Annotated in this window: 46 protein-coding genes (1 of these 46 running past the window's edge); 33 read left to right on the forward strand and 13 right to left on the reverse strand. The window is 74.8% G+C overall.

Going from position 1 to position 57,671, the window contains the following annotated elements; genetic code table 11:
* The coding region (locus FS882_RS10630) for a hypothetical protein (RefSeq protein ID WP_158373050.1) at positions 1-311 on the reverse strand (311 nt) is incomplete at its 3' end.
* Positions 312-438: 127 nt separating this feature from the next.
* Here FS882_RS10630 and FS882_RS10635 point away from each other — a divergent pair.
* The 5 genes from FS882_RS10635 (at position 439) to FS882_RS10655 (ending at position 8,048) form a co-directional block, all read left to right on the forward strand.
* On the forward strand, positions 439-1,824 hold the full coding sequence (locus tag FS882_RS10635; RefSeq protein WP_158373051.1) for a PQQ-binding-like beta-propeller repeat protein: 1,386 nt from the start codon (positions 439-441) through the stop codon (positions 1,822-1,824).
* 174 nt (positions 1,825-1,998) lie between these two features.
* A complete protein-coding gene (gene leuA, locus FS882_RS10640) occupies positions 1,999-3,771 on the forward strand; it encodes a 2-isopropylmalate synthase (RefSeq protein ID WP_158373052.1) in 1,773 nt (590 codons plus the stop codon).
* Positions 3,772-3,963: 192 nt separating this feature from the next.
* Positions 3,964-4,695: a DNA repair protein RecO gene (gene recO / locus FS882_RS10645; RefSeq protein WP_158373053.1), complete on the forward strand. Its 732-nt coding sequence runs from the start codon at positions 3,964-3,966 to the stop codon at positions 4,693-4,695.
* Complete coding sequence (locus FS882_RS10650) at positions 4,695-5,471, forward strand: isoprenyl transferase (RefSeq protein ID WP_158373054.1); 777 nt, start codon at positions 4,695-4,697, stop codon at positions 5,469-5,471. Before recO ends, FS882_RS10650 begins: the two co-directional genes overlap by 1 nt.
* Positions 5,472-5,597: 126 nt before the next feature.
* Positions 5,598-8,048: a transglycosylase domain-containing protein gene (locus FS882_RS10655; protein WP_158373055.1), complete on the forward strand. Its 2,451-nt coding sequence runs from the start codon at positions 5,598-5,600 to the stop codon at positions 8,046-8,048.
* A gap of 141 nt (positions 8,049-8,189) precedes the next feature.
* Here the strand turns inward: FS882_RS10655 and FS882_RS10660 are convergent, their stop codons facing one another.
* Positions 8,190-8,831 carry a DedA family protein gene (locus FS882_RS10660; protein ID WP_187365259.1) on the reverse strand — a complete coding sequence of 214 codons (642 nt, stop codon included), beginning with the start codon at positions 8,829-8,831 and terminating at the stop codon, positions 8,190-8,192.
* Between the two features lie 236 nt (positions 8,832-9,067).
* Here FS882_RS10660 and FS882_RS10665 point away from each other — a divergent pair, with 236 nt between their 5' ends.
* A complete protein-coding gene (locus FS882_RS10665; RefSeq protein ID WP_158373056.1) occupies positions 9,068-11,080 on the forward strand; it encodes a glucose PTS transporter subunit IIA in 2,013 nt (670 codons plus the stop codon).
* Positions 11,081-11,167: 87 nt separating this feature from the next.
* Positions 11,168-12,016 carry a PRD domain-containing protein gene (locus FS882_RS10670; RefSeq protein ID WP_158373057.1) on the forward strand — a complete coding sequence of 283 codons (849 nt, stop codon included), beginning with the start codon at positions 11,168-11,170 and terminating at the stop codon, positions 12,014-12,016.
* A gap of 101 nt (positions 12,017-12,117) precedes the next feature.
* Here FS882_RS10670 and FS882_RS10675 read toward each other — a convergent pair whose 3' ends face one another.
* Genes FS882_RS10675 through FS882_RS10685 form a run of 3 tightly spaced genes read right to left on the reverse strand, consistent with a single transcriptional unit; the run spans position 12,118 to position 14,779 of the window.
* Complete coding sequence (locus tag FS882_RS10675; RefSeq protein WP_158373232.1) at positions 12,118-13,014, reverse strand: metal ABC transporter permease; 897 nt, start codon at positions 13,012-13,014, stop codon at positions 12,118-12,120.
* 23 nt (positions 13,015-13,037) lie between these two features.
* Positions 13,038-13,829, reverse strand: a complete 792-nt coding sequence (locus FS882_RS10680) for a metal ABC transporter ATP-binding protein (protein ID WP_158373058.1) — start codon at positions 13,827-13,829, stop codon at positions 13,038-13,040.
* On the reverse strand, positions 13,826-14,779 hold the full coding sequence (locus FS882_RS10685) for a metal ABC transporter substrate-binding protein (RefSeq protein WP_158373059.1): 954 nt from the start codon (positions 14,777-14,779) through the stop codon (positions 13,826-13,828). Before FS882_RS10685 ends, FS882_RS10680 begins: the two co-directional genes overlap by 4 nt.
* Before the next feature lie 168 nt (positions 14,780-14,947).
* On the opposite strand from FS882_RS10685, the gene FS882_RS10690 reads away from it, so the two are divergent.
* The 4 genes from FS882_RS10690 (at position 14,948) to FS882_RS10705 (ending at position 19,216) form a co-directional block, all read left to right on the forward strand.
* Positions 14,948-16,333: a glycine--tRNA ligase gene (locus FS882_RS10690; protein WP_158373060.1), complete on the forward strand. Its 1,386-nt coding sequence runs from the start codon at positions 14,948-14,950 to the stop codon at positions 16,331-16,333.
* Between the two features lie 87 nt (positions 16,334-16,420).
* Entirely contained in the window at positions 16,421-17,545 is a 1,125-nt protein-coding gene (locus tag FS882_RS10695) for a YibE/F family protein (protein ID WP_262348215.1), read from the forward strand.
* A gap of 391 nt (positions 17,546-17,936) precedes the next feature.
* Positions 17,937-18,314 (forward strand): PadR family transcriptional regulator, encoded by a 378-nt coding sequence (locus FS882_RS10700; RefSeq protein ID WP_158373062.1) that lies wholly within the window; start codon positions 17,937-17,939, stop codon positions 18,312-18,314.
* Positions 18,311-19,216 (forward strand): permease prefix domain 1-containing protein, encoded by a 906-nt coding sequence (locus tag FS882_RS10705; RefSeq protein WP_158373063.1) that lies wholly within the window; start codon positions 18,311-18,313, stop codon positions 19,214-19,216. The genes FS882_RS10700 and FS882_RS10705 overlap by 4 nt, the downstream gene beginning before the upstream one ends.
* A gap of 48 nt (positions 19,217-19,264) precedes the next feature.
* On the opposite strand, the gene FS882_RS10710 is transcribed toward FS882_RS10705, so the two are convergent.
* Positions 19,265-20,533 (reverse strand): YibE/F family protein, encoded by a 1,269-nt coding sequence (locus tag FS882_RS10710; protein WP_262348216.1) that lies wholly within the window; start codon positions 20,531-20,533, stop codon positions 19,265-19,267.
* 128 nt (positions 20,534-20,661) lie between these two features.
* Between FS882_RS10710 and dusB the strand changes: the two genes are divergently transcribed.
* The gene (gene dusB, locus FS882_RS10715; RefSeq protein WP_158373064.1) at positions 20,662-21,855 is read left to right on the forward strand and encodes a tRNA dihydrouridine synthase DusB; all 1,194 of its coding nucleotides are present in this window, start codon (positions 20,662-20,664) and stop codon (positions 21,853-21,855) included.
* On the opposite strand, the gene FS882_RS10720 is transcribed toward dusB, so the two are convergent.
* The 3 genes from FS882_RS10720 to FS882_RS10730 are packed head-to-tail and all read right to left on the reverse strand — an operon-like array spanning position 21,842 to position 25,543.
* Positions 21,842-22,768 carry a carbohydrate kinase family protein gene (locus FS882_RS10720; protein WP_158373065.1) on the reverse strand — a complete coding sequence of 309 codons (927 nt, stop codon included), beginning with the start codon at positions 22,766-22,768 and terminating at the stop codon, positions 21,842-21,844. The genes dusB and FS882_RS10720 overlap by 14 nt on opposite strands.
* Before the next feature lie 4 nt (positions 22,769-22,772).
* A complete protein-coding gene (locus tag FS882_RS10725; protein ID WP_410053274.1) occupies positions 22,773-24,518 on the reverse strand; it encodes a glycoside hydrolase family 13 protein in 1,746 nt (581 codons plus the stop codon).
* A complete protein-coding gene (locus FS882_RS10730) occupies positions 24,515-25,543 on the reverse strand; it encodes a LacI family DNA-binding transcriptional regulator (protein WP_158373066.1) in 1,029 nt (342 codons plus the stop codon). The genes FS882_RS10725 and FS882_RS10730 overlap by 4 nt, the downstream gene beginning before the upstream one ends.
* A 226-nt stretch (positions 25,544-25,769) precedes the next feature.
* Between FS882_RS10730 and FS882_RS10735 the strand changes: the two genes are divergently transcribed.
* The 5 genes from FS882_RS10735 (at position 25,770) to FS882_RS10755 (ending at position 32,877) form a co-directional block, all read left to right on the forward strand.
* Positions 25,770-27,011 carry a maltose ABC transporter substrate-binding protein gene (locus tag FS882_RS10735; RefSeq protein WP_158373067.1) on the forward strand — a complete coding sequence of 414 codons (1,242 nt, stop codon included), beginning with the start codon at positions 25,770-25,772 and terminating at the stop codon, positions 27,009-27,011.
* A gap of 103 nt (positions 27,012-27,114) precedes the next feature.
* Positions 27,115-28,737: an ABC transporter permease subunit gene (locus FS882_RS10740; protein ID WP_158373068.1), complete on the forward strand. Its 1,623-nt coding sequence runs from the start codon at positions 27,115-27,117 to the stop codon at positions 28,735-28,737.
* A gap of 1 nt (position 28,738) precedes the next feature.
* On the forward strand, positions 28,739-29,617 hold the full coding sequence (locus FS882_RS10745) for a sugar ABC transporter permease (protein WP_158373069.1): 879 nt from the start codon (positions 28,739-28,741) through the stop codon (positions 29,615-29,617).
* A gap of 5 nt (positions 29,618-29,622) precedes the next feature.
* On the forward strand, positions 29,623-31,554 hold the full coding sequence (locus tag FS882_RS10750; RefSeq protein WP_316043633.1) for a glycoside hydrolase family 13 protein: 1,932 nt from the start codon (positions 29,623-29,625) through the stop codon (positions 31,552-31,554).
* Positions 31,555-31,605: 51 nt separating this feature from the next.
* Complete coding sequence (locus tag FS882_RS10755) at positions 31,606-32,877, forward strand: deoxyguanosinetriphosphate triphosphohydrolase (protein WP_262348218.1); 1,272 nt, start codon at positions 31,606-31,608, stop codon at positions 32,875-32,877.
* 15 nt (positions 32,878-32,892) lie between these two features.
* On the opposite strand, the gene FS882_RS10760 is transcribed toward FS882_RS10755, so the two are convergent.
* Positions 32,893-33,690, reverse strand: a complete 798-nt coding sequence (locus FS882_RS10760) for a hypothetical protein (protein WP_158373071.1) — start codon at positions 33,688-33,690, stop codon at positions 32,893-32,895.
* 184 nt (positions 33,691-33,874) lie between these two features.
* On the opposite strand from FS882_RS10760, the gene dnaG reads away from it, so the two are divergent.
* From dnaG to FS882_RS10780, 4 genes are all read left to right on the forward strand, one after another.
* Positions 33,875-36,163 carry a DNA primase gene (gene dnaG / locus FS882_RS10765; protein WP_158373072.1) on the forward strand — a complete coding sequence of 763 codons (2,289 nt, stop codon included), beginning with the start codon at positions 33,875-33,877 and terminating at the stop codon, positions 36,161-36,163.
* A 71-nt stretch (positions 36,164-36,234) separates the two neighbouring features.
* Positions 36,235-36,762, forward strand: coding sequence for a DinB family protein (locus tag FS882_RS10770; protein WP_158373073.1), 528 nt, complete (start codon positions 36,235-36,237; stop codon positions 36,760-36,762).
* Positions 36,763-36,810: 48 nt separating this feature from the next.
* On the forward strand, positions 36,811-37,317 hold the full coding sequence (locus FS882_RS10775) for a phosphoribosyltransferase (RefSeq protein ID WP_158373074.1): 507 nt from the start codon (positions 36,811-36,813) through the stop codon (positions 37,315-37,317).
* A 25-nt stretch (positions 37,318-37,342) separates the two neighbouring features.
* On the forward strand, positions 37,343-37,765 hold the full coding sequence (locus FS882_RS10780) for a hypothetical protein (protein WP_158373075.1): 423 nt from the start codon (positions 37,343-37,345) through the stop codon (positions 37,763-37,765).
* 31 nt (positions 37,766-37,796) lie between these two features.
* On the opposite strand, the gene FS882_RS10785 is transcribed toward FS882_RS10780, so the two are convergent.
* The 3 genes from FS882_RS10785 to FS882_RS10795 form a co-directional block, all read right to left on the reverse strand.
* Positions 37,797-38,465, reverse strand: coding sequence for a response regulator transcription factor (locus FS882_RS10785; protein WP_158373076.1), 669 nt, complete (start codon positions 38,463-38,465; stop codon positions 37,797-37,799).
* Positions 38,462-40,546, reverse strand: coding sequence for a histidine kinase (locus FS882_RS10790; protein ID WP_158373077.1), 2,085 nt, complete (start codon positions 40,544-40,546; stop codon positions 38,462-38,464). Before FS882_RS10790 ends, FS882_RS10785 begins: the two co-directional genes overlap by 4 nt.
* A gap of 65 nt (positions 40,547-40,611) precedes the next feature.
* The gene (locus tag FS882_RS10795; RefSeq protein WP_262348219.1) at positions 40,612-41,304 is read right to left on the reverse strand and encodes a hypothetical protein; all 693 of its coding nucleotides are present in this window, start codon (positions 41,302-41,304) and stop codon (positions 40,612-40,614) included.
* Positions 41,305-41,838: 534 nt separating this feature from the next.
* On the opposite strand from FS882_RS10795, the gene ileS reads away from it, so the two are divergent.
* The 12 genes from ileS to ftsY form a co-directional block, all read left to right on the forward strand.
* A complete protein-coding gene (gene ileS, locus FS882_RS10800) occupies positions 41,839-45,153 on the forward strand; it encodes an isoleucine--tRNA ligase (RefSeq protein WP_158373078.1) in 3,315 nt (1,104 codons plus the stop codon).
* Entirely contained in the window at positions 45,153-46,544 is a 1,392-nt protein-coding gene (locus FS882_RS10805) for a bifunctional folylpolyglutamate synthase/dihydrofolate synthase (RefSeq protein ID WP_158373079.1), read from the forward strand. Before ileS ends, FS882_RS10805 begins: the two co-directional genes overlap by 1 nt.
* Before the next feature lie 162 nt (positions 46,545-46,706).
* On the forward strand, positions 46,707-47,702 hold the full coding sequence (gene dhaK / locus FS882_RS10810) for a dihydroxyacetone kinase subunit DhaK (protein WP_158373080.1): 996 nt from the start codon (positions 46,707-46,709) through the stop codon (positions 47,700-47,702).
* A 61-nt stretch (positions 47,703-47,763) separates the two neighbouring features.
* Complete coding sequence (dhaL, locus tag FS882_RS10815; protein WP_158373081.1) at positions 47,764-48,411, forward strand: dihydroxyacetone kinase subunit DhaL; 648 nt, start codon at positions 47,764-47,766, stop codon at positions 48,409-48,411.
* Complete coding sequence (gene dhaM / locus FS882_RS10820) at positions 48,408-49,160, forward strand: dihydroxyacetone kinase phosphoryl donor subunit DhaM (RefSeq protein ID WP_158373082.1); 753 nt, start codon at positions 48,408-48,410, stop codon at positions 49,158-49,160. The genes dhaL and dhaM overlap by 4 nt, the downstream gene beginning before the upstream one ends.
* A 49-nt stretch (positions 49,161-49,209) precedes the next feature.
* On the forward strand, positions 49,210-49,830 hold the full coding sequence (locus FS882_RS10825; protein ID WP_158373083.1) for a TetR/AcrR family transcriptional regulator: 621 nt from the start codon (positions 49,210-49,212) through the stop codon (positions 49,828-49,830).
* A gap of 117 nt (positions 49,831-49,947) precedes the next feature.
* The gene (locus FS882_RS10830; protein ID WP_158373084.1) at positions 49,948-51,648 is read left to right on the forward strand and encodes an MDR family MFS transporter; all 1,701 of its coding nucleotides are present in this window, start codon (positions 49,948-49,950) and stop codon (positions 51,646-51,648) included.
* Between the two features lie 15 nt (positions 51,649-51,663).
* Positions 51,664-52,122: a DUF4233 domain-containing protein gene (locus FS882_RS10835; protein ID WP_158373237.1), complete on the forward strand. Its 459-nt coding sequence runs from the start codon at positions 51,664-51,666 to the stop codon at positions 52,120-52,122.
* Positions 52,123-52,209: 87 nt separating this feature from the next.
* Positions 52,210-52,641, forward strand: a complete 432-nt coding sequence (ndk, locus tag FS882_RS10840) for a nucleoside-diphosphate kinase (protein ID WP_158373085.1) — start codon at positions 52,210-52,212, stop codon at positions 52,639-52,641.
* Between the two features lie 48 nt (positions 52,642-52,689).
* Positions 52,690-56,277, forward strand: coding sequence for a chromosome segregation protein SMC (smc, locus tag FS882_RS10845; RefSeq protein ID WP_158373086.1), 3,588 nt, complete (start codon positions 52,690-52,692; stop codon positions 56,275-56,277).
* Between the two features lie 83 nt (positions 56,278-56,360).
* Entirely contained in the window at positions 56,361-56,939 is a 579-nt protein-coding gene (locus tag FS882_RS10850; RefSeq protein WP_158373087.1) for a hypothetical protein, read from the forward strand.
* Between the two features lie 64 nt (positions 56,940-57,003).
* Positions 57,004-57,671, forward strand: the 5' portion of a protein-coding gene (gene ftsY / locus FS882_RS10855) for a signal recognition particle-docking protein FtsY (protein ID WP_158373088.1). Its footprint extends 538 nt past the window's final position; only the first 668 of its 1,206 coding nucleotides appear in the window; it begins with the start codon at positions 57,004-57,006; its stop codon lies beyond the right edge, outside the window.

The following is a 57,671-nucleotide window of genomic DNA, read 5'->3' on the forward strand; positions in this document are numbered from 1 at the left end:
TCGGCGACGGCGTCGAGCATCGCGGCGTGCTGGTGGGCCTCCATCCGCGCCCGCGCCGCCACGACCTCCACGAGGATGGCGGGGGACAGCACCGTCAGGTCCAGGCCCCGCAACCACGCGTCGAGCACGGGTCCGGGCGGGCAGGCGGCGATGGCCTCGACCTGCCGCTGCTCACCGGTCCGGGGTGCCCCGCCGAACGCTACGACGGGGTCGGGGCCGTAGTCGGTCAGGCAGACCCCGTCGGCGGCGTAGACCGGCAGCACCGGATCGGCGAGCGTGTCGCCGTCCGGGTGTTCCTGCAGGTCAACCATGGTAGAACGCTACCGGCGACCACTGACACGACCCCGGCCCGAGAGGCCGCCGCCCGGCCGCCGGCGCTGACGCCGCGCGCCCCGGGGCCTACAGTGGCGCATGGGCCGGCTTCGGTCTGCTGCGACGATGCAGGACGTCGAGCTGGTCGACGTCACTGACCGCCCCCGCGCGCCCGGACGCCCTCGGACCTGGCTGCCGCGGCCCGCGCACCGGCGTCGCTGGGTCGCCCTGGTGGTCGTGCTCGGGCTGGTGGTCGCCGGTGCCCTGGTCGGCCGCGCGGCGGCGCCCGACGCCCCCGTGGTCGTGGCGCCCGGGATGCTCGCCCCGCTGGACGGGCCGCCGTGGGCGCGCTGGCGCGTCCCGGTCGCCCGGTCCGCGGACGTGCTGGCCGCATCCGGCGCGCTGGTCGTGTCGGGGGTGCGCGACCGCCGCTTCGCGGTGGCGGCCTACGACGAGGAGTCCGGCGAGCGGCTCTGGACCCGCGACCTCGGCCCGGTGGCCGGCACCCGTCCGCTGACGGGCTGCCCGCACGCCTCGGCGGACGTGGGTCCGGTGGTCCTCTGCGTGGTCGAGCCCCCGGTCGTCGCCGGCGGGGGGCACGGGACGGTGCCGTTCCCGGCGCCCGACGAGCGCTGGGCGCAGGTGTCGGCGCTCGACGCCACCACCGGGGACGTCCTGGGCCGGTGGACGGTGTCGGGCCGGCTCGCGGCGGTGGAGCGGATCGGGGACGACCTCGTGGTGCTGCGGGTCGGCGCGGACGGGCACGCACGGGTCGGCCGGTACGCGGGCGCCGACGGCCACCGCGTCTGGTGGTACCGCGGCAGCAGCCCGCTGCGGCTGCGCGAGGGGATCGTCAGCGGGTCCGAGCTGCGGGTCAACGACGCGTTCGTGCTGCTGCAGGGGTGGTCCGCGACGGTGCTGGACGCCGCCGACGGCGAGGAGCTCATCGCGTCGCCGCGCGGCTCGTTCGTCGTCGGGTCGCTGTCCCGGGACGTGTTCGGGACCTGGTCGAGCGGGGACGGGGGCGTGGTGCGCGACCGGACGGGGCGGCCGCTGTTCACCTCGCGCGCGCTGTTCCCGGCGGTCACCGCCACCGACGGCGACCCGTCGGACGTGCTGGTGATGGACGAGGGCGGGACGCTGAGCGCCCGGTCGATCCCGGGCGGGACGGAGCTGTGGCGGCACGACACGTACCGCGCGGTGCGGCTGCAGGCCGGCGGGCACCTGCTGCTGCTCGGGGTCGACGGCTACCAGGTGGTGGCCGCGCGCACGGGCACCGTCGAGTGGGAGTCACCGGAGCGGGTGCTCATGTGGTGGGCCCCGCTCACCGACGGCACGCTCGTGCTCGCCGCGGGACGGTCGGGGACGGGCACGCCGACGATGGAGGCGCGCCGGCTGGCCGACGGCGGGCTCGAGTGGGTGCTGCCGATCGAGCAGGGGGTGCGCTCGGTGACCGCGGTCGGCGGGCACCTGGTGCTCCGCAGCCGGGACGAGCTGATCCTGCTGACCTAGCCGTCCGCATGCTGAGCGGTTGCGGTCCGCCGGGTGGTGCGGAGTACAGTCGAACCGTGCTCACGCTTCGCAGCCTCCTCCTTCGCCGCCGCGACGAGGCCCTCTAGGCCGGATCCTCGTCGCGGTGTTCGGTGCGCCGGCTGACCCCAGCACCCGCGAAGCGAAGGACCCCCGATGAGCTACCACACCCGCACCGCCCAGCAGCCGTCCGGCATGCCGGTGCACAAGTACCGACCGTTCGCCGACCAGATCCGGGTCGAGCTGCCGGACCGCACCTGGCCGACGAAGCAGATCACGAAGGCGCCGCGCTGGTGCGCCGTCGACCTGCGCGACGGCAACCAGGCGCTGATCGAGCCGATGAACGCCGCCCGCAAGCTGGCGATGTTCGAGCTGCTGGTGCAGATGGGCTACAAGGAGATCGAGGTCGGCTTCCCGTCCGCCTCGCAGACCGACTTCGACTTCGTGCGGATGCTGATCGAGGAGGGTCGCATCCCCGACGACGTCGTCATCCAGGTGCTGACCCAGTCGCGCGAGCACCTGATCGAGCGGACCTACGAGGCGATCGCCGGCGCCAAGCAGGCGATCGTCCACCTGTACAACTCGACCTCGGTGCTGCAGCGCGAGGTCGTCTTCCGGTCCGACGAGGACGGCATCGTCGACATCGCCGTCTCGGGCGCCCGCCTGTGCAAGAAGTACGAGGAGAGCATCCCGGAGACCGAGGTGTTCTACGAGTACAGCCCGGAGTCGTACACCGGCACCGAGCTCGAGTTCGCGGTCCGGATCTGCAACGCCGTGCTGGACGTGTTCGAGCCGACGGCCGAGAAGCCCGTGATCATCAACCTGCCGGCGACGGTCGAGATGGCCACCCCCAACGTCTACGCCGACTCCATCGAGTGGATGGGCCGCCACCTGCGGTACCGCGAGAACGTGGTGCTGTCGCTGCACCCGCACAACGACCGCGGCACCGCCGTCGCGGCCGCCGAGCTGGGCTACCTGGCCGGCGCCGACCGCATCGAGGGCTGCCTGTTCGGCAACGGCGAGCGCACCGGCAACGTCTGCCTGGTGACCCTGGGCATGAACCTGTTCAGCCAGGGCGTCGACCCCGAGATCGACTTCTCCGTCGGGGGCGGCATCGACCACATCCGCCGGGTCGTCGAGTTCTGCAACCAGATGGCCGTCCCCGAGCGGCACCCGTACGGCGGCGACCTGGTGTTCACCGCCTTCTCCGGCTCGCACCAGGACGCCATCAAGAAGGGCCTGGACGCGATGGAGGCCCGGGCGGCGGCCGAGGGCAAGGACGTCGACGACCTCGTCTGGGCGGTCCCGTACCTGCCGATCGACCCCAAGGACGTCGGCCGGTCGTACGAGGCGATCATCCGGGTCAACTCGCAGTCCGGGAAGGGCGGCATCAGCTACCTGATGAAGTCCGAGCGCGACCTGGACCTGCCGCGCCGCCTGCAGATCGAGTTCTCGCAGGTCGTGCAGCGGTACACCGACGCCCACGGCTCGGAGGTCACGGCCGACGTGCTGTGGCGGATCTTCACCGACGAGTACCTGCCCGTCGACGCCGCGTCCGACCTGGACGCCTGGGGCCGGTTCGCGCTCCGCGGCACCCGGACCACCAGCGCCGAGGAGGGCCCGGACACGCTCGCGGTCGACCTGGTGGACGGCGGCGTCGACCGCACCGTCGAGGCCTCCGGCAACGGCCCGATCGCGGCGTTCGTCGCCGCGCTCGACCAGGTCGGCGCCCGGGTGCAGGTGCTCGACTACGCCGAGCACGCGCTGTCCGCCGGCGGTGACGCCGCGGCCGCCGCGTACGTCGAGTGCGCCGTGGGCGACCGGACGCTGTGGGGCGTCGGGATCGACTCCTCCATCACGACCGCCTCGCTCAAGGCCATCATCTCGGCCGTCAACCGCGCCGAGCGCGAGGCGGCCGCCTCCCGCTGACCCGCGCGGGCCCCTGGACGGGGCCGGCGCCACCCCCGACCGGCCCCAGCGCCCGGTCCCGCCCGCCGCGCCCACCCGCGCGCGGCAGCGGGGCCGGGCGTCGCCGCGTCCGGGTGGAGGTTCCGCGGGGGCGCGGCACGCGGTCGGCGAACAGGTGCGCGGTCCGGGGCGGTCGCGGGGGACAATACGAGCGTGAGCCTCTACCGCGACGAGGCGATCGTGCTGCGCACCCACAAGCTGGGGGAGGCGGACCGGATCGTCACCCTGCTGACCCGCAGCCACGGCAAGGTGCGCGCGGTCGGCAAGGGCGTCCGTCGCACGACCTCGCGGTTCGGCTCCCGGCTCGAGCCGTTCATGCACATCGACGTGCAGCTGAACACCGGCCGGAACCTCGACGTGGTCACCCAGGTCGAGACGCTCGGCGCCTACGGCCGGCCGGTGTGCGAGGACTACGCCCTGTACACCGCGGGCACCGTGATGCTGGAGACCGCCGAGCGGCTGGTCGAGGCCGAGCGCGAGCCCGCGCTGCAGCAGTACTGGCTGCTGGTCGGCGCGGTGCGCTCGCTCGCGGCCCGGGAGCACGCGCCGGGCCTGGTGCTGGACTCCTACCTGCTGCGCGCGCTCGCGATCGCGGGCTGGGCCCCGTCGTTCACCGACTGCGCCCGCTGCGGCCGGCCGGGGCCGCACCACTCGTTCGCGGTCGCCCAGGGCGGCGCCGTCTGCACGTCCTGCCGCCCGCCGGGCGCGACCGCCCCGGCCCGGGAGACGTTCGAGCTGCTGACGGCCCTGCTCGTCGGCGACTGGCCCGTGGCCGAGGCGTCCGCGGAGCGGCACCGCAAGGAGGGCAACGGCCTGGTGTCCGCGTACTCCCAGTTCCACCTGGAGCGCACGCTGCGCTCGCTGCCGATGGTCGAGAGGATCTGATGCCGGTTCCGCCGCCCCCGCACCCGAGCGGGGCCCGCCCGCCCGTGCTGCCGAAGGAGCTCGTCCCGCAGCACGTCGCGATCGTCATGGACGGCAACGGCCGGTGGGCGAACGCCCGCGGGCTGCCGCGCACCGCCGGGCACGCGGCGGGGGAGGCGTCGCTGCTCGACGTCGTCGCCGGAGCGATCGAGATCGGTGTGAAGCACGTCTCCGCGTACGCGTTCTCGACGGAGAACTGGTCCCGGTCGCCCGAGGAGGTGCGGTTCCTCATGGGCTTCAACCGGGACGTGCTGCGCCGCCGCCGGGACGTGATGAACGACTGGGGCGTCCGGGTGCGCTGGGCCGGACGGCGCCCGCGGCTGTGGCGGTCGGTCATCTCCGAGCTGGAGGAGGCCGAGCGCCTCACCGCCGGCAACACCACCTGCACGCTGACGATGTGCGTGAACTACGGCGGCCGCGCGGAGATCGCCGACGCCGCGAAGGCGATCGCGCAGGACGTGGCGGCGGGCCGGCTGAAGGCGGACAAGGTCTCCGAGAAGACGATCCAGCGCTACCTGGACGAGCCGGACCTGCCGGACGTCGACCTGTTCCTCCGCTCGTCCGGGGAGCAGCGCACGTCGAACTTCATGATCTGGCAGGCCGCGTACGCCGAGCTGGTGTTCCTCGACGAGCCCTGGCCCGACGTCGACCGCCGGCACCTGTGGCGCGCCGTCGAGACGTACGCCCGCCGCGACCGCCGGTACGGCGGCGCGGTGGACAAGCCCGCGACCGCCTGACCCGGGCGGTCGCTGCGTAGGTGGGCACGGCGTCTTCACCACGGCTCCCGGTCATCCCCACGGGTCCACCTACGTCGGCCACCCGGCCGGGCACGGGGTGCCGCCACGCTACCTAGCGTCGCGCGCATGACTCGTCCCACCCGGCCCTCCCGGGTCCACGTGACCCCGACGCAGGTGCTCGCGCTCCTGCTGGCGTTCGTGCTCGCGTCGGTCACCGGAGGGCTGCTGCTCGCCGGCACGCTCATGCCGGTCGCCGCGGTCGCGCGCACCGCCACCGACCTCGGCGACGAGGCGCTCCGGGACCTGCCCTCGCACCTGGAACGCCGCCCGCTGTCCCAGCGGTCCGTGATGACCGCCGCGGACGGCACCCCGTTCGCGGAGTTCTTCGCCGAGGACCGGGTGGTCGTGCCGCTCGACCAGGTGTCGGTGCACCTGCAGCACGCGGTGGTGGCGACCGAGGACCGGCGGTTCTTCGACCACGGCGGCGTCGACCCCACCGGCATGGCCCGCGCCCTCGTGCAGAACCAGCTCACCGGGTCCCAGCAGGGCGCGTCGACGCTGACGCAGCAGTACGTGAAGAACGTGCTCATCGAGCGGTCGGCCCGCGACGGCGACCACGCGGGCGTCGCGGCCGCGCAGGAGTCCGACGGCGCGGAGGGCTACGCCCGCAAGCTCCGGGAGGCGCGGCTCGCGGTCGCGTTGGAGCAGGAGCTCACCAAGGAGGAGATCCTGGCGAGCTACCTCAACATCGCACCGTTCGGCGTGGCGGTGTACGGCGCGGAGTCGGCCGCCCGGCGGTACTTCAGCAAGCCGGCGGCGGAGCTCGACCTGGTGGAGGCCGCGACGATCGCGGGGATCACCAGGAGCCCGAGCGCTCTCGACCCGACCCGGTCGCCGGCCGCCGCCGAGCAGCGCCGCAACACCGTGCTGATGCTGATGCGGGACCAGGACTACATCACGCCCGAGGAGCACGACGCCGCGGTCGCGACCCCGGTCGCGGACACCCTGCGGGTCAGCGAGGCGCGCAGCGGCTGCATGGCGGCGGACGCCGCGATCCCGGGCGCCGGGTTCTTCTGCGACTACGTCACCCAGGTGATCCGGCACGACCCCGCGTTCGGTGAGACGCCCGAGGAGCGGGCCGACCTGCTGTACCGGGGCGGCCTGGTCATCACCACGACGCTCGACCCGCGGCTGCAGGCGCTCGCGGACGAGCAGGTGAAGGCGCGGGTGCCGGTGGACGACCGCTCGGGCGTCGGCTCCGCCATGGTGGTCGTCGAGCCCGGGACCGGCCGCGTCGTGGCGATGGCGCAGAACCGCACCTTCGACAACACCGCCCAGGCGGGCGGGTCCGCCGTGTCGGTGAACTACAGCACCTCGTTCTCCTACGGCGGGTCCGGCGGCTTCGCACCCGGCTCGACCCTCAAGCCGTTCACGCTGCTGGAGTGGCTCGAGCGGGGGAACCACCTCGGGGCGAGCGTGGACGGCACGGCCCGCACGCTCAACACGAACCAGTTCACCGCCTGCGGGTCCCGGCTGCCGAGCCAGACGTGGCCGGTGCGCAACGCCGAGGGCGGCGCGGGCCGGATGTCGGTGCTCCAGGCGACGCAGCGCTCGGTGAACCTCGCGTACCTGTCGATGGCGATGCAGCTCGACCTCTGCGACATCATGCAGGGCGCCGCCGACCTGGGCGTCACGCAGTCCTCGCCCGGGCGCGAGGGCGAGCCGTTCGGCGCGTACGCGGCGAACGTCCTCGGCTCCGAGTCGACGTCCCCGCTGGCCCTCGCGGGGGCGTACGCGGCCTTCGCGGCGGACGGCGTGTTCTGCACCCCGGTGGCGGTCAGCGCGGTGCGCGACGCGGAGGGCGCCGCGCTGCCGGTGCCGGACGCCGGGTGCTCCCAGGCGATCGACCCGGACGTCGCCGCCGCGATGAACCACGCCCTGGGGCACGTGTGGCAGGGCACCGGGCGGTCGCTCGGGACGCCGGGGTACGCCGCGGCCGGCAAGACCGGCACCACCAGCCGCAACGAGCAGACCTGGTTCGTCGGCTACACGCCCCGGCTCGCCGCCGCCACCTGGGTGGGCTACCCGGACGCGTTCCGGCCGATGCAGAACGTGGTGATCGACGGCCGACGGCACCAGCACGTCTTCGGCGCGACCATCGCGGGGGTGGCGTGGCGGGACTTCATGGACGCCGCTCTCGCGGACGGGCAGCCGAACCCCGCGTTCACCCCGGTGACCGACCAGACCCGGCTGGGCCGCTCGTCGTCGGTGCCGTCCGTGGTGGGCCTGGACCGGGACGCGGCGGTGGCGGCGCTGCGGCAGGCCGGGTTCGAGGCGGTGATCGGCGGCAGCACGGCGTCGGACCTGCCGGCCGGGACCATCGCGAGCCAGAGCCGGATCGGCAGCGCCGAGCCGGGGTCGCGGATCACGCTGTACCCGTCGCGCGGCCCGGCGGGCGGGGGTTCGTCCGGCGGCGGCAGCGCGAGCGGGGCGGGGCGCGACGGCGCCGGTGCCGGACAGGCGCCGTCCGAGGGTGACGCGGCGCCGGAGGCGGAACCCGGGGACGACGCGGCCTGAGGGCGGGCGTCGCCGCCCCTCAGCCGGCGAGGGGGTAGCCGACGCGCCGAGCGAGTACCCGCCGACCACTCGCTCGACGTGTCGAGTACCCCCTGGGCGGATCGGCGACCCCGCGGCGCCCCGGCGGCGGGCCCGCCGGCGTCAGACGAGCTGGTCGGCGCGGGCGGCCCGGCCGGCGGCATCCCGCCGACCGGCCGCGCGGCGGGCGCGGGCACGCCGGTGCGCGACCAGCCACGCCGCCAGCCCCGCGAGCACCAGCAGCACCGCCGCGAGGCCCCACGGGGACGCGGTCGCGAGCCGGACCGCCGCCCAGACCGCGCCCAGGCCGACGGTGCCCCACACGAAGGCCCACGCCACGCTGCCCGGCACCGACGCGACGAGGAACCGGGAGTAGGGCATCCGGACCAGGCCGGACCCGACGAACACGGCCGTCTGCACCCCGACGGTGAGGTACGCGAGCGTCACCGCGAACGGGCCGAACCGGTGCACCAGGTCCAGCCCGCGGCGGGCCGTGGGGGTGCGCATGAGACGCAGGACCCGCGCGCGGGCGGCTGCGCCGCGAGCGGCGGGGCGGTCGGTCCCGTCGCCGGGCGCTCCCGCGGCGGCCGGGACCTCGTCCTCGGCGCCGGGCGCCCGGTCAGCGAGCCGCGCCGCGCCCGAGGTCACCCCGCGGCCGACCCAGTAGAACAGGTGCGAGCGCGCCATCACGACGACGAACAGCCCGGCGATCACGGCCCAGAACGGCCACCCGCCCATCCCGTACGTCGCCGCCGTCTCGCTCACCCGCCCGAGTCTACGAGCGAGCGGACCGGCGGTGCCGCCCCGCGACCACCGCCGGGAGGCCCTGGGACCGAGGTCCCGGTCTCGGCTCGCGGCGGACGTGCTAGCGTCTTCGCCGAACCTGAGTTCACCCAGGGTTGTTACCCGCCGTCGTCGCGGGGCAAGACCTGAGTCGCAGCGATGCGCCTCAGGTCTTTTTTTGTGCCCCGACGCCGACGGCCTCGACGAGGAGTACGAACATGACGTCCGCGACGACGCGCGACAGTGCCGAGGAGATCATCCGGGCCGTCGGAGGCCCGGAGAACGTCCTCAGCCTGACCCACTGCGCCACCCGGCTGCGCTTCGAGCTGCGCGACGCCTCGGTGGTCGACCAGCAGGCCGTGGAGGCGGTGCCCGGCGTGATGGGCGCCGTGCCGCAGTCCGGCGAGCGCTACCAGGTGGTCGTCGGCGGGGCCGTGCAGACGGTGTTCACGCAGATCATGCACCTGCCGCAGATGTCCGGGGTGGGCGCTGGCCGGCAGTCCGACGCCGACGTGAAGGCCGCCGCCCGCTCCAAGGCGCGCGGCAAGGTCGCCTGGCTGGACGCGGTCTTCGAGTACCTGTCCGACTCGTTCCGGCCGCTGCTCGGCGTGCTGCTCGGCGCCTCGCTGATCATCGCGTTCGCCGCGGTGCTGGACGCCCTCGGCGTGGTGGACTTCCGCGCCGCGGACAAGCCCGCGACCTGGGTGTTCGTCGACGCGATGTGGCGCGCGGTGTTCTACTTCCTGCCGATCATGGTGGCGTACAACGCGGCCAAGAAGCTGCAGGTCGACCCCTGGCTCGGCGCCACGATCATGGCCGCCGTGATGACGCCGGACTTCCTGAAGCTCACCGACGCGGCCACGACGGTGTGCACCACCAACGCCACGCTCGGCACCACGGCGTGCGTCGCCGACGTGTTCGGCCTGCCGATGCAGCTGAACGACTACGGCGGCCAGGTGTTCGTGCCGCTCATCATGGTCGCGGTGCTCGCCCCGGTGTACCGCGGGCTGAAGCGGGTGTTCCCGGAGAACATCCAGATGGTGTTCGTGCCGTTCCTGTCGATGGTCGCGATGATCCCGGTCACCGCGTTCCTGCTCGGCCCGCTCGGCATCTGGCTCGGCTCCGGCCTCGGCGACGGCCTGGCGTGGCTCAACGGCAACGCCCCGATCGTGTTCGCCATCGTGATCCCGCTGATCTACCCGTTCCTGGTCCCGCTGGGCCTGCACTGGCCGCTCAACGCCCTGATGCTGGTCAACCTCAACACCCTCGGCTACGACTTCATCCAGGGCCCCATGGGCGCGTGGAACTTCGCCTGCTTCGGCGCCACCGCCGGCGTCCTCGTCCTCGCGGTCCGCGACCGGGACGTGCAGATGCGGCAGACCGCGACCGGCGCGCTCGCAGCCGGCCTGCTCGGCGGCATCTCGGAGCCCTCGCTGTACGGCATCCACCTGCGGTTCAAGCGGATCTACCCGCGCATGCTCGTCGGCTGCCTCACCGGCGGCATCATCATCGGCGTGCTCGGCGGCGTCGACACCAACGCCTTCGCGTTCACCTCGCTGCTGACCATCCCGGTGTTCAGCCCGATCCCGGTGTACCTGATCGCGATCGCCGCGGCGTTCGCGGTGTCGATGGTGCTGGTGATCGTGTCCGACTACCGCACCCCGGAGCAGCGCGCCGAGGCCCTGGCCGCCAAGGCCCAGGCGGAGGCCGACCTGGCGCTGGAGACGGCGTCGGCGGCCGCCGCCCCGGTCCCGGCGGCCGCGGCGCCGGCGGGGCCCACCGCCGCCGTCCTGGCCCCCGTGGCCGGCGAGATCGTCCCGCTCGCCGAGGTCGACGACCCGGTGTTCGCCTCCAAGGCGCTCGGCGAGGGCGTCGGCGTCGTCCCGTCGGACGGCGTGGTGGTGGCCCCGGTCGCGGGCGAGCTGCTGACGGTCGCCGACACGGGCCACGCCTTCGGCCTGAAGACCGCCGACGGGGTCGAGGTGCTCGTCCACGTCGGGATCGACACCGTCAGGCTCGCCGGCACCGGCTTCCAGGTGGCCGTCCGCAAGGGCGAGCACGTGGCCGCGGGGGACCGGCTCGTCACGGTCGACCTCGGCGTCGTCCGCGAGGCCGGGTACGACACCACGACGCTCGTCACGGTGGTCAACGCCCGCGCGCTCACGCGCGTCGAGCCCCGCCCGGCCGGTAGCGTCGCCCGGGGCGGCGTCGTCATCGACGTCGAGCCCTGACCGCCCTCGCGGGGGCCGCGCCGGACGGTGCGGCCCCCGCGCGCGGCGCCCCCGGGCGTCGCACCCCCGACCCCGGCGAGGAGCGACGTGGACATCCTCCGCGTGTTCAACAACAACCTGGTGCTCGCGCGCGACGAGGACGGCTCCGAGGTGATCCTCACCGGCCGCGGGCTGGGCTTCCAGGCGAAGCCGGGCGACCGTGCGGACCCCGGGCGGGTCGTGCGCGTCTTCCGCCCCGACGACGGCCGGGACCCGGACCACCTCGCGGGTCTGCTCGCGGGCATCCCGCCGGAGCACGTCCAGCTGGTCGGCGACGCACTCACCGAGGTCGGCCTGCAGGCCGTCGCGGCCCGGCCGGCGCTCGTCGTCGCGATGGCGGACCACGTCAGCTTCGCGCTGGCGCGGGCCGAGGCGGGACAGACGGTCGAGTACCCGCTGCTCGCCGAGGTGACCAACCTGTACGCGGGGGAGCACGCCCAGGCCACCCGCCTCCTCGCCGCCATCAACGCCCGCGTGGCGACCCCGCTGCCGGCCACCGAGGCCGTCGGCCTGGCGCTGCACCTGGTCAACGCCGGGTTCGCGACCGGCGACCTCGCGTTCAGCTACACCATGACCGGCCTGATCCAGCAGTTCCTCGACGTCGTGGCCGGCGCGCACGGCGTCGTGCTCGAGGCCGGCTCGGTGAGCGTCGGCCGGTTCGTGACGCACCTGCGCTACCTGTTCGTCCGGGTGCACCAGCGCCGCCAGCTCGACGACGCCCGGCACTCCGCGGTCGGCGACGCGATCCGGCAGACCTACCCGGAGGCCGTGGACACGGCCGACCGGCTCGCGCGGCTGGTCGAGGTCCGGCTGCAGGCGTCGCTGACGCCGGACGAGGTGGCGTACCTGGCGCTGCACGTCGCGCGCGTGGTCCAGGACGCGCAGCAGCCGGCCTGAGGCCGGCCCGACCGGTGAGCCGGCTCACGTCAGCGACCCGCCCGACACGCACCGGCGAGTCCGGCAGGACGCGCCACCCGGCGGGTCACGGCGCCGGGGACTCAGCGGACCGCGGGGAGCTCCACGTCGTCCGGCAGCTCCGGGTGCGGGTCGTGCGGCGCGTCGTCGGTCCGCCGCCGGGCCAGCAGCGGCCGGGTGACCGCCGCCAGCGCGTACAGCCCGATCGCCAGCAGCACGATGGTCGCCCCCGGCGGGATGTCCTCCCAGTAGGTGATCGACAGCCCGACCACGCTGACGGCTACGCCGATGCCCGACGCCAGGGCCATCACCCGGGAGAACGAGCCGACCACCAGCTGCGCGACCGCCACCGGGACGATCATCAGCGCGCTGACCAGCAGCAGGCCGACGACCCGCATGGCGATCGTGACGGTGAGCGCCGACATGGCGGCGACGACCATGTTCAGCGCGGTGACCGGCAGGCCGGAGCCGCGGGCGAACTCCTCGTCGTGGCTCACCGCGAACAGCACGTGCCGCAGGCCGAGCCCGACCAGGAGCACGCCGACGGCGAGGCCGGCGGTCCACCACAGGTCGCCGGTCGACACGGTCGAGATCGAGCCGAACAGGTAGGACACCAGGTTGGCGTTCGTGCCGCCGGCCAGCTTGATCAGCAGCACGCCGCCGGCGATGCCGCCGTAGAACATGAGCGCGAGCGCCAGGTCGCCGGAGGTGCGGCCGCGCGCGCGCACCCACTCGATCGCGACCGACCCGATCAGCGCCGCGACCACCGCGCCCGGGATGGCGAGCGTGTCCTGGGGGACCAGACCCGCCCAGGTGCCGACGAGCCAGCCGAGCGCGACGCCGGTGAGCGCGACGTGGCCGAGCCCGTCGCCCATCAGCGCGAGCCGCCGCTGGACGAGGAACGTGCCGACCACCGGCGCGGCGGCGCCGACCAGCACGGCGGCGATCAGCGCCCGCTGCATCAGCGGGGACGACAGCATCGCCCCGAGCGTCTCGAACCACGTCACGGCAGGACCTCCATGGACAGCCCGGTGCCCGGGTCCGGCGGGGGCGGGTCGGCGTGCGGGTGGGTGTGCTCGTGCTCGGGGCCGGCGTGCTCGCCGCGCGGGGTCGGCGGCGGGCCGTCGTAGACGACCCGGCCGTGCCGCAGGGCGACCGCGCGGTCGATGAGCCCGGCGAACGAGCCGAGCTCGTGCAGGATCACCAGGACCGTGCCGCCCTGCTCATGCAGCCGGCGGACCGTGGCGACGAACGTCTCCTGCGTCGGCAGGTCGATCCCGGAGGTCGGCTCGTCGAGCACCAGGAGGTCGGGCTCGCGGACCAGCGCGCGGGCGATGAGCACCCGCTGCTGCTGGCCGCCCGACATCTGCAGCACCGAGCGGCGCGCGTGCCGGGCCATGCCCACCTGCTCCAGCGCGGCGAGCGCCCGCTTCCGGGCGTCCCGCGGCGGGCGGAGCGTGCGACCGTGCACCAGTCCGGACACGACGACCTCGACCGCGGTGGCCGGGACGCCGCCGCCGGCGGGCAGCCGCTGGGGCACGTAGCCGATCCGGTCCCACGGGACGCCGTCGCCGAGCGCGCCGCCGAGCAGCCGGACCTCGCCCGCCGTGCGCGGCGCGATGCCGAGCAGCGCGCGGACCAGCGTGGACTTGCCGGAGCCGTTGGCGCCGAGCAGGGCGACGACCTCGCCGCGCTCGACCCGCAGGTCGACCCCCTGCAGGATCTGGTGCCCGCCGAGGACGACGTCGACGCCGGTGGCGAGGACGGCCGGCTCGGGCGCGGTGGTGTCGGTCACGAGCACGAGAGTGCCGTACGGAGCGTCTCCAGGTTGGCCTGGGACACCGAGACGTAGTCCTGCGTGTCGTCCGTCAGGCCCTCCAGCGGGTCCAGCACCGCGGTGTCGACGCCCAGCTCGTCGGCCAGCGTCTCGGCGACCTTCGGGCTGGCGAGCGTCTCGAAGAAGATCGTGGACACGCCCTCGTCCTGCACGACCCTCCCGACCTCGGCCAGGCGCGCCGGCGACGGCTCGCCCTCGGGGTCGACGCCGGAGATCCCGACCTGCTCCAGGTCGTACCGCTCGGCGAGGTAGGAGAAGGCCTCGTGGGTGGTGACGATCGTGCGGCTCTCGCAGGACGCCAGGCCGGTCTCGTACTCGGCGTCCAGGTCGGCCATCCGCTGCGCGAACGCCTCGGCGTTGGCCTGGAACTCGTCCGCGTGGTCCGGGTCGATCTCGGCGAGCTGCGCGGCGACGTCGTCGGCGACCGGCGGCAGGCGGGTCGGGTCGAGCCAGAAGTGCGGATCGAGGGAGCCATGTGCGTGATCGCCGTGGCCGTCCGCTGCCTCGTCCCCGTCCTCGGCGTGCTCGGCGGCGTGCAGCTCGGTGTCCTGCGCCGCGTCCACCACGTGCGCCGGCGGGTTGGCGTCGACCGCGTCGTCCACGGCGGCCTGGAAGTCCGAGAGGTAGACCACGAGGTCGGCGCGACCGACCTCGTCCACCTGGGCGGGGGAGAGCTCGAGGTCGTGCGGCTCCGCGCCGGGGGGCGTCAGGGTGTCGACCTGCACCAGGTCGCCGCCGACCTGCTCCGCCACGTACTGCAGCGGGTAGAACGACGCCAGCACCGCGATGCCGTCGCCGTCGCCCGAGCCGCCGCCGGAGCCGCCGGAGCCCCCCGAGGAGCAGGCGGCGAGCGCGAGGACGGCGCCCGCGGACACGGCGAGGGGCAGGGTGGTGCGGCGGAAGGACATGTCCCCATCATCCGACTGTTGAGAACGAGTGTCAAAACCGCTTCTCGCGGTGCCCGTCCGGCGTGCGGCGCCGCCGGTCACGGGCCGCCCCGGCCCGGTAGCCTGTCCGACGATCCCTTCCCCCGCGCCACCCAGGCGCGCAGGACCTCGGCACCAGGAGCACTCACCGTGGCAGCACCCTCCCGTCTCGACTCCGTCGTCTCCCTCGCCAAGCGGCGCGGCTTCGTCTTCCAGAGCGGGGAGATCTACGGCGGTTCCCGCTCCGCGTGGGACTACGGGCCCCTGGGCGTCGAGCTCAAGGAGAACATCAAGAAGCAGTGGTGGCGGACCGTCGTGCAGTCGCGCGACGACGTCGTCGGCCTCGACTCCGCGGTGATCCTGCCCCGCCAGGTGTGGGTGGCCTCGGGCCACGTCGGCGTGTTCACCGACCCGCTCACCGAGTGCCTGCACTGCCACAAGCGGTTCCGCGAGGACCAGATGGTCGAGGAGTTCGAGGAGAAGAAGGGCCGCGCGCCCGAGGGCGGCCTCGCCGAGATCGCCTGCCCGAACTGCGGCACCCGCGGCCAGTGGACCGAGCCGCGCGACTTCAACATGATGCTCAAGACCTACCTCGGCCCCGTCGAGGACGAGTCGGGCCTGCACTACCTGCGGCCGGAGACCGCGCAGGGCATCTTCGTGAACTTCGCGAACGTGCTGACCACCGCGCGCAAGAAGCCGCCGTTCGGCATCGGCCAGATCGGCAAGTCGTTCCGCAACGAGATCACGCCCGGCAACTTCATCTTCCGGACCCGCGAGTTCGAGCAGATGGAGATGGAGTTCTTCGTCGAGCCCGGCACCGACGAGACCTGGCACCAGTACTGGATCGACCAGCGCACCGACTGGTACGTCGACCTGGGCATCTCGCGCGAGAACCTGCGGCACTACGAGCACCCCGCCGAGAAGCTGTCGCACTACTCCAAGCGCACCGTCGACATCGAGTACCGATTCGGCTTCTCCGGCTCGGAGTGGGGCGAGCTCGAGGGCATCGCGAACCGCACCGACTTCGACCTGTCGACGCACTCGAAGCACTCCGGCCAGGACCTGTCGTACTTCGACCAGACCAAGGACGAGCGCTGGGTGCCGTACGTCATCGAGCCGGCCGCCGGCCTGACCCGGTCGCTCATGGCGTTCCTCGTCGAGTCGTACGCCGAGGACGAGGCCCCGAACGCCAAGGGTGGCGTCGACAAGCGCACCGTGCTCAAGCTCGACCCGCGCCTCGCGCCGGTCAAGGCCGCCGTGCTGCCGCTGTCCCGCAACGAGGCCCTGTCGCCGAAGGCGCGCGACCTCGCCGCCGAGCTCCGGAAGTCGTGGAACGTCGACTTCGACGACGCGGGCGCCATCGGCCGCCGGTACCGCCGCCAGGACGAGATCGGCACCCCGTTCTGCATCACGGTCGACTTCGACACGCTCGAGGACCAGGCCGTCACCATCCGGCACCGCGACGACATGACGCAGGAGCGCGTCGCGCTCGACCAGGTGACCGGCTACCTCGCGCAGCGGCTCGTCGGGGCCTGACCCCTGGGCGGCTCGCACGGCCACGCGCACGGCGCGGGTCCCGCCGCCGACGTCACCGTCGGGCGGCGGGCCCGCGCCGTCGTCCTCGTGCTGCTCGGCGTCGCGCTGCTGGCGACCGTCGCCGGGCTCGTGGCGCTCTGGCCGCGCGAGGACGCGCCGACGCTGCAGACCACGCCGGACGGGTCGTCGTACGTCGAGGCGACCGCGACCGACGTCGACCTGCTCGCGGACGCGGAGAGCGGGCCGGCGCTGCTCGCGGAGACCGACGACGGCGCGTCGATCACCGTGCAGGTCGCCCCCGAGTACCTCGACGTCATCGAGGCGGGCGACCGGATCCGGGTGCTGACGCTCCCGCAGGCCGGCGGGGCGCCGCCGTACGTGTTCGTCGACCTGGTGCGCGGGCCGCCGATGGCGCTGCTCGCCGCGGTGATGGGCGTCCTCGTGCTGGCGGTGGCGCGGCTGCGCGGGCTCGGCGCGCTCGCGGGCCTGGTCGTGTCCGTCGGCGGGGTGCTGTGGTTCACCGTCCCCGCGCTGCTCACGGGCGGGCCGCCGCTGCCGATCGCCCTCGTCACCGCGTCGGCGCTCATGTTCGTGCTGCTCTACCTGGCGCACGGGGTGTCGATCCGGACGTCCACCGCGCTGCTCGGCACCCTCGGCGGGCTGCTGGCGACCGGCGCGCTCGCCGCCTGGGCCACCGGGGCGACGCACCTCAATGCGCTCAGCGGCGAGTACGCGCTGGACCTGCGCGCCAACGCCCCCGAGGCCGACCTGCAGGGGATCCTGCTCTGCGGCATCGTGCTCGCCGGGCTGGGCGTGCTCAACGACGTCACCATCACGCAGGTGTCGGCGGTGTGGGAGATCCGGGCGCTGTCGCCGGCCGCCTCCCGGCGGGACCTGTTCCGGGGCGGCATGCGGATCGGGCGGGACCACATCGCGTCGACCGTGTACACCGTGGCGTTCGCGTACCTCGGGGCGGCGCTGCCGCTGATCCTGCTCGTGGCGATGTCGGACCGGACGCTGCTCGACACGCTGACGAGCGGGGAGATCGCGGAGGAGGTCGTGCGGACGCTGGTCGGGTCGATCGGCCTGGTGCTGGCGATCCCGCTGACGACCGCGATCGCCGCGGCCCTGGCCCCGGCCCCGGCGCCGCCGGCGGTCGCCGCGCCCGCCGCGCCCGCCTCGCCGGCCGAGGCCGACGCTCCCCGCTCCTGAGCCGACCCGCCGAGTCTCCGGATCCGGACTGCGCACCGTGCGCGCCGCACAGGCCGCCGGCGGAGACTCGGCGTCGACCGGGCGTCGTCAGGTGACGACGTGGAGAGGGCCCTCGTCCGGTGTCGGGACCTCGAAGGCGTCGAGGTAGGCCATGGCCCGGGCCGGGGGGACGGGGACGTCGTCGGGGCCGGTCCCGCCGCGGGCCGCGAGCCGGGCGAGGACGACGGCCCGCGGGGTGTCCAGGTCGTGCGCGGCGCGGTCGTGGCGCCGAGCCTGCAGCAGGTGCGGGGTTCGGGGGCCTCGAACCCCGCGTGTGCTGCCGTCTCGGCAGATGCTCGGGCTGGTCGGGCACTCTGGCTGTGCGGGTAGTTGATCTGATACGGTACTGGGCATGACACAGGCACCCGATCGCACAGCCGCGGGGTCGGACGCGTTCGCCGCGGACCTGCTGCGCGGGCACACCGACACGATCGTGCTCGGTGTCCTGCGCGGCGCCGACCGGTACGGCTTCGAGGTCTACAAGGCGATCCGCGACGCCACCGGCGGTCAGCACGAGATCAAGGAGGCGACCCTGTACGCCTCGTTCCGGCGCCTCGCCCGCGACGGCCTCGTCGAGGCCTACTGGGGCGACGAGTCGCAGGGCGGCCGGCGCAAGTACTACCGGCTCACCGACGCCGGCCGCGCCGTGTACCGCCGCAACGTGGCGGACTGGCGCGCCACCCAGCAGATCATCAACACGCTCCTGGACCTCGAGGAGGGCCCACGATGACCACCACCGTCGACACGAGCATCCACCGCGCGCTGGACCGCGCCTTCGCGGCGGCACCGGCCTCCGCCGAGGCGCAGGACCTCAAGGAGGAGGTGCGCGCCAGCCTGATGGCCCGCGCCGCCGACCTGGAGGCCGCCGGTACCGCCCCTGCGGAGGCGGCCCGCACGGCCCTGGCGGAGATCGGCGACCTGCGCGACGTCGTCGCCGCGGTGGCCGACACCCCGGCGGACGACGCGGGGCACGCCGCGCTGCTGTCCGCGCACCGGGTCCGGCCGCGGCCGGCGTTCGTCGTGCGGGTGACGCTCGCCGCTGTCGTGCTGGCGGGCGCGGCGACTCTGGAGGCGCTGGTCGCGACCGGGGTGCTGGCGTGGTCGGTCGTGGCGGGGGCGGTGCTCGCGGTGGTCGCCGGGGTGGCGACCGGAGTCGTCGTCGCCGACGCGCTGCGCCAGGAGACGACCCAGAACTACCCGCTGCCCGCGCGCCGGGCCCTGGGCTTCGGCGCCTCGAGCGCGGGGGTCGTGACGGCCCTCGGGCTCGGCGGGCTGTTCGCGGCCGACCTGGGCCGGATCTGGCTCGCGGTGGCGGCGGGTGTGCTGCTCGTCGCCGGCGTGCTCGGGTTCGTGGTGCTCGGCGTCACGCAGACCAACCGGCACAAGCCGTGGACCGTCGAGCTCGGGCGGCAGGCCGTGGGCCAGGACCGGTTCACGCGGGAGCCCGAGGCGGCGGCGCGGTTCGGCATCTACTCGGGGGCGCTCGGACTGGTGGCTGTCCTGGCATTCGTGGTGCTGACCATGACCGTGGGGATCGCGTGGTCGTGGCTCGCGCTCGTCGGGGCGATGGTCGTGCACATGGTCCTGCTGGCCCGCATGCTGTTCCCCGCGACCCGCGGCCCCGAGGCCTGACGCCCGTCTCGGCGGGGAGCGCGGCCGGAGGGAGCAGGCGTCAGGGCGTCAGCGGGGCGGGTCGGCGGCGTCCGCCTCCGTGACGGCGTGGACGTGCGCGTGGGCGTGGGTGTCCGCCGCCGCGTGGCGCGCCGGGGCGGCGCCCGCGCGGGTGACGACCAGGGCGGCGATGCCGGTGGTCAGCGGGATCGCCAGCACCAGGCCGATCGACGACACCATGGTCCGCACGATCTCCTCCGCGAACTCCCCGGAGGTCAGCGTCGGCCCGAGCGGCAGGCCGTAGAGCTCGAGCAGCAGCAGCACCGGGAGGGCCGCGCCGGTGTAGGCGAACGCGATCGTGTAGACCGTCGACGCGATGTGGTCCCGGCCGATGCGCATGCCGCCGCGGAACAGCTCGGCCCGCGACGCCCCGGGGGAGGCCGCGCGCAGCTCCCACACCGCGGACGCCTGGGTGATCGTCACGTCGTTCAGCACGCCGAGCCCGGCCAGCACCAGGCCGCACAGGAACAGCCCGCGCAGCGAGGTGGCCCCGGTCTCGCCGAGGAGCTGCGCCAGCCGGTAGGAGTCCTCGCTGCTCACGCCGGACAGCCGCGCCCACGAGGCGCCGAGCACGCCCAGGACGGTCGTCGCCGCCAACCCCGCGAGGGTGCCGAGCAGCGCCGCCGACGTCCGGAGCGACAGCCCGTGCGCCAGGTAGAGCACCACGGCCATGATCAGCGTGGACGCGCTGAGCGCCACGACGACGGGGTTCTCGCCCCGGACCAGCGCCGGCAGCACGTAGACGCCGATCAGCGCGAACGCGATGAGCAGCCCGATCAGCGCCCGCAGCCCGCGTCCGCGCGCGACCAGGATGATCGCCAGCGCGAACACCAGGGCGATGGACACCAGCGGCAGCGTGCGGTCGTAGTCGTGCCAGGCCCAGACCTCGGCGTCGGTGCCGGTGGCGGGGTAGTGCTCGACCAGGATGCGGGTGCCGGCCGGGACCTGGTCGGCGGTGGTGGACGCGGTGGCCCACACCTCGACCTCCCGCCCGCGCTCCGGGCCGCTGGTGATCGTCGCGTGCACCTGCAGGCACGCCACCTCGTCCGGGATGGTGCCGTCCGGCTGCCGGTCCTCGACCGTGCCCTGGCACTGCTCCACCGACGTCCCGGTGACGGTGGCCGTCGGGTAGTCGATCGCGACGTCGCTGATCTGCCGGGCCGTCGACGGCTCGCCGTGCGGCCAGGTCAGGGCCATGCCGATGGCCGCGGCCAGCACGAGCGGCAGCAGGATCGCGGCGATGACGCGTCGGGTGCGCAGGGCGTCGGGGGAGGGCACGGGGCGATTCTGCCGGGTGCGCCGCGCTCCCGCCCCGGGGCCCGGTCGCCGGGCGCGCCGGAGGTCGGTCCAGGCGCCGTCCGCGCCGGGCCGCGAGGTCCACCCGCGCCGTGGGGGACAATCGAGGCATGACCGCTCCCGCCACCGCCGACCCGGCCGCCCCGGCGGCCGAGGGGCACGTGCTCCCGCCGCTGCGCATCGGGCCGCTCACGATCGACACGCCCGTGGTGCTCGCGCCCATGGCCGGCGTGACCAACGCGGCGTTCCGCCGGCTGTGCCGCGAGTCGGGCGCCGGGCTGTACGTCGCGGAGATGGTGACCTCGCGGGCGCTGGTCGAGCGCGGCGAGGAGTCGATGCGGATCATCTCGCACGCCCCTGACGAGAAGCCGCGCTCCGTGCAGGTGTACGGCGTCGACCCGGCGACCGTGGGCGCCGCGGTGCACCTCATCGCGTCCGAGGACCGCGCCGACCACGTCGACCTCAACTTCGGCTGCCCGGTCCCCAAGGTCACCCGGCGCGGCGGCGGCTCCGCGCTGCCGTGGAAGCGCGAGCTGTTCGAGTCGATCCTGAAGGCTGCCGTCGACGCGGCGCGCCCGTACGGCGTCCCGGTCACGGTCAAGATGCGCAAGGGCATCGACGACGACCACCTGACCTACCTCGAGGCCGGCCTCGTCGCGCAGGACCTCGGCGTCGCGGCGGTCGCCCTGCACGCCCGCACCGCCGAGCAGTACTACTCCGGCACCGCGGACTGGGAGGCGATCGCGCGGCTCAAGGAGACCGTCACCGACATCCCCGTGCTCGGCAACGGCGACATCTGGTCCGCGGAGGACGCCGTGCGCATGGTCCGGGAGACCGGCTGCGACGGCGTCGTCGTCGGGCGCGGCTGCCAGGGGCGGCCGTGGCTGTTCGCCGACCTGGCCGCGGCGTTCGCGGGCTCGGACGAGCGGATCACGCCCGGCGCCCGGTACGTGGCGCAGATCATCCGGCGGCACGCCGAGCTGATGGTCGAGCACTTCGGCGACGAGGGGAAGGCGCTGCGCGAGCTGCGCAAGCACATGGCCTGGTACTGGAAGGGCTACGTCGTCGGCGGCGAGCAGCGCGCGGCGCTCGGGCTCGTGTCGAGCCTCGCGGAGCTCGACGACCGGCTCGCGGCGCTCGACCTGGACCAGCCGTACCCGGGCGAGGCCGCCGAGGGCCAGCGCGGCCGCGCCGGGAGCCCGAAGCGCCCGCACCTCCCGGACGGCTGGCTGGACAGCCGGGACCTCTCGGAGGACTTCCGCCGCGGCCTGGCCGAGGCCGAGCTGAGCGTCAGCGGCGGCTGACCCGCACCCGCGCGGCCAGCCCCGCCACCGCGTCCCGGGTCGCGTGCGGGGCGGCCAGGGCCTCCGTGGCGACCGCCAGGGCGCCGGCCGCGGACGCCCACGCCAGGGCCTCCGCCGTGCCGCGGCCGTCCAGGGTCGCCGCCAGCAGACCCGCGAGGAACGCGTCGCCCGCGCCGTTCGTGTCCACGACCGCGCCCGCCGGCGCCGCACCGACCTCCCAGAACCCGCCCGCGTCCAGCGCCAGCGCCCCGCGCGCGCCGCGGGTGCACACCGCCAGCCGCGCGCCGCCGGCCAACCGCGCCCGCAGGTACGCCACCGGGTCCGCGAGCCGGGCCTCGGAGACCAGCAGCACGTCGGCGGCGTCCGCGAACGGGCGCTGGAACTCCGCGACGCCGTCGTCGTCGTGCACGTCGCACCACACCGGCACGCCGGCGGCGCGCGCCGCGGCGAGCACCGGGATCGACAGCTCCGCGAGGTCCACGACCGCCGCCCGCGCGCCGGCGAGCCCGGCCCCCGCCTCGGCTGCGACCCCCGGCGACGGCAGCGTCAGGTACACCGACACCCGCCCGCCGTCCGCGGCCATGAGGTTGACGTGCCGCTCGGTCCGCCCGTCCCGCGCGGGCACCGCGTCGAGCGCGATCCGCGGGTGGTCGAGCGCCGCCCGCACCGCGTCCCCGAGCGCGTCCGCGCCCAGCACCGTCCGCAGCCGCACGTCGACGTCCAGCGCGGCCAGCGTCACGGCCTTGCCCGCGGACGTCCCGCCGAGCCCGTCGCGGTGCCCGGACGCGAACAGGGTCTGCGACCGCGCGTCGGGCAGCGCGTCCACCCGGACCAGGGTGTTCCAGGAGGCGGGCCCCACGACGACGACGGGGCCGCCCCCGTGCGTGGGGACGGCCCCGTCGGGGTGCGTCATGGCGTCAGCGCGCCCGGAGCCAGACGGTGGTGTCGCCGGGCAGCTCGGCGCCGACCGGGGCGTCGCCCGGCAGGCCGGAGGCCAGCAGCACCTCGGCGCCGGCGGGCAGCGCGACCGGGGAGGAGCCCAGGTTCGCGACGACGACGACCGAGCCGTTGCGCACGGCGATGACGTCCTCGTCGTCCTGGAACTCCGGCTCCCAGGACGCCCCGCCGAGGCCGAGCTTCTCGGCCCGGCGCAGGCGCAGCGCGGCGCGGTACAGCTCGAGGGTCGAGCCCTCGACCCCGTCCTGCGCGTCGGCGGCGAACGCGGCCCACTCCGCGGGCTGCGGCAGCCACGTCCTCCCGTTCGGCGAGTAGCCGAAGCCCGGGGCGTCGGCCTCCCACGGCAGCGGGACGCGGCAGCCGTCGCGGCCCTTCTCGGCGCCCTGCGTGCGGAAGAACGCGGGGTCCTCGCGCACCTCGTCGGCGAGGGCGGTGTGCTCGGGCAGGCCGAGCTCCTCGCCCTGGTAGACGTAGGCCGAGCCCGGCAGGCCGAGCATGAGCAGCGAGGCGGCGCGGGCACGGCGCAGGCCGAGCTCGGCGTCCGGCTGCTCGTCCTCGGCGCCGATGCCGTTCGGGCGCGACGACGGGTCGGCGAGGCCCAGGCGGGACGCGTGCCGGACGACGTCGTGGTTCGACATCACCCAGGTGGTCGGCGCGCCGACGGTGTCGTTGACCTGGTAGGACGCCGCGATGACCTTCTTCAGCGCGGGGGCGTCCCAGCCGGTGGCCAGGAACGCGAAGTTGAACGCCTGGTGCATCTCGTCGGGGCGGACGTACCGGGCCAGGCGGCTCAGCGGCTCGACCCAGGCCTCGGCGACGAGCATCCGGTCGCCGTCGTACTCGTCGAGGACCTTGCGCCACGCGCGGTAGATCTCGTGCACGCCGTCCTGGTCGAACATCGGGCCCTGGTTGCCAGAGCCGGAGACGGCGTCGCTGTCGTCGGCCCCCTCGATCATCGACACGTGGCCGTCCCAGTCGGGCAGCCCCTCGGCCTTGACCATGCCGTGCGCGACGTCGACCCGGAAGCCGTCGACCCCGCGGTCCAGCCAGAACCGCAGCACGTCCTCGAACTCGCGGCGGACCTCGGGGTTGGACCAGTCGAGATCGGGCTGCTTGGAGTCGAACAGGTGCAGGTACCACTGGCCGTCGTCGACGCCGTGCTGCTCCGGGGTGAGCCGGGTCCAGGCCGGGCCGCCGAAGATCGAGCCCCAGTTGTTCGGGGGCTCGGTGCCGTCGACCCCGCGGCCCTCGCGGAACAGGTACCGCGCGCGCTCGGGGGAGCCCGGGGGAGTCGTCAGGGCCTCCTGGAACCACACGTGCTCGTCCGAGGAGTGGTTGGGGACCAGGTCGACGACGACCTTGAGGCCGAGCGCGTGCGCGCGCTCCAGCAGCGCGTCGAAGTCGGCGAGCGTGCCGAACAGCGGGTCCACGTCCCGGTAGTCCGCGACGTCGTAGCCGGCGTCCGCCTGCGGGCTCTTGTAGAACGGCGACAGCCAGACCGCGTCCACGCCCAGCGCCGCCAGGTGGTCCAGCCGCGCGGTGATGCCCGGCAGGTCGCCGATGCCGTCGCCGTCCGCGTCCGCGAAGGACCGCGGGTACACCTGGTAGATCACCGCGTCCCGCCACCACGGGCCGTCGACGGGGCCGGGCTCGTGCACCACCTCCGGGGCGGGGCGGGAGATCGGCTGCTGGTCGAGCTGGGTCACGCTGGTCCTCCGGGGGAGACGGGTGCGGAGCTGGTGGAACCGCGCACGATGAGCTCGGGGTGGAACAGGAGCTCCGTGCGCGAGGTGGGGGTGCCGTTGATCTCCGCCATGAGCGCGGAGACGGCGGCCTGCCCCATCGCCTGGACGGGCTGGCGCACCGTCGTCAGCGGGGGGTCGGTGAAGCCGATCAGCGGCGAGTCGTCGAAGCCGACGACCGACACGTCCTCCGGGACGCGCAGGCCGCGGGACCGGGCGGCGCGGATCACGCCGAGGGCCATGAGGTCCGACCCGCAGATGATCGCGGTGTGGCCCGAGTCGAGGAGCTCGTGCGCCGCGGTGGCGCCGCCCTCGACCGTGAACAGGGTGGTGTTGACGTGCGGCGCGGCGTCCTCGACGCCGAGCTGGGCGCGCAGCTGGGTGGCGAACGCCTGGCGCTTGCGGGCCGCCGGCACGAACCGCTCCGGGCCGATCGCCAGGCCGACGCGCCGGTGCCCGAGGGCGACGAGGTGCCGGACGGCCAGCTCGATCGCGACGGAGTCGTCGGTGGCGATGCTCGGGGCGTCGACCGCCTCGGCCCGGCCGTTGACGAGCACGATCGGCAGCCCGCGCCCGCGCAGCGCGTGGTAGCGCTCCACCGACGCCTGCGTGTCCGCGTGCAGGCCCGAGACGAACAGGATCCCGGCCACGTCGTGGTCCAGCAGGATCTCGACGTACTGGTCCTCGGTGGTGCCGCCGGGCTGCTGCGCGCACAGCAGCGGCGTGTAGCCGCGCTGGGTCAGCATCGACTCGATGACCTGGGCCATCGCCGGGAACACCGGGTTGGACAGCTCGGGCACCACGAGGCCGACCAGGCCGGCCGGCCTGGTGCGGAGCTTCTCGGGTCGCTCGTAGCCGAGGACGTCGAGGGCGGCCAGCACCGCCTGCCTCGCCTGCGAGGAGACGCCGGGCTTGCCGTTCAGGACCCGCGACACGGTCGCGGTGGAGACGCCGGCCTGCTCGGCCAGGTCGGTGAGGCGTGTGCGCACGGTCGCGAGCGTAGAGGGCACCGTCGCCTCCTCGTCGTCGTTGTCGTCATCCGATCGGGGCTGCTTCGTCCCCTCGGGTCGGAGAGCACTGTAACCGATGCCTGAAAGTTACCGTAACGGCTTGCAACGGGACCGGGAAGTTGATTACCGTCCCCGTCATCGAGCCAGCGCCGGCGGTGCCGGAGACGGCTCGCACCGCCCCTTCTGACGCTGGGAGAACACCCTGATGCGACGGAGCATCCCCGCCCTCGCCACGACGGCCGTCCTCGCGCTCGCCCTCGCGGCGTGCTCGAGCTCGGACACCCCGTCCGACGCCACCTCCGACAGCCCCGCCGCCGACTCCGGCGCCGAGGGCACCCTGACGATGTGGGTCGACGACACCCGCATCGACTCCATGCGCCCCGTCGTCGAGGCCTTCACCGAGCAGTCCGGCGTCGACGTCGACCTGGTCCAGAAGGCCACGGGCGACATCGGCCCCGACTTCGTGACCCAGGTCCCGACCGGCGAGGGCCCGGACATCATCGTCTCCGCCCACGACGGCCTGGGCGAGTGGGTCAACAACGGCGTCGTCGCGCCGATCGAGCTCGGCGACAAGGCCGACGAGTTCGCCGACTCCGCGGTCGCCGCCATGGCCTACGACGGCCAGACCTACGGCGTGCCGATCTCGATCGAGAACATCGCGCTGGTCCGGAACAACGCGCTGCTGCAGGACACCCCGGCCACCACGTTCGACGAGCTCGTCGAGCAGGCCAAGGGCGCCGGCACCGACTTCTCCGTGCTGATCCAGCAGGGCGAGGAGTCCGACCCGTACCACCTGTACCCGCTGCAGACCTCGTTCGGCGCCCCGGTGTTCGAGCAGTCCGCGGACGGCTCCTACACCGACACGCTCGCGCTCGGCGGCGACGCCGGCCACGCCTACGCCCAGTACCTGGCCAAGCTCGGCCAGGAGAAGGTCCTCGACCTGTCGATCGACGGCGACAAGGCCAAGCAGGCGTTCCTCGACGGCCAGGCGCCGTACATCGTGACCGGCCCGTGGAACACCTCCGCCTTCGAGGAGGCCGGCATGGACATCTCCGTGCTCCCGGTCCCGTCGGCCGGCGGCCAGCCCGCGCAGCCGTTCGTCGGCGTGCAGGGCGTGTTCATCTCGGCGAAGTCGGCCAACCCGGTGCTCGCCAACGAGTTCGTCGTCAACTACCTCACCACCGAGGAGGCGCAGGACGCGCTGTACGCGGCCGGCGGCCGCCTCCCGGCGCTGACCGCCTCGGCGGACAAGGTGGACGACCCGGTCCTCCAGGGCTTCAACGACGCGGGCGCCACCGGTGCGCCGATGCCCGCGATCCCCGCGATGAGCTCGGTGTGGTCCTTCTGGGGCGCGACCGAGGCGCAGATCGTCGGCGGCCAGACGGCCGACCCGGCGGGCGCCTGGGACGCCATGGTCCAGAACATCCAGGACGCCATCGGCGGCTGACCGCCTCCGCGACCGCCGGGGTGCCCACGAGGCGCCCCGGCGGTCGCCGCTCGCCCCCCACCCCCGAACCAGCAGCACCGCCGCGCCGCCCGGAGGCACCCGCATGTCCGACCAGTCGACCGTCCAGGAGGTCGCTCCCGGCGACCCCGGGACGACCCGCCCGCCCCGCCGGCGCGTGCCCCGCGGCACCACGTCGCACGCCCGCTCCTTCTCCCCGGGCTTCATCGCCAAGCTGATCCTCATCGGCACGGTCGACGCGCTCGGCGTGTACGGGATCCTGTCCGCCTGGGCCGTGGGCCAGTGGGGGATCCTGGCGTTCCTGGTCGTGGCGCTCGCCGTCGCGAACTGGGCCTACTTCTCCCGCCGGATGCTGCCGGCGAAGTACCTGGTGCCCGGCCTGGTGTTCCTGGTCGTGTACCAGCTGTTCGCGATGGGCTACACCGGCTACGTCGCGTTCACGAACTACGGCGACGGGCACAACTCGACGAAGGCCGACGCGATCTCGCAGATCGCCGCCCAGAACGAGCGCCGCGTCGAGGGCTCGCCCGCGCTGCCCCTCGCGGTCGTGCAGAACGGCGACGAGCTCGGCTTCGCGGTCGTCACCGAGGACGGCGACGCCCAGGTCGGCACCGCCGAGGAACCGTTCCAGGACGTCGACGCGACCGTCGAGTCCGGCCGCATCACCGCCGTCCCCGGCTGGGAGGTCCTCGGCTTCGCGCAGGTCGCCGCCGACCAGGAGGCGATCACCTCGCTGCGGGTGCCGTTCTCCGACGACCCCGCCGACGGTTCCGTCCGCACCCAGGACGGCTCGACCGGCTACGTGTTCCAGTCGACCCTCGAGTACGACGCGGCGAGCGACACGTTCACCGACACCGAGACCGACACCGTCTACACGCCCGGCGAGGGCGGCAACTTCGTGTCGGAGGACGGCGAGCGGCTGACCCCCGGCTGGCGGGTCGGCGTCGGCTTCGACAACTTCACCGCGATGGTCACCGACTCCCGGATGGCCGGGCCGTTCGCGCAGATCTTCGTCTGGACGTTCGCGTTCGCGTTCCTGTCCGTCGTGACCACGTTCGCGCTCGGCCTGTTCCTCGCGATCACGTTCAACGAGCCCCGGGTGCGCGGCCGGAAGGTCTACCGCTCGCTGCTGATCCTCCCGTACGCGTTCCCGGGCTTCCTGTCCGCCCTGGTGTGGCGCGGCATGCTCAACGAGCGGTTCGGCCTCATCAACGAGGTGCTGCTCGGCGGGGCGTCGATCCCGTGGCTCAGCGACCCGTGGCTGGCGAAGGCCGCGATCATCGGCGTGAACCTGTGGCTCGGCTTCCCGTACATGTTCCTCATCTGCACGGGCGCGCTGCAGTCGATCCCGCACGACATGACGGAGGCCGCGCGGATCGACGGCGCCGGGCGCTGGCGGATCTTCCGCTCGCTCACGCTGCCGCTGCTGATGGTGTCGGTCGCGCCGCTGCTGATCTCGAGCTTCGCCTTCAACTTCAACAACTTCTCGCTGATCTACATGCTGACCGGCGGCGGCCCGAACTTCGTGGGCACCCCGTACGTCGTGGGCCACACGGACATCCTCATCTCGATGGTCTACTCCGTGGCCTTCGAGTCCGGGGTCAAGCAGTACGGCGTCGCCAGCGCGCTGTCGATCGTCATCTTCCTCATCGTCGGGGTCATCTCCTACCTCGGCTTCCGTCGCACCCGCACCCTCGAGGAGATCTGAGATGGCCCGCTCGCCCGAGCTGCACACCGCCGTGCGCGGCCGCCGCTGGTGGTCCGAGGTCGGCTGGCGGCACGTCGTCGGCGTCGTGATGATCGCGATCTGCCTGCTGCCGCTGCTGTACGTCCTGTCCGCGTCGCTCAACCCGGGCGGCACGCTCACGGGCTCCAACCAGCTGTTCCGCACGTTCAGCCTGGAGAACTACACCGAGCTGGGCCCGCGCGGGTACGACAACTGGGCGCTCAACTCGCTCGTGGTGTCCACCGCGACCGCCGTCGGCACCGTGCTCATGGGCGCCGCCGCGGCCTACGCGTTCTCGCGGTTCCGGTTCCGCGGCCGCCGCTCGGGCCTGACCACGCTGCTGCTGGTGCAGATGTTCCCGCAGATGCTCGCGTTCGTGGCGCTGTTCCTGCTGCTGCTGTCGCTGTCCGAGGTCTTCCCGGCCATCGGCCTGAACACCCAGCTCGGCCTGATCTGCGTCTACCTGGGCGGCGCCCTCGGCGTGAACACGTTCCTCATGTACGGGTTCTTCAACACCGTGCCGCGCGAGATCGACGAGGCCGCCAAGATCGACGGCGCCAGCCACGCGCAGATCTTCTGGACGATCATCCTGCGGCTGGTGGCGCCGATCCTCGCGGTGGTCGGCCTGCTGTCGTTCATCTCGTCCTACGGCGAGTTCATCATCGCCAAGGTCGTGCTGCAGCGGCCCGAGCGGTTCACGCTCGCGCTCGGCCTGTACAACTGGGCGTCCGACGAGCGGAACGCGCGCTGGGGCATCTTCGCCGCCGGCGCGGTGATCGCCGCGATCCCGGTCGTGCTGCTGTTCCTGTTCCTGCAGAAGTACATCGTCGGCGGCCTCACCGCCGGCTCGGTGAAGGGCTGACGCGCTTGTCCGACCCGACGACGCGGGGCCGGCACGCCGCCGGCCCCGCCGCGTCCGACGCCGTCCCCGTGCCGCTCGGCGCGCACCACGACGGCTCCGCCCTCTACGTCCCGGGCGGGACGCCGTCCCTCGGTGACGTCGTTCCCGTCCGGGTGCGGGTGCCCGCCGCCGGGCCGGACCCCGAGGTGTGGCTGCGCGTCGTCGAGGACGGCGAGCCCCGGGTGTACCCGGCGCGGGCCGACGGGGGCGACGCCCACGAGCGCTGGTTCACCGCCGACGTGCCGGTGACCAACCCGGTGACCTCGTACCGGTTCCTGCTGGCCGGCCCCGGCCGCCCGGGCGGGCAGGAGTGGCTGAACGGCGAGGGCACCATCGCCCGGGACGTGCCGGACACCTCCGACTTCCGGCTCGCGGTCACGCCGCCCGGGCCTGACTGGGCGCGGGACGCCGTCGTCTACCAGGTGTTCCCCGACCGGTTCGCGCGGTCGTCCGGCCGGCACGACGGCCCGCCCGAGGGCGACCTGCCCGACTGGGCGCTGCCCGCGGCGTGGGGCGACGAGCCCATCGGCGGCGGCCCCGGCACGGGCACCCAGCTGTACGGCGGCGACCTCGGCGGCATCGAGTGGCGGCTGGACCACCTGCAGCGGCTCGGCGTCGACACCCTCTACCTGACGCCGGTGTTCCCCGGCCGGTCGAACCACCGGTACGACGCGCGCACCTTCGACCACGTCGACCCGGTGCTCGGCGGCGACGAGGCGTTCGCCTCGCTGGCGCGGGCGCTGCACGGCCGCGGGATGCGGCTGGTCGGCGACCTCACGACCAACCACACCGGCGACGCGCACGACTGGTTCCGGCGGGCGCTCGGGGACCCGGCGGCGGAGGAGCGCTCCTTCTACTACTGGCAGGACGCCGAGCCGGGCTACGTCGGCTGGCTCGGCCACGCCTCGCTGCCGAAGCTCGACCACCACGCGCCCGCGCTCGCCGCGCGGATGTTCGGCGGCCCGTCGTCGGTCGTGGGCCGGTACCTGTCCGAGCCGTTCGGCATGGACGGCTGGCGGGTCGACGTCGCGAACATGACCGGCCGGCAGGGCGCGGACGACCTGACGCACGAGGTCGCGGAGCGGATGCGCGCGGCCATGGCGGAGATCAACCCGGACGCGGTGCTGATCGCGGAGCACTTCCACGACGCGGGCGCCGACCTCCGGGCCGCGGGCGGCTGGCACGGCACGATGAACTACTCCGCGTTCACCCGGCCGGTGTGGACCTGGCTCACCGACCCGGCGTCCGAGGCCGCGGCGGGGCTGCGCTACGTCGAGCTGCCCGTCGGGATCCCGCGACGGCCCGGCACCGCGGCCGTGGCGGCCATGCGCGAGTTCGGCGCCGCGGTGCCGTGGAGCGTCACGACCCACCAGTGGAACCTGCTCGGTTCGCACGACACCGCGCGGTTCCGGACCATCGCGGGGTCGCGCGACCTGGTCGAGGTGGGCGTCGGCCTGCTGATGACCTACCCCGGCACGCCGGTGCTGTTCGCCGGCGACGAGGGCGGGCTCGTCGGCCGCAACGGCGAGAACTCGCGCGTCCCGATGCCGTGGGACCAGATCGACGCCGGCGGCGGCCCGACGTGGGACACCGGGCTGTTCGAGACGTACCGGTCGCTGATCGCGCTGCGCCGGTCGTCCCGCGCGCTGCGCGAGGGCGGGCTCCGCTGGGCCCTCGTCCGGGACGACGCGATCGCGTACCTGCGGGAGACCGCCGAGGAGCGCGTGCTCGTGCTCGCGGCGCGGGCGCCGTGGGGCGGGGCGCTGCTGCCGCGGCACCTGCTGGCGGCGGGGGAGCAGCCGGAGAACCTGCACGGCGGGGCGGCCCTCGGCGTCGAGTCCGGCGGGCTGCGGCTGCCGGGCGACGGGCCGGGGGTGCAGGTGTGGCGGCTGGCGTGACGCGGCGCGCTCGCGGCGGGGTGCCGTCGTCCGCCGCCTAAACTGGGGCCCGTGACCAGCGAGCACCCCGACGGCTACGTCGACGCCGACCGGGAGCGCTGGGTCGCCGAGGCGCCCAAGTCGCGCTCCCGGACCCCGTTCGAGCGCGACCGCGCTCGCCTGGTGCACTCGTCGGCGCTGCGCCGGCTCGGCGCCAAGACCCAGGTGCTCGGCCCGTCGAGCGACGACTTCGTCCGCACGCGGCTGACGCACACCCTGGAGGTCGCGCAGGTCGGCCGCGAGATCGGCAAGACCCTGGGCTGCGACCCGGACGTCGTCGACACGGCGTGCCTCGCGCACGACCTCGGCCACCCGCCGTTCGGCCACAACGGCGAGCGCGCGCTGGCCCACCTCTCCCGCGACATCGGCGGCTTCGAGGGCAACGCGCAGACGCTCCGGCTGCTCACCCGCCTCGAGCCGAAGGTCGTCGGCCCGGACGGGGTCGCCGTCGGCCTCAACCTCACCCGGGCCTCCCTCGACGCCTCGGTGAAGTACCCCTGGGGTGCCGGCGAGGGCCCGCTGTCCGCGACCGGCCGCCCGACGCACAAGTTCGGCGTCTACGCCGACGACCTGCCGGTGTTCACCTGGCTGCGCGACGGCTCCCCGACCGGGCGCAAGTGCCTGGAGGCGCAGGTCATGGACCTCGCCGACGACATCTCCTACTCGGTGCACGACGTCGAGGACGCGGTCGTGGGTGGCCGGTTCGACCTGTGGGTGCTGACCGTCCCCGACCAGCGCGCGCGGGTCGTCGAGGCGGTGCAGACCTGGTACGGCGACGCGATCGACGCCGCCGGGCTCGAGGCGGCGATGGACCGCCTGGTCGCGGCCGAGCTGTGGCGGCCCGGGTTCGACGGCACCCGGCGGGCGCTCGCGGCGCTCAAGGACACGACCAGCCAGCTGATCGGCCGGTTCGCCCGCGCCGCGCAGGTCGCCACCCGCGAGCAGTACGGGCCCGGCCCGCTGACCCGGTACGCCGCCGACCTCATCGTCCCGGAGGAGACGCAGGCGGAGATCCTCGTGCTCAAGGGCCTCGCGGTCGCGTACGTCATGGCCCCGCGCGAGCTCGAGCCGCTGTACCAGCGGCAGCGGGAGATCCTGGCCGACCTGGTGCACGTGCTGTCCGAGCGGGCGCCGCTGGCGCTGGAGCCGCCGTTCGCCGCGGACTGGCGCGCGGCGGCCGACGACGCGGCCCGGCTGCGGGTCGTGGTGGACCAGGTGGCGTCGCTCACCGACGTCAGCGCGGCCGCCTGGCACGCGCGGCTGGCGCCCCCGCCGCGGTACTGACGCAACCTCCTCAGGTCAAGCCTGACGCTCTTTGAGGCACCGCGCCATCTGCCCGACCGCGTCGACGACTAGTGCGAGTAGATCTTGCGCCTCGTCCATGTCGTACACCTTCTCTGGGTGCTGGGTGGGGTTTCGAAAATGCCGCCTGAGGTTATCAAGGGTAGTGAGAAGCAGTTCGGGGGGAGGGTTCCGGCGTGCGCGCATATCGGCGACCATAGGCCCCCACATGCGCGGTTCCGCTATCCTCTTGGACTTGACAATCTTGGTGTAGAAATCGCGCAGAACGGCCTCGGTGCCCCTAAGGAGGTGAAACGCCGCCGCCGTTGGTGTCTCGAAGGCGAGACCTCGGCCCGCCTGCCGAAAGTCGAACTGGGCTAGTGCTGGTAGCCCGGCAAATGTCTCGGGGTTAAAGATCTTGTCGATCGAGTCTGCGAGCATTTCAACGGTGTACCGTTTGTCCGACGCGACATAGGCGAATTTCCCAGCCGCTTCCGCCAATAGGGTTTCACGGCCCGTCGATGCGACTTGCGTCAACTCGTCCGCCTCTGCGCGAGAAAGGGCGCGAGACTTGGCCCACGCCTGGTCGTCTTCGTGCTCCTTCCTGTCGGATTCGAACTCTTCCAGCATTCCCCACAGTCTCCACAGTACCCGGTAAGTTACGTGAAATTCATAATTAAGCAAGTCGTTCTGCAGAGTAGTCGCGTTCGCGACAATTCGGCTTTCGCCAAAGATTCGGGCGCCTTCTCTGCTGTCCAGCAGGAAGCGGATTGCGGTGCCAAGGAAGATGTATCCATCGACGGTTCGTTTCTCCATGATAAACCTTGCCTCTCGCTAGGCGGTGCGCCGTCCACCCGAGGACGGTTCCGAGCATCCAAGCACAGGCGCCCGCAGAAGCGGAGGATAAACGGATCTGTTAGCTCGAGTAATCGGTTCCGCGAGGGTGCGCAAGTTGCGGAGTGCGTCCATCGATCGTCTGACTATGCCTAGGATCGACCCCGTGGCGGGACGGATCCGACGGGAGGACGTGCAGACGGTCCGCGAGCGCGCCCGGATCGAGGACGTCGTCGGCGAGCACGTCGCGCTGAAGACCGCCGGCGTCGGCTCGATGAAGGGCCTGTGCCCGTTCCACGACGAGAAGTCGCCGTCGTTCCACGTCCGCCCGCAGGTCGGGCTGTACCACTGCTTCGGGTGCGGCGAGGGCGGCGACGTCATCGACTTCATCCAGAAGATCGACGGCCTGCCGTTCACCGAGGCGGTCGAGTACCTGGCCGGCCGCGCCGGCGTGACGCTGCGGTACGAGGAGGGCGGCGGCCCGCGCCCCGGGCACGAGCCCGGCAAGCGCCAGCGGCTGCTGGAGGCGCACCGCGTGGCCGCCGAGTACTTCGTCGAGCAGCTGCTCGCCCCCGAGGGTGCGACGGCGCGGCAGTTCCTGGCCGAGCGCGGCTTCGACCGTGCCGCGGCGGAGCAGTTCGGCGTGGGCTACGCCCCCCAGGGCTGGGACCACCTGCTGCGGCACCTGCGCGGCCGGTCGTTCACCGAGGCGGAGCTCACGGCCAGCGGTCTGATGAGCCAGGGCAACCGCGGGCTGTACGACCGGTTCCGCGGTCGGCTGGTGTGGCCGATCCGCGAGGTCACCGGCGACGTCGTCGGGTTCGGCGCGCGCCGGCTGTACGAGGACGACCAGGGGCCGAAGTACCTGAACACCCCCGAGACCCCGCTCTACAAGAAGTCCCAGGTGCTCTACGGCATCGACCTGGCGAAGCGGGAGATCGCGAAGACCAAGCAGGTCGTCGTCGTCGAGGGCTACACCGACGTCATGGCGATGCACCTGTCCGGCGTCGGGACCGCGGTCGCGACCTGCGGCACGGCGTTCGGCTCGGACCACGCCCGCATCGTGCGGCGGCTGATGGGCGCGGGCGGGGCCGGCTCCGGCATCCAGCTGGCCTCGGGGGAGTCCGTCGGCGGCGAGGTGGTGTTCACCTTCGACGGGGACTCCGCCGGGCAGAAGGCCGCGATGCGCGCGTTCGGCGAGGACCAGGCGTTCAGCGCCCAGACGTTCGTCGCCGTGGCCGAGGGCGGCATGGACCCGTGCGACCTGCGGCAGGCCCAGGGGCCCGACGCCGTGCGCGCCCTGGTCAAGACGCGGCAGCCGCTGTTCCAGTTCGTCATCCGGACCACGCTCGACGGGTTCGACCTGCACACCGCCGAGGGCCGCGTGGCCGCGCTGCGCGCCGCCGCGCCGATCCCGGGCGGCATCCGGGACGCGGCGCTGCGCCCGGAGTACACCCGCATGCTCGCGGGGTGGCTCGGGATGGACATCGAGACGGTGCAGCGCGCGGTGCAGCAGGCCTCCCGCGGCGGGCGGTCGTCGGGCGGTCGGGACGCCGGCGCCGGGCGCGGGGCGCCGTCGGCGGGCTACGGCCAGGGCGGCGGCTACGGGTCCGACGGCGGCCGGTCGGCGTTCGTGCCCCCCGGGCCTGAGGAGGGCGGCTGGCGCCGGGACGGCGGGCGCGGCCAGCGCGGGGGACGACCCGGCGGCGGCGGCCCGGGCGGCGGCCAGCGCGGCCAGGGCGGCGGCGGTGGCGGCCGGTGGGACGACCGGCGCGGGGGCGGCGACCGGTTCCCGGGCGGTGGGCGCGGCCCGGCCAACCCGGGTCAGGGCTACGGCCGGCGGTTCGACGAGCCGCCGCCGGAGCCGTACGACGACGCGCCCCCGCACGACCTCCACCAGGCCGGCGCCGGCCCGCGCGACGGCGCGACGCCGCTGCCCGCGCCGCAGATGGCCATGCCCGACCCCCGCGACCCGGTCACCGCGACCGAGCGGCGGGCGCTCGAGGCCGTGCTGCAGATGCCGGACGCCGTGCCGCCGGAGTTCGACGACCTGCCGCCGGAGGCGTTCACCGCGCCCGCGTACCGGGCCGTGCACGCCGCGATCCGCGCCGCCGGGGGTGCGGCCGCCGCGCGCGCCCGGGTCGCCGCGGAGGGTCCCGGCGCGGCTGTCGGCTGGGTCGAGGCCGTCCGCGAGGAGGCGGCGTCGCCGGTCGAGAGCCTCATCACCCGGCTCGCGGTCGCGCCGCTCCCCGAGGACCGGCCCGACCGGCTGCCCGGCTACGCCCGCGGGCTGGTCATGGCGCTGGTCGAGATGGAGCTCACCCGGCACATCGCCGACCTGCGGGGACGCCTGCAGCGGATGGACGCGCAGGCCGACCCGGACGGGTACCGCGACCTCGCGCGCGAGCTGTTCGAGCACGAGAACCGGCGCCGGGCGCTGCGCGAGAGCGCCTGAGCCGCGCGCCCCGAGGCGCCGCGGCACCCGGGGCACCCGGCGGCTGCGCGGCCCGGCGGTACGGTGCCCGCATGGAGCTGTGGGGCGCGGCGCTGTACGGCGAGCCGTGCGGGGAGTGCGGATACACCTGGCGGCTGTCGGCGGACGCCGCCGTGCACGCGGTGTCCGAGGTCCCCGGCCGGTTCGCGGCCGTCCTGGTCACCGCGCCGGACCCCCTGCGGCACCCCGACCTCGGCTGGTCGACCGCCGCGTACGTCCGGCACGTCGCGGACAACCTGGAGACGTGGGCGTACCGGCTGGACGCCGCCCGCTGCGACGGCCGCACCACCACCGCGGGCTACGACCCGGATGCGCTCGCGGCGGTCCGGGACTACGCGCACGCCACGGTCGGGGCGTCGCTGCTCGCCCTGCGCCGCGTCGTCCCGGGCTGGGTCGACGCGGTCACCGCCGCTCTCGCGGAGGGCGTCGTGCTGGACCACGCCACCCGCGGGCCGCAGCGGGCCGAGGACGTGGCGCGGAACAACGCCCACGACGCGCTGCACCACCTGCACGACGTGCGGCGGATCGTCGAGCACGCGGCGGCGGTCACCGGGTCCTGACAGCGGCGGGCGACCGCGCGCACACCCGGGAGCACTACCCTGACCGGCATGACGACTGCGGAGGCCGCGCCCGGCCAGGACCTGCCCGACGAGCGCGAGATCCTGGGCTGGGACGAGTTCGGCGAGGCCGCGCGCGACCTCGCGCGCGCCGTGGTGGCGTCCGGCTTCGAGCCCGACGTGGTGGTGGCGGTCGCCCGGGGCGGCCTGCTGCCCGCCGGCGCGCTGTCCTACGCGCTGGGCCTCAAGGCCTGCGGCACCCTCAACGTCGAGTTCTACACCGGCATCGACGCGCGGCTGCCCGAGCCCGTCGTGCTGCCCCCGCTGCTGGACAACGCGGCGCTGGTCGGCCGCCGGGCGCTCGTCGTGGACGACGTGGCGGACACGGGGGAGACCCTGGCGCTGGTGCAGCGGCTCGTCGCCGAGCACTGCGAGGAGGCGCGCACGGCGGTGCTGTACGCGAAGTCGCACTCGATCGTCGCCCCGGACTTCGTGTGGCGGCGGACCGACCGGTGGATCACGTTCCCCTGGTCGGCGCAGCCGCCGGTCACGGTCTGACGGCGCGGTCGGCGGGGGCAGCCGCGTGCGGGGCGCGTCGGCGATCCGGCTGCGCTGCGTCGCCGCCCGCGGCGTGTTCCTCCCCGCGGGCCGTCGACCCCGCGGCACCACCGGGGCGTCCGCGTACGCGGTGACGCCCGGGCGCACGTACGAGGCGGTGGGGGTGCTGGTGCTCGCCGACCACCTGAGCGCGCTGGTGCGCGACGACTGGGGCGGCCCGGCGCTCGTGCCCGCGGAGCTGTTCGCGGGCGTCGCTGCGGCCGTGCCCGCGGGCTGGGCGTTCGCCCTCGACTCGGGTGCCCGGGCCGGCCGGCGCACGCTCTGGGGCGAGCCGGTCGTCGCGGTCTGGGGCTACCCGGCGCTCGTCGAGGAGGACGGCCACGCGGCGGCGCTGCTCGCCGGGGACGCCCGGGCGCTGGCGCTGTTCGACGAGGCCTGCGCGGCGTAGCCGCGGCGGGAACGGGCCGGGGCACCGCGCCTCAGCCCGGCGTCGCCCCCGCGCCGCCCAGGCCCTCGGCCCGTGCGCGCACGATCGCCGCCGACCGGTCGGGCACCTCCAGCTTGGTGAGCACGTTCGCCACGTGGTTCCGGACCGTCTTCGCCGACAGCCCCAGCCGTCGCGCGATGACCACGTTGTCGTGCCCGCCGGCGACCAGGTCGAGCACCTCGCGCTCGCGGTCGGTGAGCCGCGGGAACGGCACCCGCACGGCGCTGCGTCCGCCGAGCACATACGCCATCGCCCGCTCGGCCACGGAGGGCCCGAGGATCATCTCCCCGGCGGCGACGGCACGGACCGCGCGCTCGACCTGCTCGGGCGGCGCGGACTTCACGAGGTACCCGCGCGCCCCGGCCCGGACCGCGGCGACCACGGCGTCGTCGTCCTCGTGCATGCTCATGACGAGGACGGCGGTCCCCGGGCGCGCGGCGATGACCTCCCGCGTGACGTCGATCCCCGACCCGTCGCCGAGGTCCAGGTCCATGACGACGACGTCCGCACCGGGCGCGCCGTCGTCGGTCAGCAGCGCCCGCGCCTCGGCCGCCCCGGCCGCCGCCCCGACGACCTCGACGCCCGCGAGGGAGCCCAGCAGCGCCGCCATGCCGATCCGGAACACCGGGTGGTCGTCCACGAGGGCGACCCGCACCGTCACGTCGGCACCGCCTCGGCGGGGTCGGCCTCGACGGCCGCACCGGCGCGCGCCCCGACGCCCACCCCGGCCGCCTGCGGCACCGGTGCCCCCGGCACCAGCGGCAGCACCGCGCGCACGACCGTCCCCGGTGCCGCGGCGGACACCTCCACCCAGCCGCCGAGCTCCTCGGCCCGTTCCCGCATCGAGCGGGTCCCCACGCCGACGGCGTCGCCCGGCCGCGCGGACCCGGCGGCGGGTCCCGGCCCGCGGCCCGCGTCCGCGCACCGCACGTCCAGCAGGTCCGCGGACCGGCGCACCACGATCCGGCAGCCGTCGGCCCCCGAGTGCCGCTGCGCGTTGCGCGCCGCCTCGCTCAGCACCCCGTACGCCGCGGCCGCCACGACGGGATCGAGCGCGCCGGGGTCGTCGCCGGCGACCTCGACGGCGAACCCCTCGCGCCCGAGCCGTCTGGCCAGGTCGTCGAGCGCCGGCCCGAGGCCCTGCTCGTCGAGCACCGGCGGCAGCAGGCCGCGGGCGAGGTCCCGGACGTCCTCGACGCGCCGCTCGGCCTCGTCCCGCAGCGCGGTCAGCGCGGTGCGCGCCGCCTCGACGTCGCCGGGTCGGCCGCCGTCGAGCAGGTTCACCGCCCCCTGCAGCCCGAGGCGCATCCCCGACAGCCACGGCCCGAGACCGTCGTGGAGCTCCCGCCGGACCGCGCGGCGCTCGCGGAGCCGGGCCGACGTCGCGGCGTCCCGCGCGCGTTCCAGGTCCCGGGCGCCGGTCGCGAGCGCCAGGCCGGCGGCGACGACGGGGGCGAGCTGGTCGAGGGCGGTGCGGCTCCGGGCGTCCAGCCGCTCGCCGGGCGGAGCGGTCACGGCCAGGTCGCCGACGAGGTCGCCGGCGCGCTCGACCGGCACGCGGACCGGCTCGGAGGTGGGCGACCCCCAGGAGGCGGCGACCGGGTCGGCGCCCCGGGTCGTCAGGCGGACGGACTCCAACCGGAGCGACTCGCCGACGCCCGCCGCCAGCCCGGCCAGGAGGTCGGCGGACCCGCCCGGCGTGGTGAGGCTCCGGCCCAGGAGCAGCGCCGCCCGCCCGGGGTCGGTGGCCTCGCCGTAGACGAGGTGGCGCACCCGGGTCTGGAGCCAGCCGCGCAGGGGCTGGAGCAGCAGCACCACGCCGACCGCCGCGGCCACCTGCGCGCCCGGGGTCGAGGTGCCCGCGAGCGCCGACACCCCGGCGGTGACCAGCGCGTACACGCCGGCGAGGGTGAGCGTCAGCAGCGCCGCGACCGTCGCGCGGCTGATCGCCAGGTCGAGCCCCCACAGGCGGTTGCGCAGCACCGTCACCAGCAGCGCCGCAGGGAACAGCGCCTGGCAGACCAGGTGGCTCACCGGCACGGCGAGGAACAGCGCGGGTCCGGGGTCGGCGAGCACCAGCGGCACGAACGACAGCGCCATGATCGCGGTCGCGACGGCGAGCAGACCCAGCCCGCGACGCTCCGCCTCGGGCCCGTGGCGGTACCGCCACCACGTGGCGCCGGCGGTGAGCAGCCCGGCGACCACGACCAGCGCGATCGCCCCCTGCGCGTCCGACATCGGCGCGAGCAGCCGGGTCCCGGTGAGCAGCAGGGCCGAGCCGGTCCCCAGCGCGACGCCGGCCCAGGCCACCGGCCCGAGCCGCCGGTCGCGGGCCAGCCACGGCACCACGGTGAACAGCGCGACGGTGCCCGGCACCCACACCCAGCCGAAGGCGCCGGTCAGCCAGTCGAGCGCGGGAGCGCCGGGCCGGGTGGCCGCGAACACGCCCCACGCGCCACCGACCGCCGACACCCCGCCCGCGACGCCCGTCAGCGCGACGAGCCAGCCCACGGGGTGCCGGCGCCGGGACAGGATGACCGCGCCGACCGTGCCGTAGACGGCCGCCACGGTGACGTCGACGGCGGTGAACAGCAGGTCCCCGGCGGACATCCCGCCCCCGGTGGCGACGTGCAGCACAGCGGCGGTCCCGGCGAGCAGCCAGGCGACCAGGGCGATCGCGAGCGCCACGCCGGGCAGCCCGTCGCGCGTCCGGTCGCGCGCGCCCGAACCCTCCCGGTCCATGGCGTCACCGTAGGGGCAAACCACCACAGAACGGGAGGGTTCGGGCGCGACCACCGTGCCGAGGGTCACCGGCGGTCGCCGGCGGCGAAGCCGATCGCCGTGACCAGCAGCCAGAGCGGCCCGGTGAACCCGGCCATGTACTGCAGCGGCGAGATGCCGAGCAGCAGCGTCAGCCCGCCGAGCACGGCGCCGACCCAGCCGAGCCAGCGCGGCGCCGCCGCGTGCCGGAGCGCCGCGACCGCCACCGCCACCCCGGACAGCCCCGCCCCGACCCAGAGCCACGGGATGGTCGCGATCCAGTCGCTGAAGAACGCACCCGACTCCGGGACGATGAGGTCGACGTCGGCGAAGCCGAACATGAACTGCGTGTCCAGCCCGGACCCGAGCAGCCCGGCCACGGACACGAGCAGCAGCCCGGCGCCCGCGACCGGTCCCAGCAGGCTCCCGGCGGGCGCCTGCTGGGACAGCCGCCGCGCGAGGCCGGCGGCGAACACGACCGCCAGCAGCGCCGAGACGATCGTCGCCGTGTGGAACACCAGCAGCGCCCCGGTGCGCCCGGACAGGTCGGCGACGATCGCGTCCGCGTCGCCGGCGGTCTCCTCCCAGTTCACGCCGAGCGCCATGGAGGCCTGGACGCCGACCAGGCCGGTCAGCCCGGCGGCGATGCCGGCGAGCGCCCAGCCGCGCGGCTGGGGGCGCACCCGGGTGGCCGCGGCCGACGCCGGGGTCGTCATGGGCGAGGTGTCGTGCGTGGTCATGTCCAGCCCTTTCGTGAGGGGAGGCCCGGTGCCTCCGCCGGGCACGACGCTGGGCCGGGGCACGTCCCGGGCGGAAGGGCGGAGAGCCCGGGTCGCCGGGCGATCCGGCAGGGCGCGCCGGCGTGCGCGCGCCCGCGGGTCCTACGCCCATCGGCGTGGGCGAGGCCGGAAGGCGTAGGCGTGCCGTCCGGCCCGCTCCGACCACCCGCGGGGTATCCCGGTGCGGCCCGCTGGATCGCGTCTATACACTGGTGCTCACAGGCACCGATCCGGCCATCACCGGGGAGCCTCCGGAAGAACAGGGCGAGCCGCAGCACGCACGCGACGCGCCCCCAGTAGACCCGGACGGGGCAGGCCCGTCACAGCCGTCGCAGAGAGTGGTCGCGCGCCGACCCCCGCGAGGGGACCGGCGATCGGCAAGCGGGGTGGTACCGCGGTGCACGCCGGGCGAGAGCCGGGCGGGCGTCGTCCCCGTGGATCCGCCACCGCACCGCGAGCCCCCGGGCCCGCCGACCACCAGGAGCGCCATCCGCCATGGCCTATCCGCTGCACCGCACCCCGAGCGGCAAGCACGCCGCCCCCGTCGCGCCGGGCGCGTCCTTCGGCCTGCCCGCGTCCCCGGACCTGCCGGCGCTGGAGAAGGACGTCCTCGCGTACTGGGAGTCCGACGGGACGTTCCAGGCGTCGATCGACGCGCGTGACGCCGGCGCCGACGGTGCCAACGAGTTCGTGTTCTACGACGGCCCGCCGTTCGCGAACGGCCTGCCGCACTACGGCCACCTGCTGACCGGGTACGCCAAGGACATCGTCGGCCGGTACCAGACGCAGCGGGGTCGCCGCGTCGAGCGCCGGTTCGGCTGGGACACGCACGGCCTGCCGGCGGAGCTCGAGGCGGAGCGGATCCTCGGCATCACCGACAAGGCGCAGATCGAGGAGATGGGCATCAAGGCGTTCAACGACGCCTGCCGGACGTCGGTGCTGCGGTACACCGACGAGTGGCAGGTGTACGTGACGCGCCAGGCGCGCTGGGTCGACTTCGAGCACGACTACAAGACGCTCGACCCGACGTTCATGGAGTCGGTGATCTGGGCGTTCAAGCAGCTCTACGACAAGGGCTGGGCGTACGAGGGCTACCGCGTGCTGCCGTACTGCTGGAACGACCAGACGCCGCTGTCGAACCACGAGCTGCGGGTGGACGACGACGTCTACAAGGACGTCCAGGACCAGACGGTGACCGTCACGTTCCCGCTGACCGGCGAGCGCACGGCCGAGCTCGGCCTCGACGGCGTCGCCGCCCTCGCCTGGACGACCACGCCCTGGACGCTGCCGACCAACTCGGCGCTCGCGGTCGGGCCCGACGTCACCTACGCGGTGGTCCCCGCCGGCCCGAACGGCACCTCCGCGACGGCGGAGCAGTTCCTGCTCGCCCGCGACCTCGTCACGGGCTACGCCAAGGACCTCGGGTACGACTCGGCGGAGGACGCGCTCGCCGCGGTGACCCGCGAGGTCCGCGGCGCCGACCTGGCCGGCGTCCGGTACGAGCGGCTGTTCGACTACCTGGCCGACCAGCCGGGCATGGCCGAGCACGGCTTCCAGATCCTGCTCGCCGACTACGTCACGACCGAGGACGGCACCGGCGTGGTGCACCAGGCCCCGGCCTACGGCGAGGTCGACCAGGAGACCTGCGAGGCGGTCGGCATCCCGACGGTGCTGAGCGTCGACGAGGGCGGGAAGTTCACGTCCCTCGTCCCCGACTTCGAGGGCCAGCAGGTGTTCGAGGCGAACAAGCCGATCACCCAGCGGCTGCGCGCCGACGGCCGCCTGCTGCGGCAGGCGTCGTACGTGCACTCGTACCCGCACTGCTGGCGGTGCCGGAACCCGCTGATCTACAAGGCCGTGTCGTCCTGGTTCGTGAAGGTGACCGCCTTCCGCGACCGCATGGTGGAGCTCAACCAGGACATCTCCTGGGTGCCGGAGCACATCCAGGACGGCCAGTTCGGCAACTGGCTCGCGAACGCGCGCGACTGGTCGGTCTCCCGGAACCGGTACTGGGGCACGCCGATCCCGGTGTGGGTGAGCGACGACCCGGCCCACCCGCGCATCGACGTCTACGGCTCGTTCGCCGAGCTGGAGGCCGACTTCGGCCGGCTGCCGCTGAACGACGCCGGCGAGCCCGACCTGCACCGGCCGTTCATCGACGAGCTGACCCGCCCGAACCCGGACGACCCGACCGGGCAGAGCACCATGCGCCGGATCCCGGACGTGCTCGACGTGTGGTTCGACTCCGGCTCGATGCCGTTCGCCCAGGTGCACTACCCGTTCGAGAACGCCGACTGGTTCGAGCACCACTACCCGGGCGACTTCATCACGGAGTACATCGGGCAGACCCGCGGCTGGTTCTACCTGCTGCACGTGCTGGCGACGGCGCTGTTCGACCGCCCGGCGTTCCGCACGTCCGTGTCGCACGGCATCGTGCTGGGCTCGGACGGCCGCAAGATGAGCAAGTCGCTGCGGAACTACCCGGACGTGAACGAGGTGTTCGACCGCGACGGCTCGGACGCGATGCGCTGGTTCCTCATGGCGTCGCCGATCCTGCGCGGCGGCAACCTGGTCGTCACCGAGGAGGGCATCCGCTCGGAGGTCCGCCAGGTGCTGCTCCCGCTGTGGAGCACCTGGTACTTCTTCGCGCTGTACGCCAACGCGGCGAACGACGGGACCGGCCTCACCGCCGGCCGGGTCACGCCCGACACCCCGGTCACCACCATGGACCGGTACGTGCTCGCCCGGACCCGGAAGCTGGTCGAGACGGTGACCGCGCAGCTCGACGCGTACGACGTGCCGGGCGCCTGCGAGACGGTCCGGGTGCACCTGGACCTGCTGACCAACTGGTACGTCCGCACGCAGCGCGACCGGTTCTGGTCGGAGGACCAGGCGGCGTTCGACACGCTGTGGACCTCGCTCGAGACGCTGACCCGCGTCATGGCGCCCCTGGCCCCGCTGCTCTCCGAGGAGGTGTGGCGCGGCCTGACCGGCGACCGCTCGGTGCACCTGACCGACTGGCCGACCCTGGGCGACGGGTCGGCGGACGACCGGGCGCTCGCGGCCGACGACGACCTGGTCGCCGCGGTGGACGGGGTGCGGGAGGCGGTGTCGGCGGCGCTGGCGCTGCGCAAGGCCAACGGCCTGCGCGTCCGCCAGCCGCTGAGCGAGCTGCGCGTCGCCACGGCGACGCCCGGGGCGCTGGCCCCGTTCGCGGACCTGCTCGCGGCCGAGCTCAACGTCAAGCACGTCGCGCTCTCGACGGTCGAGGAGGCCGCCGCCGGCGGCGTCGCGGTCCGGAGCAACCTCGCGGTGAACGCCCGCGCCGCGGGCCCGCGCCTGGGCCGGGGCGTCCAGGCGGTGATCCGCGCCGCGAAGGCCGGGGACTGGTCGACCGACGCCGAGGGCACGGTGGTCGTGCGCACCGACGACGGCGACGTCCCGATGCTGCCGGCCGAGTACGAGCTGACGACCACGATCGACGTCACGACGGCCGAGGGCGAGGCCCCGACGCTGGCCGCCGGCGTGCTGCCCTCGGGCGGGTTCGTGGTCCTCGACCTGGCGCTGGACGAGGCGCTGCTCGCCGAGGGCTACGCCCGCGACGTGGTCCGCGCGGTGCAGGACGCCCGCAAGGCGGCCGACCTGGTGGTCACCGACCGGATCCGGCTCACGCTGGGCGTCCCGGCCGAGCACCGCGCGGCGGTCGACGCGCACCGGGACTTCGTCGCGCGGGAGACGCTGGCCACGGAGGTGGTCGTCGAGGACTCGGGCGCCGAGCTCACCGTCGGCGTCGAGCGGGTGGACGCCTGATGGCCGCGGCGAAGGGCCGCGGGGGAGCGGACCACCAGCGCGACGAGGCCGCCGCGGCGGCCCGGCGCGCCGCCGACGAGGTGTACGCCGGCATCCTCGAGCGGGCGCCCGAGCACGACATCGACCCGACCCTCGACCGGGTCGCGGCGGTGTGCGAGCTGCTCGGCGACCCGCAGAAGGCGTACCGGGTCGTGCACCTCACGGGCACGAACGGCAAGACGTCGACGGCGCGCATGGTCGAGCGCCTCGTGCGCGAGCACGGCCTGCGCACCGGGCGGTTCACCAGCCCGCACCTGCACCGGGTGACCGAGCGCATCGCCATCGACGGGGAGCCGATCTCCGACGAGGCGTTCGTCGCCACCTGGCAGGACGTCGCGCCGTACGTGCACATGGTCGACGTGCGGGAGCAGGAGGCCGGCCGTCCGCGGCTCAGCTTCTTCGAGGTGTTCACCGTGATGGCGTTCGCGGCGTTCGCGGACGCGCCGGTGGACGTCGCGGTGGTCGAGGTCGGGATGGGCGGCCGCTGGGACGCGACGAACGTCGCCGACGGCGAGGTCGCGGTCATCACGCCGGTCGCCTACGACCACGAGCGCTGGCTCGGGCACACCCTCGTCGAGATCGCGGGGGAGAAGTCCGGGATCGTCAAGGACGGCGCCACCCTCGTGCTGTCGACGCAGGAGGAGGACGCCGAGGGCGTCATCCTGCACGCCGCCGCGGAGCACGGGGCGCGGGTGGTCCGCGAGGGCGTCGACATCGACGTGGTGGACCGGCAGGTCGCGGTCGGCGGGCAGCTGCTCACGCTGCGCGGCACCGGCGGCGTCTACACCGACGTGTTCCTGCCGCTGCACGGCGAGCACCAGGCGCACAACGCGCTCGCGGCGCTCGCGGCCGTCGAGGCGCTGATCGCGGGCGGCGGGGCGCTGGACGGGTCGGTGGTCGAGGTGGCGTTCGCCGACGTCGACTCGCCGGGCCGCCTGGAGCTGGTCCGGTCCAGCCCGACCGTCCTGGTCGACGGGGCGCACAACCCGGCGGGGGCCGAGGCGCTGGTCGCGGCCGTCGAGGAGGCGTTCCACTTCCAGCGGGTCGTGGGGGTCGTCGGTGTGATGGCGGACAAGGACCCGGAGAACATCCTCGCGGTGCTCGAGCCCGTGCTGGCCGAGATCGTCGTCACCCGGGCGTCGAACCCGCGCGCGATGGAGGTCGACGACCTGGCCGAGGTCGCGATCGACGTGTTCGGCGAGGACCGGGTGCACGTGCGGGAGCGGCTGGACGACGCCGTGACCCTCGCGGCCGACCTGGCGGAGCAGGAGGTCGACCGCGGCGCGGCCGTCCTGGTGACCGGCTCGATCTTCCTCGTGGCGGAGGCGCGCGTCCTCACCGGCCGCGCCTGACGACCCGCCGCGCGGCGGGCGGACGGGATCGACGGCGGGGGTGCACGAACGTGCACCCCCGCCGCACGTCTCACCCTTGACGCCCCCCGACCAGCGCGGCGAGTGTGGGCTCAGCCGCGGCGAGGGCGCCGGGGCGCCGGGTGCCGGGAAGGAAGCATCGCCGTGAAGAAGCTCATCAACGACCCCCAGTCCGTCGTCGCCGAGTCGGTGGAGGGCTTCGGCCTGGCGCACGCCGACGTGGTCGAGGTGCACACCGACCCCCTGTTCGTGGTCCGGGCCGGGGGTGCGGTCAGCGGCAAGGTCGGGCTGGTCTCCGGCGGCGGCAGCGGGCACGAGCCGCTGCACGCCGGGTTCGTCGGCGACGGCATGCTCGACGCGGCGGTGCCGGGCGCGATGTTCACCTCGCCCACCCCGGACCAGATCGCGCCCGCGTTCGCCGCGGCCGACGGCGGCGCGGGCGTGCTGGCGATCGTGAAGAACTACACCGGCGACGTGCTGAACTTCGAGACCGCCGCCGAGCTGGCCGACGCGGACGACCTGACGGTCCGGACGGTGGTCGTCAACGACGACGTCGCCGTCGAGGACTCCCTCTACACCGCCGGGCGCCGCGGCGTCGCGGGCACGGTCGCGGTCGAGAAGATCGCCGGCGCGGCCGCGGCCCGGGGCGACGACCTGGACGCCGTCGTCGCGGTCGCCGAGAAGGTCGTGGCGAACGTGCGGTCCATGGGCGTCGCGCTCACCGCGTGCACCGTCCCGCACGCCGGCAAGCCGTCCTTCGACCTGCCCGAGGACGAGATCGAGATCGGCATCGGCATCCACGGCGAGCCGGGCCGGCGCCGGATCAAGGCCGCCCCCGCGGACGAGATCACCGAGATGCTGCTGACCCCGGTGGCGGACGACCTGGCCCTGGCGTCGGGGGAGCAGGTGCTGCTGTTCGTCAACGGCATGGGCGGCACGCCGCAGTCCGAGCTCTACGTCGTCTATCGTCAGGCACGCAGGCTGCTCGAGGGCCGCGGGGTCCAGGTGACCCGGTCGCTCGTGGGCAACTATGTGACATCACTGGAGATGCAGGGCGCCTCGGTCACTGTCCTCCGGTTGGACGACGAGCTCACCGCGCTCTGGGACGCGCCGGTGCGCACGGCCGCGCTGCACTGGTAGCCGGCCCGCCGCCCTCCCGGCGGCGTGGCCGCGGGCTCGACGGCGGAGGTGGGAACGCGACATGACGGGGTCTCTGGATGCGGGCTGGGCGGTCGCCTGGGTGCGTCGCACGGCGCAGGTGGTGACCGAGCACCGGGACGAGCTCATCGAGCTCGACCGGCAGATCGGCGACGGGGACCACGGCGAGAACCTCACGCGGGGGTTCACCGCCGTGCTGGCCAAGCTGGACGCGCTGGACGCGCCGCCCGGCGACGTCGGTGCGGTGCTCAAGCTCGTCGCCACGACCCTCATGTCCACGGTCGGCGGCGCCGCGGGCCCGCTCTACGGCACCGCCTACCTGCGCGCCGCGAAGGTCACCGGGCTGCCCGAGCTGGACAGCGCGGCGGTGGTGGCCATGCTCGAGGCCGGCCTCGAGGGCATCGTCGTGCGCGGCAAGGCGACGACGGGCGAGAAGACGATGGTCGACGCGTGGAGCCCCGCGGTCGAGGCCGCGGTCGCCGCCGCGGACGCCGGCGCCTCCCCGGCCGCGGTGCTGGCCGCCGCGGCCGAGGCGGCGCGCGGGGGCGCGGAGGCCACGATCCCGCTGGTCGCGACGAAGGGCCGCGCCTCCTACCTCGGCGAGCGCTCGGCCGGGCACCAGGACCCGGGCGCCACGTCGACCGCGCTGATCCTCGAGGCGGCCGCGTCCACGGCGGAGGCGGCGGCATGAGCGCCGCCCCGGTCGCGCTCGTCCTGGTCTCGCACTCGGCGACGCTGGCCGAGGGCGTCCGGGAGCTGGCCGCGCAGATGGCGCCCGACGTGCTGATCCTCGCGGCCGGCGGCGACGGCGCCGGCGGGCTCGGCACCAGCTTCGACCTGGTCGAGCAGGCGCTCGGCGAGGCCACCGCCGACGGCCGGTCCGCCGTGGTGCTCACGGACCTGGGCTCGGCGGTGCTCACCACGGAGTCCGTGCTCGAGCTCCTCGACGAGGACGTCGCCGCCCGGGTGCACCTGGCGGACGCGCCGTTCGTCGAGGCGGCCGTGGCCGCGGGCGTCACCGCGGCCGGCGGCGCCCCGGTCGGCGAGGTGCTCGGGGCCGCCGTGGCCGCCGGGGCGGGGTTCCCGCACGCCGTCGGGGCGGGGCAGGTCGAGCCGGCGTCGGGCGCGGAGGCGGCCCCGGCGGACGTGGTCCCCGAGCCGCACCACGCGGGGGACGCCGCGACGCCGATCACGGCGCACGTCGTCGTGCGCAACCCGATGGGCCTGCACGCCCGGCCCGCGGCGGTGCTCGCGCGCATGATGGCGGGCTTCGACGCCGCGGTGCAGGTGGACGGCGTGAACGGCGCGAGCGTGCTCGAGCTCATGCAGCTCGGCGCCACCCAGGGCCGGACGCTCGAGGTCGCGGCGACCGGCCCGCAGGCCCGGGTCGCGGTCGACGCGTTCGTGGGTGCGGTCGAGGAGGGCTTCGGCGAGGTGTGACGGCCCTCGCACCACCGTTGCCCTGGACAACTCTGCACGGTCTGCAATAATGCAGGACGTGCAAGAAGTCGTGGAGTCGGAGGGGCTGCGCGCGCGCAAGAAGCGCGCCCGCCTGGAGGCGTTCGTCGACGCCACCCACCGCCTCGCCGCCGAGCAGGGCCTGGACCGGGTGACGGTCGAGGCCATCTGCGCCGAGGTCGGCGTCTCGGTCCGCACGTTCTTCAACTACTTCGAGTCCAAGGACGACGCCGTGCTCGGCATGGAGCACTGGCGCCTCGACCCGGCCGCCGCCGAGGCGTTCGCCACCGGCGGCCCCACCGGCGACCTGCTCGCGGACATGCAGGCGCTGACCGCCAGCGCCCTGGACCACCCGCCGCTCGGCAAGGAGCGGATGGAACGGGCGTTCGAGCTGGCGAAGGGGCACCCGGAGCTGATGCTCCGGGCCTACACGCACGTCCAGGGCCTGCACGACGAGATCGGGGCCCTGGTCCGGCGCCGGCTGGGCGACGCGGCCGACGAGTCGGCGGTCGCCCTGGTGGGCACCCTGCTGCTCGGCCTCGCGCACGCGACGTTCGTGCGCTGGGACTCGGCCGGCGCGGCGGGCGACGTGCAGGACCACCTGCCGTCGGTCGTCGCCGACCTCACCGCGATCTTCTCCCGCACCACCTGACCCACGACGCGCCCCCGCGCGCCGCACCCGAACCCGCACCCCGCCGAGGACGGCGCCGCCCGCCGCGACCCGGCGCGACGGCCCGCGGCGGTCCCACGCACGAGAACGGACGGAACCATGGCCACCGCCGCCCCCGCCCCCGACAAGCCCCTGGTGGAGCTGAACCAGCGCACCGTGTGGCTCATCTTCGGGGCCCTGCTCGCCAGCATGCTGCTGTCGTCGCTCGACCAGTCCATCGTCGGCACCGCGATGCCCACCATCGTCGGCGAGCTCAACGGCGTCGAGCACCAGGGCTGGGTCGTCACGATCTACATCCTGGCGATCGCCATCGTCATGCCGCTGTACGGCAAGTTCGGCGACCTGTGGGGGCGGCGCTGGCCGTTCCTGGTCGCGATCAGCCTGTTCACGCTCGCGTCCGCCGGCGCCGGCTTCGCGCAGACCTTCCACGAGCTGGTCATCTGGCGCGGCGTCCAGGGCCTCGGCGGCGGCGGCCTGATCATCCTGTCGCAGGCGATCATCGCGGACATCGTGCCCGCCAAGGAGCGCGGCAAGTACATGGGCCCGATGGGTGCGCTGTTCGGCGTCTCCGCGGTGGCCGGCCCGCTGCTCGGCGGCCTGTTCACGGACCACTTCGACTGGCGCTGGTGCTTCTGGATCAACATCCCGATCGGCATCGCCGCGCTGATCACCGCCTGGTTCACGCTCAAGCTGCCCAGCCACCGCTCGAACCGCCCGCTCGACGTCGCCGGCATCGTCCTGCTCACCCTGGCCACCTCCGGCCTGGTGCTCGTCACCTCGTGGACCTCGCTGTCCGGCGAGGGCGGCTACGACTGGTCCGACCCGCGCCTGGTCGGCCTGCTGGTCGGCACCCTGGCCGCGGCCGTGGCGTTCGTGCTGGTCGAGCTGCGCGCCGCCGAGCCGATCCTCCCGCTGCGCCTGTTCAAGAACCCGACGTTCACCCTCGCCACCGGCATCGGCCTGGTCATCGGCATGGGCATGTTCGCGTCGCTCGCGTTCCTGCCGACGTTCCTGCAGATGTCGACCGGCTCCGGGGTCACCGAGTCCGGCCTGCTCATGCTCCCGATGACCGTCGGCGTCATGCTGACCTCGATCGCCTCGGGTCTCGCGATCACGAAGACCGGGAAGTACAAGGCGTTCCCGATCACCGGCATGGCGATCACGACGCTCGGCCTGGCGTGGCTCACCACCATCACCGGCGACATGTCGATGGTGCTGTTCGGCGCGATGATCTTCGCGCTCGGCGCGGGCCTCGGCCTCGTCATGCAGACCGTCGTCCTGGCCGTGCAGAACTCGGTCGACCCGCACGAGCTCGGCACCGCCACCTCGGCGAACAACTTCTTCCGCGAGATCGGCGCCGCGGTGGGCACGGCGCTGTTCAGCACGATCTTCACCACCCGGCTGTCCGAGCGGCTGGAGTCCGTGTTCGCGGGCGCCGGGTCCGCGGGGATCGACACCGGCGGCTCCGCCGAGTCGCTGACCCCGGCCCTGGTGTCCCAGCTGCCCGAGCCGCTGCACGACGGCGTCGTCACCGCGTACACCGAGGCGCTCGCCCCGGCGTTCTGGTACCTGGTGCCGCTGCTGGCGGTCGGCTTCGTGCTGACGCTGTTCCTGCGCGAGGTGAAGCTCTCCGACGTCGCCGGCATGGTGGCGCGCGGCGAGGCGACCGCGGCGGCCCCCGCCGCGCCGGCGACCGTCTCGGCCGGCGTCGGCGCCACGGGCGCCACCCCGAGCGCGACCGCGTCCGCCCCGGGCGCGAGCGCGGGCCCGGACCACGGCTCCGCCGACGACCGCAGGTAGCCTTCCCGCGTGAGCATGCACTCCAACCGGCCCGTGCGTCAGAAGCGCCCCGCCAAGCCCCAGTTCACCTCGATGATCCTGGTCCTCGAGGGCGTGCTGGTGCTGTTCGCGGCGCTGACGGCGTACGGGCTGGCGCAGGCCGGCGTCGTCGCGGCCTCGCCGGCGGTGCTCTGGACCGTCGCGGGGGTGCTGTTCGTCGTGCTCGTCGTGCTGTCCCGGCTGGTCACCGCGCCCGGCGGCTACGTCGCCGGGTCGGTCGCGCAGGTGGTGGTGATCGCCTGCGGGTTCGTGATCCCGCTGATGTTCGCGCTCGGCCTCCTCTTCGCGGTCCTGTGGTTCGTGTCCCTGCGCCTCGGCGCCCGCATCGATCGCGAGCGGGCGGCGTTCGACGCCGAGTACCCGGACCAGACCCCGCAGGGCGGCCTCCCGCCCCGCGCCCAGGACCCGCCCGCGGCGCCCGACGCGCCGAGATAGGACCTCCGCGCCGAGGTAGGACCTCTCGAGGCCCAATCTCGGCGGGACCGCCCTATCTCGGCGTGTGGGTTCGTTAGGGTTCGGGGCATGAGCGACATCCAGCGCACCCTCGTCCTGGTCAAGCCCGACGGCGTCGGCCGCGGACTCTCCGGCGAGGTCCTCCGCCGCATCGAGGCCAAGGGGTACACCCTCGTGGCCGTCGAGCTCCGCACCGCCGACGACGCCCTCCTGGAGCAGCACTACGCCGAGCACGAGGGCAAGCCCTTCTTCCAGCCGCTCGTCGACTTCATGAAGTCCGGCCCCGTCCTGGCCGTCGTGGCCGAGGGCCACCGCGTCATCGAGGGCTTCCGGTCCCTGGCCGGCGCCACCGAGCCCACCACCGCCGCGCCCGGCACCATCCGCGGCGACCTCGGCCGCGACTGGGGCCTCAAGGTCACCCAGAACCTCGTGCACGGCTCGGACTCCGAGGAGTCGGCCGCCCGCGAGATCGCCCTGTGGTTCCCGGCCCTGGCGGCCTGACCCACCGCCTCCCGGGGCACGGGCCGCGGCCGCACTAGGCTGCGGCCCGTGCACCTGAAGACGCTCACCCTGCGCGGGTTCAAGTCGTTCGCCTCGGCGACGACGCTGAACCTCGAGCCCGGGGTGACCTGCGTCGTCGGGCCGAACGGCTCCGGCAAGTCCAACGTCGTCGACGCGCTCGCCTGGGTGATGGGGGAGCAGGGCGCCAAGTCGCTGCGCGGCGGCAAGATGGAGGACGTCATCTTCGCCGGCACCTCCGGCCGCCCGCCGCTGGGCCGGGCCGAGGTCGCGCTGACCATCGACAACACGGACGGCGCCCTGCCGATCGAGTACACCGAGGTCACGATCTCGCGGACGCTGTTCCGCAACGGCGGGTCGGAGTACGCGATCAACGGGCGCGCGTGCCGGCTGCTCGACATCCAGGACCTGCTGTCCGACTCCGGCCTCGGCCGCGAGATGCACGTCATCGTCGGCCAGGGGCAGCTCGACGCCGTCCTGCGCGCGACCCCGGAGGAGCGCCGCGGGTTCATCGAGGAGGCCGCGGGCGTCCTCAAGCACCGCAAGCGCAAGGAGAAGGCGCTCCGCAAGCTCGACGCGATGCAGGCGAACCTGACCCGGCTCACCGACCTGACCGCGGAGCTGCGCCGCCAGCTCGGCCCCCTCGGGCGGCAGGCCGAGGTGGCGCGCCGCGCGCAGACCGTGCAGGCCGACCTGCGCGACGCCCGCGCCCGGCTGCTGGCCGACGACCTGGCGCAGCTGACGGCGCAGCTGGAGCAGGAGATCGCCGACGACACCGCGCTGCGCGCACGGCGGGCCGAGGCGGAGGCGGCGCTGGACGCGGCGCGGCTGCGGCTCGCGGCGCTGGAGCGGGAGGCGGCCGAGGCGGCGCCGGCGCTCGGCGAGGCGTCCGACGTCTGGTACCGGCTGTCGTCGCTGCGCGAGCGGCTGCGCGGGACGGCCTCGTTGGCCGCGGACCGCGCGCGGCTCCTGGGGAGCGCGGGCCCCGAGCCGACCCGCGGGCAGGACCCGGACGACCTGGAGCGTCAGGCCGAGCGCGTGCGCGCCGCCGAGGCCGAGCTCACCGCCGAGGTGGACGCCGCCCGCGCCGCGCTGGAGGCCGCCCAGGCCGCGCGCCAGGAGGCGGAGGGTGCCGCGGCCGCGGCCGAGAAGGCGCTGGCCACGGTGCTCCGCGGCGCGGCCGACCGCCGCGAGGGTCTGGCCCGGCTGGCGGGCCAGGTCGGCGCGCGCCGCAGCCGGCTGGAGGCGACCGAGGCGGAGATCGGCCGGCTCCGGGAGACGCTGACCGCCGCCGAGCGCCGCGGGCACGAGGCGACCGTCGAGTTCACCGCGCTGGAGACCCGGGTCGCCGGCGTCGAGGAGGGCGAGGAGGACCTCGACGCCGCGCACGAGGCGGCGGCCGAGGCGGTCGAGACCGCGTCCGCGCGGGTCGCCGAGCTCACCGCGCAGCTCACCGAGGCCGAGCGCGAGCGGAGCGCGCTGGAGTCCCGCATCGAGACCCTCGAGCTCAGCCTGACCCGCAAGGACGGCGCGGGCGCGCTGCTCGCCGCCGACGACCTGGCCGGCGTCGTGGGGTCGGTGGCGGCGCTGCTCGGCGTGGCCGCCGGGGACGAGGACGCGATCGTGGCGGCGCTCGGCGCCTCCGCCGACGCCGTGGCGGTCGAGTCGGTCGAGGCCGCGGTGGACGCGATCCGGTGGCTGCGCGAGCAGGACGCCGGGCGCGCCGGGCTCGTCGTGGCGGCGGGGGGCGCGGCGGGCGACCCCGCGGACGCGGGCGACCCGGACCAGGGCGCGGCGCCCGCGGGGGCCGACTGGGCCCTCGGCCTCGTGCAGGCGCCCCCGGCCGTCGTCCCCGCCGTCCGGCGGCTGCTGCGTGGCGTCGTCGTCGTGGACGACCTGGTCGCCGCGCGCGGCGTGCTCCGGGACCGTCCCGACCTGGTCGTCGCGACCCGCACCGGCGACGTGCTGGCCGCGCACCGCGCCTCCGGGGGCTCCGCGACCGCGCCGAGCGCCCTGCACCTGCAGTCGGCGCTGGACGACGCCCGCCGGGGCGCCGAGGCCGCGGCGGCCCGCGCGGAGCAGGCGCGGTTCGCCCTGGTGGGGGCGCGCGAGGCCGAGGAGGTGGCGCGCGCCGAGTACCAGCGCACGCTCGACGAGCTCAACGAGTCGGACGCCGCGCTGGCTGCCGTGGCGGAGCAGCTCGGGCACCTGGGCGCCACCGCCCGTGCCGCGCGGAACGAGGCGGAGCGCGTCCAGGCGTCGCTGACCGCCGCCGAGCAGACCCTCGCCGACGGGGCGGCCGAGCTGGCCGGGCTGACCGAGCGGCTCGCCGCCGCCGAGGCCGAGCCCGCCGACACCGACGCCGCGATCGAGGAGCGCACGGGGGAGCGCGACGCCGCGAACCAGGCCGCGACCGCCGCGCGCGCCAGGGAGACCGAGGCGCGGCTCAGCCTGCGCACCGCCGAGGAGCGCGCCCGCGCCCTGTCCGGCCGCGCCGAGTCGCTGGACCGCGCCGCCCGCACCGAGCGCGCCGCGCGCGAGCGGGCCGCCGAGCGCGAGCGCGCGCGGGCCCGGCAGGCCGCCGTCGCCACCGCGGTCGCCCTCGGCGCGACCCAGGCGCTCGGCGCCGTCGAGCGCGCCCTCCACCAGGCCGCGGACGAGCGGGACGCCGCCGAGGCCGCGCGGGCCGAGCGGGAGACCGCGCTGTCGGCGGTACGGTCGCGGGTCGACGAGACCCAGCGCGAGGTGGCCCGGCTCACGGACGCCGCCCACCGGGACGAGGTGCTCCGCGCCGAGCAGCGGCTCCGCGTCGAGCAGCTGCAGGTCCGGGCCGTCGAGGACCTGGGCATCGACCCGGCGGTGCTCGTCGAGGAGTTCGGGCCGCACCGCGCGGTGCCCGTCCTCACCCCGCCCGCCGCGGACGACGAGGACGCCGGCCCCCGCGAGATCCCCTACGTCCGCGCCGAGCAGGAGAAGCGGCTCAAGGCCGCGGAGCGCGCCCTGTCCCAGCTCGGCCGGGTCAACCCGCTGGCGCTGGAGGAGTTCGCCGCGCTCGAGGAGCGGCACAAGTTCCTGGTCGAGCAGCTCGCCGACCTGAAGAAGTCGCGCGCCGACCTGCTGGAGATCGTCAAGGACATCGACGAGCGGGTCGAGCGGGTGTTCGCCGACGCCTACCGGGACACCGCCGAGCAGTTCGACCGGGTGTTCCCGCGGCTGTTCCCCGGCGGCGAGGGCCGCCTCGTGCTGACCGACCCGTCGGACATGCTCACCACGGGCATCGAGGTCGAGGCCCGGCCCGCCGGCAAGAAGGTCAAGCGGCTGTCGCTGCTCTCCGGCGGCGAGCGCTCGCTCACGGCGGTGGCGCTGCTGGTGTCGATCTTCAAGGCCCGGCCGAGCCCGTTCTACGTGATGGACGAGGTCGAGGCCGCCCTCGACGACGCCAACCTCGGGCGGCTGCTGGAGATCTTCCGCGAGCTGCAGGAGGACTCCCAGCTCATCGTCGTGACGCACCAGAAGCGGACGATGGAGATCGCCGACGCGCTGTACGGCGTGACCATGCGCGGCGACGGTGTGACGACGGTCATCTCGCAGCGGCTCCGCGACGAGGTCCCCGCCTGACGGTGTGAAGATCGCGTGCGGGTTCGCGGGCGATGCCGGTGCGTCCCGATCGGCGCGGGGGGTGGCGGCGGACAATCGGGACCATGGGCGGCTATCTCGTGGTGATCGGGCTGGCGCTCGTCGCTGCCATCGGCGTGATCGTCCTGGCGAACGCGGCGGGTGACGGGGGGACGGACCTGCGCACGTTCTGGTCGGACCTGCGCAGCGGGCTGCGCCGGCGCCGGGGCGGCGACGACGAGGCCCCGGTGGTCGACGACGGCGAGCCCGTCGACGTGCCGTTCGACCAGCTGTTCGCGGAGGCGTCCCAGCCCGACGACGGCTACCTGCAGCTCGACGAGCTCGCGGAGATGCTGGAGCGCACCGGGGAGCGCGCCGTGCGGCTGCGCGAGCACCTGCCCTACCCGCGCGCCGGGGCCGGGCACCCCGCCGAGCGGGCGGTCGTGCAGGACCGGGTGCCCGCGCCGGCCCCGGGCGCGGTCGCGCCCGCCGCCGCCCACGCGCCGCACGCGCCGCACGCGCCCCGGGTGCCCCGTCGCGGCGGGCACGTCCCCGTGCGGACGGTGGGCGCCACCGCCTCGCCCGCGCGCCCCGCCGCGGCCACCACGGTCGCCGGGCCCGCGCCGCTCCCGCCGTCGGTCCCGCCGCAGCGCGGGGACGCCTGACCCTGCGCCCCGCGGCGCCACGGGCCGCGCCGCGCGCGGCCCGTGCGCCTGACAGACTGTGCCGGTGGACTCGAACGACCTCCTGAACCTGCTCCTCGTCGGCGTGCCCGCGCTCGCCATCCTGGGCGGCGGTGCTGCCGTCATCCAGCGGCGGCGCTCCGCGGGCGACCGCGACGACGAGCGCGAGCGCCCCGCGGGCGGCACCGGCACGTCGACCCTGGAGCGCCCGGCCGCCGGCGCGCCCACGGCGGAGCCCGGGACCGAGGCGCCGCCGGCCCCCGGCGCCCCCGCGCCCGAGGACGCCGCGACCGCCCCGGCGCTCGAGGTCCCCGCCCCCACGGCCGGCCGGCTCACCCGGCTGCGCGACCGCCTGGCCCGCTCCGGCTCGCCGCTCGGCGCCCGCATGCTCCAGGTGCTGTCCCGCGACCACCTGACCGAGGACGACTGGGACGAGCTCGAGGAGACCCTGCTCCTCGCCGACGTCGGCGCCGGGCCGTCCCAGGACCTGGTCGAGGCGATCCGCACCCAGGCCCGGGTCCAGGGCCTCAAGGACCCCGCGCAGGTGCGCGCGCTCCTGCGCGAGCAGCTGCTCGCGCTCGTCGACCCGTCGCTCGACCGCTCGCTGCGCACCGCGCCGCAGACCGGCGAGGACGGCGTGACCGTCCCGGCCGTCGTGCTGGTCGTGGGCGTCAACGGCACCGGCAAGACCACCACCGTCGGCAAGCTGTCCCG

The organism is Cellulosimicrobium cellulans (genome assembly GCF_007679345.1).
Classification (GTDB): Bacteria; Actinomycetota; Actinomycetes; order Actinomycetales; family Cellulomonadaceae; genus Cellulomonas; species Cellulomonas cellulans_A.

What these genes read in the sequence shown, in the direction of transcription:
- FS882_RS10635 (WP_158373051.1), top strand. Translation starts at nt 439, where the DNA reads ATGCAGGACGTCGAGCTGGTCGACGTCACTGACCGCCCCCGCGCGCCC.
- leuA (WP_158373052.1), top strand. Translation starts at nt 1,999, where the DNA reads ATGAGCTACCACACCCGCACCGCCCAGCAGCCGTCCGGCATGCCGGTG.
- FS882_RS10650 (WP_158373054.1), top strand. Translation starts at nt 4,695, where the DNA reads ATGCCGGTTCCGCCGCCCCCGCACCCGAGCGGGGCCCGCCCGCCCGTG.
- FS882_RS10655 (WP_158373055.1), top strand. Translation starts at nt 5,598, where the DNA reads ATGACTCGTCCCACCCGGCCCTCCCGGGTCCACGTGACCCCGACGCAG.
- FS882_RS10665 (WP_158373056.1), top strand. Translation starts at nt 9,068, where the DNA reads ATGACGTCCGCGACGACGCGCGACAGTGCCGAGGAGATCATCCGGGCC.
- FS882_RS10675 (WP_158373232.1), bottom strand. Translation starts at nt 13,014, where the DNA reads ATGCTGTCGTCCCCGCTGATGCAGCGGGCGCTGATCGCCGCCGTGCTG.
- FS882_RS10685 (WP_158373059.1), bottom strand. Translation starts at nt 14,779, where the DNA reads ATGTCCTTCCGCCGCACCACCCTGCCCCTCGCCGTGTCCGCGGGCGCC.
- FS882_RS10700 (WP_158373062.1), top strand. Translation starts at nt 17,937, where the DNA reads ATGACACAGGCACCCGATCGCACAGCCGCGGGGTCGGACGCGTTCGCC.
- FS882_RS10705 (WP_158373063.1), top strand. Translation starts at nt 18,311, where the DNA reads ATGACCACCACCGTCGACACGAGCATCCACCGCGCGCTGGACCGCGCC.
- dusB (WP_158373064.1), top strand. Translation starts at nt 20,662, where the DNA reads ATGACCGCTCCCGCCACCGCCGACCCGGCCGCCCCGGCGGCCGAGGGG.
- FS882_RS10720 (WP_158373065.1), bottom strand. Translation starts at nt 22,768, where the DNA reads ATGACGCACCCCGACGGGGCCGTCCCCACGCACGGGGGCGGCCCCGTC.
- FS882_RS10735 (WP_158373067.1), top strand. Translation starts at nt 25,770, where the DNA reads ATGCGACGGAGCATCCCCGCCCTCGCCACGACGGCCGTCCTCGCGCTC.
- FS882_RS10740 (WP_158373068.1), top strand. Translation starts at nt 27,115, where the DNA reads ATGTCCGACCAGTCGACCGTCCAGGAGGTCGCTCCCGGCGACCCCGGG.
- FS882_RS10745 (WP_158373069.1), top strand. Translation starts at nt 28,739, where the DNA reads ATGGCCCGCTCGCCCGAGCTGCACACCGCCGTGCGCGGCCGCCGCTGG.
- FS882_RS10760 (WP_158373071.1), bottom strand. Translation starts at nt 33,690, where the DNA reads ATGGAGAAACGAACCGTCGATGGATACATCTTCCTTGGCACCGCAATC.
- FS882_RS10770 (WP_158373073.1), top strand. Translation starts at nt 36,235, where the DNA reads ATGGAGCTGTGGGGCGCGGCGCTGTACGGCGAGCCGTGCGGGGAGTGC.
- FS882_RS10775 (WP_158373074.1), top strand. Translation starts at nt 36,811, where the DNA reads ATGACGACTGCGGAGGCCGCGCCCGGCCAGGACCTGCCCGACGAGCGC.
- FS882_RS10790 (WP_158373077.1), bottom strand. Translation starts at nt 40,546, where the DNA reads ATGGACCGGGAGGGTTCGGGCGCGCGCGACCGGACGCGCGACGGGCTG.
- FS882_RS10795 (WP_262348219.1), bottom strand. Translation starts at nt 41,304, where the DNA reads ATGACCACGCACGACACCTCGCCCATGACGACCCCGGCGTCGGCCGCG.
- ileS (WP_158373078.1), top strand. Translation starts at nt 41,839, where the DNA reads ATGGCCTATCCGCTGCACCGCACCCCGAGCGGCAAGCACGCCGCCCCC.
- FS882_RS10805 (WP_158373079.1), top strand. Translation starts at nt 45,153, where the DNA reads ATGGCCGCGGCGAAGGGCCGCGGGGGAGCGGACCACCAGCGCGACGAG.
- dhaL (WP_158373081.1), top strand. Translation starts at nt 47,764, where the DNA reads ATGACGGGGTCTCTGGATGCGGGCTGGGCGGTCGCCTGGGTGCGTCGC.
- dhaM (WP_158373082.1), top strand. Translation starts at nt 48,408, where the DNA reads ATGAGCGCCGCCCCGGTCGCGCTCGTCCTGGTCTCGCACTCGGCGACG.
- FS882_RS10825 (WP_158373083.1), top strand. Translation starts at nt 49,210, where the DNA reads ATGCAGGACGTGCAAGAAGTCGTGGAGTCGGAGGGGCTGCGCGCGCGC.
- FS882_RS10830 (WP_158373084.1), top strand. Translation starts at nt 49,948, where the DNA reads ATGGCCACCGCCGCCCCCGCCCCCGACAAGCCCCTGGTGGAGCTGAAC.
- FS882_RS10835 (WP_158373237.1), top strand. Translation starts at nt 51,664, where the DNA reads ATGCACTCCAACCGGCCCGTGCGTCAGAAGCGCCCCGCCAAGCCCCAG.
- ndk (WP_158373085.1), top strand. Translation starts at nt 52,210, where the DNA reads ATGAGCGACATCCAGCGCACCCTCGTCCTGGTCAAGCCCGACGGCGTC.
- FS882_RS10850 (WP_158373087.1), top strand. Translation starts at nt 56,361, where the DNA reads ATGGGCGGCTATCTCGTGGTGATCGGGCTGGCGCTCGTCGCTGCCATC.